At 44.0% G+C, this 57,421-nt stretch carries 56 protein-coding genes (1 of these 56 running past the window's edge); 38 read left to right on the top strand and 18 right to left on the bottom strand.

The annotated features are described in order from the left end of the window. Nucleotides 1-121 precede the first annotated feature (121 nt). A complete protein-coding gene (locus FLAVO9R_RS19140; RefSeq protein WP_159533923.1) occupies nt 122-1,459 on the top strand; it encodes a serine hydrolase domain-containing protein in 1,338 nt (445 codons plus the stop codon). Between the two features lie 95 nt (nt 1,460-1,554). Continuing rightward, nucleotides 1,555-2,547, top strand: a complete 993-nt coding sequence (locus tag FLAVO9R_RS19135; RefSeq protein ID WP_159533921.1) for an LLM class flavin-dependent oxidoreductase — start codon at nt 1,555-1,557, stop codon at nt 2,545-2,547. A 111-nt stretch (nt 2,548-2,658) separates the two neighbouring features. On the opposite strand, the gene FLAVO9R_RS19130 is transcribed toward FLAVO9R_RS19135, so the two are convergent. Next, nucleotides 2,659-3,174 carry a cupin domain-containing protein gene (locus tag FLAVO9R_RS19130; protein ID WP_201299285.1) on the bottom strand — a complete coding sequence of 172 codons (516 nt, stop codon included), beginning with the start codon at nt 3,172-3,174 and terminating at the stop codon, nt 2,659-2,661. 407 nt (nt 3,175-3,581) lie between these two features. Here FLAVO9R_RS19130 and FLAVO9R_RS19125 point away from each other — a divergent pair, with 407 nt between their 5' ends. From FLAVO9R_RS19125 to FLAVO9R_RS19115, 3 genes are read left to right on the top strand one after another with little or no spacing between them, the layout of a single operon-like run. Next, nucleotides 3,582-4,604 carry an ABC transporter substrate-binding protein gene (locus FLAVO9R_RS19125; RefSeq protein WP_159533916.1) on the top strand — a complete coding sequence of 341 codons (1,023 nt, stop codon included), beginning with the start codon at nt 3,582-3,584 and terminating at the stop codon, nt 4,602-4,604. A gap of 19 nt (nt 4,605-4,623) precedes the next feature. Continuing rightward, the gene (locus FLAVO9R_RS19120; RefSeq protein WP_159533914.1) at nt 4,624-6,525 is read left to right on the top strand and encodes an ATP-binding protein; all 1,902 of its coding nucleotides are present in this window, start codon (nt 4,624-4,626) and stop codon (nt 6,523-6,525) included. 47 nt (nt 6,526-6,572) lie between these two features. Further along, nucleotides 6,573-7,661 carry a GGDEF domain-containing protein gene (locus FLAVO9R_RS19115; protein WP_159533912.1) on the top strand — a complete coding sequence of 363 codons (1,089 nt, stop codon included), beginning with the start codon at nt 6,573-6,575 and terminating at the stop codon, nt 7,659-7,661. Nucleotides 7,662-7,684: 23 nt separating this feature from the next. Here FLAVO9R_RS19115 and FLAVO9R_RS19110 read toward each other — a convergent pair whose 3' ends face one another. Continuing rightward, entirely contained in the window at nt 7,685-8,683 is a 999-nt protein-coding gene (locus tag FLAVO9R_RS19110) for an NADP-dependent oxidoreductase (RefSeq protein ID WP_159533910.1), read from the bottom strand. A gap of 335 nt (nt 8,684-9,018) precedes the next feature. On the opposite strand from FLAVO9R_RS19110, the gene FLAVO9R_RS19105 reads away from it, so the two are divergent. Further along, on the top strand, nt 9,019-10,341 hold the full coding sequence (locus FLAVO9R_RS19105) for a porin (protein ID WP_159533908.1): 1,323 nt from the start codon (nt 9,019-9,021) through the stop codon (nt 10,339-10,341). Nucleotides 10,342-10,415: 74 nt separating this feature from the next. On the opposite strand, the gene FLAVO9R_RS19100 is transcribed toward FLAVO9R_RS19105, so the two are convergent. Continuing rightward, a complete protein-coding gene (locus tag FLAVO9R_RS19100) occupies nt 10,416-11,300 on the bottom strand; it encodes a LysR family transcriptional regulator (RefSeq protein WP_159533906.1) in 885 nt (294 codons plus the stop codon). A gap of 353 nt (nt 11,301-11,653) precedes the next feature. On the opposite strand from FLAVO9R_RS19100, the gene FLAVO9R_RS19095 reads away from it, so the two are divergent. Then, a complete protein-coding gene (locus FLAVO9R_RS19095) occupies nt 11,654-12,661 on the top strand; it encodes a 5'-methylthioadenosine/S-adenosylhomocysteine nucleosidase (protein ID WP_159533904.1) in 1,008 nt (335 codons plus the stop codon). Nucleotides 12,662-12,795: 134 nt separating this feature from the next. Here FLAVO9R_RS19095 and FLAVO9R_RS19090 read toward each other — a convergent pair whose 3' ends face one another. Beyond that, nucleotides 12,796-13,239 (bottom strand): DUF2721 domain-containing protein, encoded by a 444-nt coding sequence (locus tag FLAVO9R_RS19090; RefSeq protein ID WP_159533902.1) that lies wholly within the window; start codon nt 13,237-13,239, stop codon nt 12,796-12,798. A gap of 279 nt (nt 13,240-13,518) precedes the next feature. Between FLAVO9R_RS19090 and FLAVO9R_RS19085 the strand changes: the two genes are divergently transcribed. Then, nucleotides 13,519-15,624 carry a TonB-dependent receptor gene (locus tag FLAVO9R_RS19085; protein ID WP_159533900.1) on the top strand — a complete coding sequence of 702 codons (2,106 nt, stop codon included), beginning with the start codon at nt 13,519-13,521 and terminating at the stop codon, nt 15,622-15,624. A gap of 241 nt (nt 15,625-15,865) precedes the next feature. Then, a complete protein-coding gene (locus tag FLAVO9R_RS19080) occupies nt 15,866-17,158 on the top strand; it encodes an NAD(P)/FAD-dependent oxidoreductase (RefSeq protein WP_159533898.1) in 1,293 nt (430 codons plus the stop codon). A gap of 95 nt (nt 17,159-17,253) precedes the next feature. Here the strand turns inward: FLAVO9R_RS19080 and FLAVO9R_RS19075 are convergent, their stop codons facing one another. Both FLAVO9R_RS19075 and FLAVO9R_RS19070 read right to left on the bottom strand, forming a co-directional pair. Beyond that, nucleotides 17,254-17,820, bottom strand: a complete 567-nt coding sequence (locus tag FLAVO9R_RS19075; RefSeq protein WP_159533896.1) for a YceI family protein — start codon at nt 17,818-17,820, stop codon at nt 17,254-17,256. Nucleotides 17,821-17,842: 22 nt separating this feature from the next. Further along, nucleotides 17,843-18,370 carry a cytochrome b gene (locus FLAVO9R_RS19070; protein ID WP_159533894.1) on the bottom strand — a complete coding sequence of 176 codons (528 nt, stop codon included), beginning with the start codon at nt 18,368-18,370 and terminating at the stop codon, nt 17,843-17,845. 262 nt (nt 18,371-18,632) lie between these two features. Between FLAVO9R_RS19070 and FLAVO9R_RS19065 the strand changes: the two genes are divergently transcribed. The 4 genes from FLAVO9R_RS19065 (at nt 18,633) to FLAVO9R_RS19050 (ending at nt 20,675) form a co-directional block, all read left to right on the top strand. After that, entirely contained in the window at nt 18,633-18,926 is a 294-nt protein-coding gene (locus tag FLAVO9R_RS19065; RefSeq protein ID WP_159533892.1) for a hypothetical protein, read from the top strand. 51 nt (nt 18,927-18,977) lie between these two features. Further along, the gene (locus FLAVO9R_RS19060; RefSeq protein ID WP_159533890.1) at nt 18,978-19,541 is read left to right on the top strand and encodes a CBS domain-containing protein; all 564 of its coding nucleotides are present in this window, start codon (nt 18,978-18,980) and stop codon (nt 19,539-19,541) included. A gap of 173 nt (nt 19,542-19,714) precedes the next feature. Continuing rightward, nucleotides 19,715-20,164: a hypothetical protein gene (locus FLAVO9R_RS19055; RefSeq protein ID WP_159533888.1), complete on the top strand. Its 450-nt coding sequence runs from the start codon at nt 19,715-19,717 to the stop codon at nt 20,162-20,164. Nucleotides 20,165-20,249: 85 nt separating this feature from the next. Next, nucleotides 20,250-20,675 (top strand): hypothetical protein, encoded by a 426-nt coding sequence (locus FLAVO9R_RS19050; RefSeq protein ID WP_159533886.1) that lies wholly within the window; start codon nt 20,250-20,252, stop codon nt 20,673-20,675. Between the two features lie 43 nt (nt 20,676-20,718). Here the strand turns inward: FLAVO9R_RS19050 and FLAVO9R_RS19045 are convergent, their stop codons facing one another. After that, nucleotides 20,719-21,675: an alpha/beta fold hydrolase gene (locus FLAVO9R_RS19045; protein ID WP_159533884.1), complete on the bottom strand. Its 957-nt coding sequence runs from the start codon at nt 21,673-21,675 to the stop codon at nt 20,719-20,721. A gap of 138 nt (nt 21,676-21,813) precedes the next feature. Here FLAVO9R_RS19045 and arfB point away from each other — a divergent pair, with 138 nt between their 5' ends. The 4 genes from arfB (at nt 21,814) to FLAVO9R_RS19025 (ending at nt 25,039) form a co-directional block, all read left to right on the top strand. Beyond that, nucleotides 21,814-22,227 carry an alternative ribosome rescue aminoacyl-tRNA hydrolase ArfB gene (arfB, locus tag FLAVO9R_RS19040; protein ID WP_159533882.1) on the top strand — a complete coding sequence of 138 codons (414 nt, stop codon included), beginning with the start codon at nt 21,814-21,816 and terminating at the stop codon, nt 22,225-22,227. Nucleotides 22,228-22,377: 150 nt separating this feature from the next. Next, a complete protein-coding gene (locus FLAVO9R_RS19035; protein ID WP_159533880.1) occupies nt 22,378-23,055 on the top strand; it encodes a hypothetical protein in 678 nt (225 codons plus the stop codon). 173 nt (nt 23,056-23,228) lie between these two features. Then, a complete protein-coding gene (locus tag FLAVO9R_RS19030; protein ID WP_159533878.1) occupies nt 23,229-23,882 on the top strand; it encodes a hypothetical protein in 654 nt (217 codons plus the stop codon). A gap of 152 nt (nt 23,883-24,034) precedes the next feature. Further along, complete coding sequence (locus FLAVO9R_RS19025; RefSeq protein WP_159533876.1) at nt 24,035-25,039, top strand: hypothetical protein; 1,005 nt, start codon at nt 24,035-24,037, stop codon at nt 25,037-25,039. 29 nt (nt 25,040-25,068) lie between these two features. On the opposite strand, the gene FLAVO9R_RS19020 is transcribed toward FLAVO9R_RS19025, so the two are convergent. Continuing rightward, nucleotides 25,069-26,415 carry a S8 family serine peptidase gene (locus FLAVO9R_RS19020; protein WP_159533874.1) on the bottom strand — a complete coding sequence of 449 codons (1,347 nt, stop codon included), beginning with the start codon at nt 26,413-26,415 and terminating at the stop codon, nt 25,069-25,071. Between the two features lie 247 nt (nt 26,416-26,662). On the opposite strand from FLAVO9R_RS19020, the gene FLAVO9R_RS19015 reads away from it, so the two are divergent. Genes FLAVO9R_RS19015 through FLAVO9R_RS19005 form a run of 3 tightly spaced genes read left to right on the top strand, consistent with a single transcriptional unit; the run spans nt 26,663 to nt 28,507 of the window. Next, entirely contained in the window at nt 26,663-27,151 is a 489-nt protein-coding gene (locus FLAVO9R_RS19015; protein WP_159533872.1) for an RNA polymerase sigma factor, read from the top strand. Next, entirely contained in the window at nt 27,148-27,996 is an 849-nt protein-coding gene (locus tag FLAVO9R_RS19010; RefSeq protein WP_159533870.1) for an anti-sigma factor, read from the top strand. Before FLAVO9R_RS19015 ends, FLAVO9R_RS19010 begins: the two co-directional genes overlap by 4 nt. Further along, on the top strand, nt 27,986-28,507 hold the full coding sequence (locus tag FLAVO9R_RS19005; RefSeq protein WP_159533868.1) for a CC0125/CC1285 family lipoprotein: 522 nt from the start codon (nt 27,986-27,988) through the stop codon (nt 28,505-28,507). The genes FLAVO9R_RS19010 and FLAVO9R_RS19005 overlap by 11 nt, the downstream gene beginning before the upstream one ends. 114 nt (nt 28,508-28,621) lie before the next feature. Here the strand turns inward: FLAVO9R_RS19005 and FLAVO9R_RS19000 are convergent, their stop codons facing one another. Continuing rightward, nucleotides 28,622-28,813, bottom strand: a complete 192-nt coding sequence (locus FLAVO9R_RS19000) for a CsbD family protein (protein WP_126874026.1) — start codon at nt 28,811-28,813, stop codon at nt 28,622-28,624. A gap of 196 nt (nt 28,814-29,009) precedes the next feature. Then, the gene (locus tag FLAVO9R_RS18995; RefSeq protein WP_159533866.1) at nt 29,010-29,789 is read right to left on the bottom strand and encodes a siderophore-interacting protein; all 780 of its coding nucleotides are present in this window, start codon (nt 29,787-29,789) and stop codon (nt 29,010-29,012) included. A gap of 491 nt (nt 29,790-30,280) precedes the next feature. Here FLAVO9R_RS18995 and FLAVO9R_RS20550 point away from each other — a divergent pair, with 491 nt between their 5' ends. From FLAVO9R_RS20550 to FLAVO9R_RS18970, 5 genes are all read left to right on the top strand, one after another. Continuing rightward, nucleotides 30,281-30,412 carry a hypothetical protein gene (locus tag FLAVO9R_RS20550; RefSeq protein WP_258544374.1) on the top strand — a complete coding sequence of 44 codons (132 nt, stop codon included), beginning with the start codon at nt 30,281-30,283 and terminating at the stop codon, nt 30,410-30,412. 690 nt (nt 30,413-31,102) lie between these two features. Then, a complete protein-coding gene (locus FLAVO9R_RS18985) occupies nt 31,103-33,688 on the top strand; it encodes an efflux RND transporter permease subunit (protein ID WP_159533862.1) in 2,586 nt (861 codons plus the stop codon). A gap of 1 nt (nt 33,689) precedes the next feature. Beyond that, nucleotides 33,690-34,604 (top strand): outer membrane lipoprotein-sorting protein, encoded by a 915-nt coding sequence (locus FLAVO9R_RS18980; RefSeq protein WP_159533860.1) that lies wholly within the window; start codon nt 33,690-33,692, stop codon nt 34,602-34,604. 83 nt (nt 34,605-34,687) lie between these two features. Continuing rightward, nucleotides 34,688-36,148, top strand: a complete 1,461-nt coding sequence (locus FLAVO9R_RS18975; RefSeq protein WP_232370705.1) for a hypothetical protein — start codon at nt 34,688-34,690, stop codon at nt 36,146-36,148. A 92-nt stretch (nt 36,149-36,240) separates the two neighbouring features. Then, nucleotides 36,241-36,459 carry a YgaP family membrane protein gene (locus tag FLAVO9R_RS18970; protein WP_159533858.1) on the top strand — a complete coding sequence of 73 codons (219 nt, stop codon included), beginning with the start codon at nt 36,241-36,243 and terminating at the stop codon, nt 36,457-36,459. Between the two features lie 70 nt (nt 36,460-36,529). Here FLAVO9R_RS18970 and FLAVO9R_RS18965 read toward each other — a convergent pair whose 3' ends face one another. Further along, complete coding sequence (locus tag FLAVO9R_RS18965; RefSeq protein WP_159533856.1) at nt 36,530-37,354, bottom strand: 5'-nucleotidase, lipoprotein e(P4) family; 825 nt, start codon at nt 37,352-37,354, stop codon at nt 36,530-36,532. A gap of 171 nt (nt 37,355-37,525) precedes the next feature. Then, nucleotides 37,526-37,915: a YybH family protein gene (locus FLAVO9R_RS18960; RefSeq protein WP_013786455.1), complete on the bottom strand. Its 390-nt coding sequence runs from the start codon at nt 37,913-37,915 to the stop codon at nt 37,526-37,528. A 564-nt stretch (nt 37,916-38,479) separates the two neighbouring features. Between FLAVO9R_RS18960 and FLAVO9R_RS18955 the strand changes: the two genes are divergently transcribed. From FLAVO9R_RS18955 to FLAVO9R_RS18940, 4 genes are all read left to right on the top strand, one after another. Then, nucleotides 38,480-38,836: a nuclear transport factor 2 family protein gene (locus tag FLAVO9R_RS18955; RefSeq protein WP_159533854.1), complete on the top strand. Its 357-nt coding sequence runs from the start codon at nt 38,480-38,482 to the stop codon at nt 38,834-38,836. Nucleotides 38,837-39,064: 228 nt separating this feature from the next. Beyond that, nucleotides 39,065-39,475 (top strand): MAPEG family protein, encoded by a 411-nt coding sequence (locus FLAVO9R_RS18950; protein ID WP_159533852.1) that lies wholly within the window; start codon nt 39,065-39,067, stop codon nt 39,473-39,475. A gap of 23 nt (nt 39,476-39,498) precedes the next feature. Then, complete coding sequence (locus FLAVO9R_RS18945; protein WP_159533850.1) at nt 39,499-40,005, top strand: AAA family ATPase; 507 nt, start codon at nt 39,499-39,501, stop codon at nt 40,003-40,005. 16 nt (nt 40,006-40,021) lie between these two features. After that, entirely contained in the window at nt 40,022-40,435 is a 414-nt protein-coding gene (locus tag FLAVO9R_RS18940) for an MmcQ/YjbR family DNA-binding protein (RefSeq protein WP_159533848.1), read from the top strand. A 9-nt stretch (nt 40,436-40,444) separates the two neighbouring features. On the opposite strand, the gene FLAVO9R_RS18935 is transcribed toward FLAVO9R_RS18940, so the two are convergent. Further along, nucleotides 40,445-41,302: an alpha/beta hydrolase gene (locus FLAVO9R_RS18935; protein WP_159533846.1), complete on the bottom strand. Its 858-nt coding sequence runs from the start codon at nt 41,300-41,302 to the stop codon at nt 40,445-40,447. Between the two features lie 146 nt (nt 41,303-41,448). On the opposite strand from FLAVO9R_RS18935, the gene efpL reads away from it, so the two are divergent. Together efpL and FLAVO9R_RS18925 are read left to right on the top strand one after the other, a co-directional pair. Beyond that, nucleotides 41,449-42,015 carry an elongation factor P-like protein EfpL gene (gene efpL / locus FLAVO9R_RS18930; protein ID WP_013786447.1) on the top strand — a complete coding sequence of 189 codons (567 nt, stop codon included), beginning with the start codon at nt 41,449-41,451 and terminating at the stop codon, nt 42,013-42,015. Between the two features lie 234 nt (nt 42,016-42,249). Beyond that, nucleotides 42,250-43,350: a M14 family metallopeptidase gene (locus FLAVO9R_RS18925; RefSeq protein ID WP_159533844.1), complete on the top strand. Its 1,101-nt coding sequence runs from the start codon at nt 42,250-42,252 to the stop codon at nt 43,348-43,350. A 103-nt stretch (nt 43,351-43,453) separates the two neighbouring features. Here the strand turns inward: FLAVO9R_RS18925 and FLAVO9R_RS18920 are convergent, their stop codons facing one another. Together FLAVO9R_RS18920 and FLAVO9R_RS18915 are read right to left on the bottom strand one after the other, a co-directional pair. Continuing rightward, nucleotides 43,454-43,900 (bottom strand): DUF3015 family protein, encoded by a 447-nt coding sequence (locus FLAVO9R_RS18920; RefSeq protein ID WP_129740346.1) that lies wholly within the window; start codon nt 43,898-43,900, stop codon nt 43,454-43,456. A 22-nt stretch (nt 43,901-43,922) separates the two neighbouring features. Then, the gene (locus FLAVO9R_RS18915; protein ID WP_159533842.1) at nt 43,923-45,752 is read right to left on the bottom strand and encodes an Lnb N-terminal periplasmic domain-containing protein; all 1,830 of its coding nucleotides are present in this window, start codon (nt 45,750-45,752) and stop codon (nt 43,923-43,925) included. A 255-nt stretch (nt 45,753-46,007) separates the two neighbouring features. Here FLAVO9R_RS18915 and FLAVO9R_RS18910 point away from each other — a divergent pair, with 255 nt between their 5' ends. Beyond that, entirely contained in the window at nt 46,008-46,778 is a 771-nt protein-coding gene (locus FLAVO9R_RS18910) for a sulfite exporter TauE/SafE family protein (protein WP_159533840.1), read from the top strand. Nucleotides 46,779-46,904: 126 nt separating this feature from the next. On the opposite strand, the gene FLAVO9R_RS18905 is transcribed toward FLAVO9R_RS18910, so the two are convergent. From FLAVO9R_RS18905 to FLAVO9R_RS18895, 3 genes are all read right to left on the bottom strand, one after another. Next, nucleotides 46,905-48,998, bottom strand: coding sequence for a TonB-dependent receptor (locus FLAVO9R_RS18905; RefSeq protein ID WP_159533838.1), 2,094 nt, complete (start codon nt 48,996-48,998; stop codon nt 46,905-46,907). A gap of 78 nt (nt 48,999-49,076) precedes the next feature. Then, nucleotides 49,077-49,499, bottom strand: coding sequence for a hypothetical protein (locus FLAVO9R_RS18900; RefSeq protein ID WP_232370704.1), 423 nt, complete (start codon nt 49,497-49,499; stop codon nt 49,077-49,079). An 83-nt stretch (nt 49,500-49,582) separates the two neighbouring features. Beyond that, a complete protein-coding gene (locus tag FLAVO9R_RS18895) occupies nt 49,583-50,845 on the bottom strand; it encodes a sigma-54 interaction domain-containing protein (RefSeq protein WP_159534742.1) in 1,263 nt (420 codons plus the stop codon). A gap of 212 nt (nt 50,846-51,057) precedes the next feature. Between FLAVO9R_RS18895 and FLAVO9R_RS18890 the strand changes: the two genes are divergently transcribed. The 6 genes from FLAVO9R_RS18890 to FLAVO9R_RS18865 all read left to right on the top strand — a co-directional run. Then, nucleotides 51,058-51,675 carry a Tll0287-like domain-containing protein gene (locus FLAVO9R_RS18890; protein ID WP_159533836.1) on the top strand — a complete coding sequence of 206 codons (618 nt, stop codon included), beginning with the start codon at nt 51,058-51,060 and terminating at the stop codon, nt 51,673-51,675. A gap of 412 nt (nt 51,676-52,087) precedes the next feature. Then, a complete protein-coding gene (locus FLAVO9R_RS18885; RefSeq protein ID WP_159533834.1) occupies nt 52,088-53,668 on the top strand; it encodes a cytochrome ubiquinol oxidase subunit I in 1,581 nt (526 codons plus the stop codon). Continuing rightward, the gene (gene cydB / locus FLAVO9R_RS18880; RefSeq protein WP_159533832.1) at nt 53,665-54,801 is read left to right on the top strand and encodes a cytochrome d ubiquinol oxidase subunit II; all 1,137 of its coding nucleotides are present in this window, start codon (nt 53,665-53,667) and stop codon (nt 54,799-54,801) included. Before FLAVO9R_RS18885 ends, cydB begins: the two co-directional genes overlap by 4 nt. Nucleotides 54,802-54,811: 10 nt before the next feature. Further along, nucleotides 54,812-54,925 carry a cytochrome bd-I oxidase subunit CydX gene (cydX, locus tag FLAVO9R_RS18875; RefSeq protein ID WP_013786436.1) on the top strand — a complete coding sequence of 38 codons (114 nt, stop codon included), beginning with the start codon at nt 54,812-54,814 and terminating at the stop codon, nt 54,923-54,925. Nucleotides 54,926-55,058: 133 nt separating this feature from the next. Then, nucleotides 55,059-56,699, top strand: a complete 1,641-nt coding sequence (locus tag FLAVO9R_RS18870; RefSeq protein WP_159533830.1) for an ABC transporter ATP-binding protein/permease — start codon at nt 55,059-55,061, stop codon at nt 56,697-56,699. Then, on the top strand, nt 56,696-57,421 hold the beginning of the coding sequence (locus FLAVO9R_RS18865) for an ATP-binding cassette domain-containing protein (protein ID WP_159533828.1). It continues 1,032 nt past the right edge of the window; the window shows 726 of its 1,758 coding nt (coding positions 1-726); its start codon is at nt 56,696-56,698; its stop codon lies beyond the right edge, outside the window. The genes FLAVO9R_RS18870 and FLAVO9R_RS18865 overlap by 4 nt, the downstream gene beginning before the upstream one ends.

The following is a 57,421-nucleotide window of genomic DNA, read 5'->3' as shown; positions in this document are numbered from 1 at the left end:
GGTGACTGGTCAGCAACTTAGTTTACAGCGGCGAGCGTAGTCTTCACAAAGCACGCTTACGCGCTTAGTTAAATGGAATGATTTATATTCGCTCATAGCATGAGCCTGCAAGGAGCAAAAAATGAAAAAGTGCTTTAGTTTACTTCTCTTTATCTGCATTTTTAATGTGTCTGCGCAAAGCTTTGATACCGCTAAATTAGATAAGTATCTAGCTGCGCTTGATGAAAATGAAAAGGCAATGTTTAGTTTGGCAGTGGTAGAAGATGGCAAGCCTGTTTACGAAAATTCAATAGGTTATGCCGATTTAGCCACGAAGAAGAAAGCCAATAAACACACTCAGTATCGCATAGGGTCGATTACTAAAGTGTTTACATCTGTAATGATTTTTCAGCTCATCGAGGAGGGGAAACTTTCTTTAGATACTACATTGGCAGGCTTCTATCCCAATATTAAAAATGCCGATAAGATCACAATCTCTATGTTACTTAGCCACCGAAGTGGGATTCATAATTTCACTAACAAACCTGAATTTAGTCAATATATGACGTCACCCAAGTCAAAGGGTGAAATGATAGGAATTATCGAAGCGCTAGAAAGTGACTTTAAGCCAGGCAGCCAAACGCGCTATTCGAACAGCGGATATTTACTGCTGGGCTTCATCATAGAAGATATTACGAAAGCGACTTACGCCCATCAACTAAAACAGCGTATTAGCATGCCATTAAACCTAACGAGAACGATTTATGGTGCGGCTATTGATGTAAAGCGCAATCAAGCTAACTCATATAAACCTATCTCATCGGGTTGGGCTCCTGCAAGCCTCTCCGATATGAGTATCCCCCATGGCGCAGGTGCAATTGTCTCTACGCCCACCGAGGTCGCCTTGTTTCTCTCTGCCCTTTTTTCCGGTGAGCTAGTTTCTGAGGATTCGCTGAACCAAATGAAACAGGTAAATCAAGGTATAGGGCGTGGCTTGTTGCAATTCCCCTTTCACGACAAAAGGGCTTTTGGACACAACGGGCGAATTGACGGTTTTAATTCAGTCGTGGCTTATTTTGCTGACGATAACGTTGTTTTAAGCCTGGTTTCCAATGGGTTAAATTATGCGCTGAACGATATCAATATAGCCGTATTGAGTATTTATTATGGCCTTGATTATGAAATACCTGACTTGACCCAGATGCCAGTGGAGCTTGCGCAAGAATACCTTGTTAACTACGAAGGTGTGTTTATCTCCCCAGACATTCCTCTGAATATCACGTTAAAAGTCGATGATAGTGTGCTAACGGCGAAAGTTACAGGTCAACCGGTACTTGGTCTTACTCCGTATTCAGCCTCGGAATTTCGTTTCACGCCAGCAGGTATTGTTATTGTGTTTGAAAATGCCGGCGGTCTAGTTGACTATACTCGCTTCGAGTTACAACAAGGCGGCGGGAAGTTTAGGTTTACTCGAGAGTAAACCTAATATCGCGTATCTCGAGTGAACCGTGGCAAAGCCTTTCGGCGTATATTGAGTTTGCGATACACTGCAAAAAAATGTTTACGAGGTTAGCCATGTCATTACCCCTTTCACTACTCGATCTTGCCCCTATTTCAGACGGGCAAAGCATAAGCGATGCATTAAGTAACTCGCGAGAGTTAGCTAAGCAAGCTGAGCGTAGTGGATATCAACGTGTGTGGTTGGCAGAACATCACGGTATGCATGGTGTGGCGAGTTCTGCTACCGCCGTTATGTTAGGCAACATTGCCGGCGCTACTAACCACATTCGTGTAGGTGCAGGTGGTGTAATGCTACCAAATCACGCACCATTGGTTATCGCCGAGCAATTCGGTACGTTGGAAACCTTGTACCCAGGTCGCATAGATTTAGGGCTTGGCCGAGCCCCAGGTACCGACATGGCTACCGCAAAAGCATTGCGTCGCAACCTTAGTAGCAACGCGCATGTAGACACCTACCCTGATGACATAAAAGAGCTTCAACATTATTTGGGAGCCCCAGAGCCTGGGCAGAAAATTATCGCGGTGCCGGGTGCCAACACACATATTCCGTTATGGTTGTTGGGTTCAAGTTTATACAGTGCGCAATTGGCTGCATCGGTTGGGTTGCCTTATTCTTTTGCGTCGCACTTTGCACCAGACCAGCTGTTCGATGCCTTGCATGTTTATCGTTCTATGTTTAAACCATCAGCGCAGCAAGAAACGCCTCACGTGATGGCGGGGTTAATGGCGGTTGTAGCCGATACCGATGAAGAAGCTCAGTACTTGTTCACGTCGGTTCAACAGCAGTTTATGAATATGCGGCGCGGGCTGAATAAGCCTTTCGCTAAACCTGTAGATGATTTATCTAATATTTGCAGCGAAGCCGATTACGCTATGCTGTCTCATGTATTGCGTTATGCGTTAGTAGGCTCAAAAGCGACGGTAACCACGCAGTTAGCTAAGTTTGTAGAAGCCACAGAAGTGGATGAGTTAATTGTTTCAATGCCCATTCATAATCTAGAGGCACGACTAAAAAGCGTTGCGCTTTTGGCCGAAGTGAAAATGTAGTCGAAACCAACGTCTAGCAGAGATGCGCCTATCTCTAAATGTGGATATGACACTTTGAATGGAATTAGAAAAGCCTGCTAAGAGCAGGCTTTTTACGTGTAGCAACGGGCATTATTTCTTATTCGCAAGGCGCTCAATAAGCGCTTTATGCTGAGGGAATTTTTCTAACAATTCATGCTGAAAAACTTCAATCATATCTTCAGGCTCCCACCCAGGGGATACCGCTTCGCTCACCAAACCATAGTCGCCATCAGTTAATTCGGCCGCTTTATAAGTGCCACCGGGAACAGCAAGCTGCAACTGCTGGCCGTTGGCAATATCAGGCCCTACTACCACTTTTTCGTAATGGCCATCTGGGTAAATCATATGGTAAGTAATGGGCGAGCCCATATGGTAAAACTCAATGCCATCGGAATACTTAGTATGAAAATGGTCAATACTATTGTCGTTCGTAAGCATATAATAAATAGCGGTCATGGTGGTGCGTTCACCACGCGCCGTTGTTACTTTGTCTCTGTGATCCGCTTTAAAGCTTTGGCGAAAATACCCACCTTCGAAGTGATGAGAGAGGTTGAGTTGTTCAATGACTTGTTCTTTCGTTAACGTCTTCATATTATTGTTCGTCATTTTCTGGTTCCTCATTTCGTTGTTAGCGATAGGCGAAAAGCTTGCCAGGCATAGGCTTAAACCTATACCTAGCGTTGTCATTTTTTTGCTAGAACATATATTTGGGGGAGTACTAGGGATAAGAGATTTTATTCGCCTCATAATATGGTTATTATCCTTGATAGGTTTAGCCGTAACGGGTTAGGCATTTTATATGGCCCTTAAATTATAATGGGCTCCAAATCATAGATGGTTAGTACGCTAGGGCACTTTTTAACGCTTAATCTAGCGCAAACTACCTACAATCACACTGATGGGTGTTTTAAGCCTATATTATACGAACTTCAGCTATGCAGCGAAGTCGATTAACACTATGATATTTCAAACTAATCACCTACTCACAAGCTTAATAGTTGGGCTAAATAAAGATGAAAAAAACGTCACTACTCATTGTGAGTATACTCCTTTGTTTTGTATTTCACGCTCAGGTTAACGCTAAACCACTACGTGTGGTCATAATAGAAACGGGTCCTTTACCGGTAGTGATAAATACAAAAGATGCCTTTATCGATGAACTTACGCTGGTTATGCCCGATCATGAAATAGACGTAGAAATATATAATGCAGAGGGTCTAGAAGAAAAGGCGAGGTCTATTGTGGAAACAATCACCGAGCAAGCAGCGCCGGACCTGTTAGTACCAATTGCTACGCTTGCCACTAGGGCGGTTTACAACTTTTCCGCTGCGGCTGAGATTCCTACTTTATTTATGACAGTGGCAGACCCTGTAAAAGAGGGCATAGTCACTGCGTTTGGCGAACATAGCACGTCAAACATAACCGGTGAATCTCACGTATTAGATGCCAAGGTGAAGTTGGATATGCTTGATGGCTTACTAAAAGCCTCTGCACTGGAGGAACCCATCACTATTGGGCTGGTGCACTCAGAATACCCATCTTCAAAAAGTTCGGTAGAAAGCCTGTTAGCACTCGAGAGTCAGTATGATAACGTGAAGTTTGTGACGGTGAGCACCGCCTATGTTGAAGGCACTTTAGGGTTAGGTGCTATGCGTGCTGGTATAGTGGAAGTGCTTAAAGAAAAAGTAGAAACATCTGGCCTCGATGCTTATTGGCTTTCCACTGGCCCCTTGCTTCAAGCCGACGATCTCATTAATGTTATTTACAAAGAAACTAAACTATTACCGATTTTTGCCGAAAGTATAGAGTCTGTACAGCAAGGTGCGTTACTTGGCGTTGTAGCAGATGAAAAGAGTATCGGTAAATCAGGTGCATTACGCGCCAAGAGGATCTTAAGTGGCGAGAGGGCGAATACCATGGCTGTCACTAGAATGGATAAATACACAATAGGGGTGAATGTATCTACCGCCATAAAGATGCACATTCCTATTCCCTCGACGTATTTAAAGTTATCGAAAGAGCACGTTTATCAATAAAGAGTAGTACCAGATATTTATGCGAATTAAGTCGAAGCTTTTAGCTATTTATATCCCCATTCTGTTTACAGGAATGGCGCTAACGGGCTATTGGGCCTATTTGACGGCTTATGAATCAGTGAGAGAGCGAGAGTATCAGTTACTGACTCAAACTCTGTCATTAACCTTTATTGAGTTTGTGCGAGAGCGGCACGATTTGTTAGTGGATTCGGGTTTAGAAAATGTGCCTGTATTTAGAGATGCCTATCAAAAAGAGGTATTTGACGAGTTAGCAGAGCTTCATCAGTCAACTGGTAAGCATTTTGCGGTAAGCGATAAGTCTACTGGCGCTGAGCTATTTAGTACCTATGAAGAGTGGGCGCCCATCAATACCGCTAACGCTAACATTACCACTATCAATGCTACCGATATTGCATTTGGCGAGTCTGAATGGAGAGACCAAGATGTACTCTTTGCCTGTAGTAAGTTCGACCCTTGGAACTGGAAGCTTACGGTTAGCCAATCTACCGATGAGCTAGAATTATCATTGTCAAAAATAGCCTGGCTGACCATTGCTATTACCTTGTTTACGGTGATTTTGGTGAGTTTATCTATAGGAAAAATTACCCAGTATTTTGTGATTTCCCCTATCGGCAAAATTAAGAATGCGACAAGCAGTATCGCAGGTAATCATAAACGGGTAAGCATTGATGTCAGCGGCAAAGATGAGTTGAGTGAATTAGCCCAAGATGTCGAAGCGATGTCTGCAGACATCGAAAATTATGTGGAACGGGCACAAGCTGCCAATAAAGCCAAAACGGACTTTCTTGCCGTCATGAGCCACGAAATTCGCACGCCGTTAAATGGTATTCAAGGGCTTGCTACTTTATTGCTAGATACGCCGTTAGATGACAAGCAAAAGCAATATGCTTCAGATTTACGCTCTTCAGCTACCATTCTTGCCAATGTGATCAATGACGTACTCGATTTATCCAAAATTGAATCTGGCATGTCAGACGTTGATGTGACTGAATTTAATTTAGATAGCATGCTGAACGATCTTATTACCTTGTTAGGTATTAATGCGAGTGCAAACCACACGCGGTTAGAATATAAAAGTAAGAATTTGGACTCGGTAATGGTCACGAGTGATGTGACTAAACTGCGCCAGATAGTGATTAACCTAGCCAGTAACGCCATCAAATTTACGCACAAAGGCACGGTGACGGTTACAGCGAGTCTTAAAAACGTAGCCGGTCCAACGGTAGAAGAAAACCGTTTAGTCATTTCTGTGAAAGATACAGGAATTGGTATAGAACCAGATAGGCTTGAACATATTTTCGATAAGTTTACTCAATCTGATTCTTCTATTTCCCGTCGTTATGGTGGTACCGGTTTAGGTTTATCCATTGCTAAAGAGCTATCGCAACTATTAGGTGGCGATGTCAAAGTGGCAAGCCAAGTGGGTGAAGGGTCGTGTTTCACAATGTCTGTCATGGTAAGCGCTCGTGTTATTGATAGCGCGTCACTGCAAGAAGCGCAAAGTAACCTAAATAAAAATATAATCCTTAAACCGGGTATTAGTGTATTACTGGCAGAAGACAATGCGATAAATGCTGTGGTGGCTCAAGCACTGTTAGAACAACTTGGGTGCACGGTTACTCATGTCGACAACGGTTTAAAAGCAGCCGTTAAAGTTGAAGAGGAAAAATTCGACGTTATCTTTATGGATATTCATATGCCTGTGATGGATGGTGTTGAAGCCACTAGACGCATTCGAAGTTTACCAAGTGACGCAAGCCAAGTCCCTATTATCGGGCTAACAGCAGAAGCCTTTAAAGAGCGCCATGACGCCTTTAAACAGGATGGTATGAACGACGTGGTCACCAAACCTATCACCATTGAAGCATTAAAAGATAGTCTACTTAAGCTAGTCTTATAGAAGCGTCTATACTTACTGAAAGAGGTTACCCATGTTGGGAGAAGCAGGTGGAAGTGGTTGGAAAGCATAGAGAGATTTTAAGACTTCGTGTTGCTCTTATTATCGGCGCTTTGTTGTTAGCCTCTTTTGTTCTCGCGGATATGGTGATGTTACCGTCCCCCTTGTACGAGTTTTATTTGCAAAACCGTCTTATGTATCAATTGCCCATCATTTTTACGGTTATTGTACTTTCGTTCTTTCGATTCTTTTATGCTGCCAAGAGCTGGATTTTTGCTGGGTTGATGGTGGTGTTAACTTTTGCGAATTATGTGCTTATTTACCAAAGTTGGGTATTACACCAATTTGCTTTTCCTTACGAGGGCACGATTTTATATGCATTCTATTGTGTATTCGCGTTGGGTGTTACTTACAAGCTGGCGCTGGTGGCATCGGTAATAAGCATCGCTGGGTTTATGGGGTTAATGGTAATAGCGCCGGTATATGGCGACCGCGTCATGATTTCAACGTCATTTGTGGTAGGCTCGTTATTTATATGTGCTTATGCAAAATATCGATTAGACAGAATAGTTATTCTTTTAAAATCAACAAATAAAAAGCTAAACACCTTAAGTCGAGAAGATCCGTTAACCAATCTTCTTAATAGACGCGCGCTGATGAAAGAAGGCGAGAGATTACTGTCGTTCAGTAAAAGGCAGAACCTTTCTTTCGCTGTATTTATGCTCGATTTAGACGACTTTAAGAAATACAACGATGCCTTCGGTCACCAACAAGGTGATGATGCCATTGTGGCGCAGGCCGATGTGATGCGCGCTGTATTTCAACGACAAACCGATATTTTGGGGCGTTATGGCGGCGAAGAGTTTATGGTTATTGTTAGTGGATTTTGCGCAAGGCAAGTAGAAAAAAGCTGCCAGCAAATACTCGATACATGGGATGAAAAAGCCTTACCACATGCACCAAATGCGTCAGCGAAAACCGTCTCTTGCTCTATTGGTGCAGTGGTTGTTAATAATGTGAAAGGGCAAACATTAGAAGGCTTAATTAACCAAGCTGATAATGAGCTTTACCAAGCAAAGTCTGCGGGGAAGGGGACTTATTTACTATCGACGCTAAGTGAAATTAGCGTCGATAGTTAATGTAGAAAACATAAGCGTTAGGCTTAAAGTTTAACGATCATTTTTCCTTTGTTATCTCCAGAAAACAGCATCTGCAAACCCGCTACTGCCGACTCGATCCCCTCAACCATATGAGAGCGATATTGAATCTTGCCTTGTTGTACGTAGGGCGATAGCTTTGCAACAAGTTGAGGTACTTCGCCCCAATGATCAGGCATGGCAAACCCGCGAACGTTAATGCGTTTTTTAATTAATGGGATCCAGTTCGGGCCGGGAGCAGGCTGTTCCGATTGATAATCGGCAATCATGCCGCAGACCACAATACGGCCATGCGTATTCATACGATTGAAAATATGATGTTGAATAGGGCCGCCGGTGTTTTCAAAGAACACGTCAATTTTATCGGGGGTGAGCTCAGTTAATTTCGCTTCTAAATCGTCAGTTTTGTAGTTTACGGCACCGTCGAAGCCGAGTTCGTTGATAATCCAGTCTGCTTTTTCATCACTGCCTACTACGCCAATAACGCGAAGGCCGTCTGCTTTTGCGAGCTGACCAACTATCGAGCCTACTGAGCCAGCAGCGCCAGTGACAACCAAGGTTTCACCTTCTTTAGGCTCACCAAAGTTATATAAGCCCGTGGTAGCGGTTAAACCAGGAAGCGCAAATACGCAAAGGGCCATTTCTTCGGTAATACCTGGCTGAAGTTTATTGAAGCCTTCACCACTACTCACCAAGTATTCTCGCCAGCCGGTCATCCCCATGACTTTGTCGCCAACAGAGAAATCCGCGTTATTAGACTCTATTACTTCACCCACACCGCTTGAGCGCATGACTTCACCAAGCTCGACAGGAGGGATGTAACTTTCACGATCTTCACTCATCCAACCTAGCATTGCAGGGTCGAGTGACATGTAAGTTTGTTTGATCAGTATTTCACCTTCACCCGGAGAAGGAATAGCTTGCTCACGAGTTTCGAACAAATGGGGACCAATTTTTCTATCGTTTGGGCGATTGACCAATAGAATTTCTTTATTGTTAGACATGTGAATCTCTCCTAAGACGGTTGAAATTATCTCGTACTATTGTTGTGGGGCTAGAAACTGCTTATACAAGCGTAATCGCTAGATAGGTCAAAAATAGCGTGTTTAATCAAGTCTCCTCCAATTGATTAGGGTGATAGGTAGACTCTCTCATTCACAAATAGTGTCAATTTTTGCAATCTATTATTTTCAAAATGTTTACAACTTCTTTAATTGTGTCGCTAAAATTGTAAAAAATGCGATAAAACAGCGTGAATGGCGTTAACTTGCATTGAACAAAACATACCGTAACCGTAGAATGCGCCACTGCATATTTCCTGTTCTATAAGAGTATTTTTATGAAGCAACATTTTTCTTTACGCGCCTCTGTATGCTTAGCACTCGCCTCTATGGCATCTTCTTCTGTGCTAGCTGCTGGTTTCCAAGTAAACGAGCATAGTGCGAATGGTTTTGGCCGCGCGATGGCGGGCCAAGCGGCAACGCCTGAAAATGCATCAATTCTTGCTACTAACCCTGCTGCTATTACTGAATTTAAAACTGCCCAGTTCAGTGCGCAGGTAAGCTACATCAACCCACAAATTGATATTCGTGGTGATATGGATGTTGCTGTGTATAACGAAAGCGGTGAAGTGCTGTTTGCTAATACTTATGATGCGAGTGAAGAAGATATTGCTACCACTGCTGTAGTGCCTTCTTTTTTCTATACTGCACCGGTTAACGACAAGGTGTCTTGGGGTATCGGCGCGTTCTCTAACTACGGCCTCGCTACCGACTACAGCAATAGCTATAACGGTTTGCACTTTGCTGATGACGCTGAAGTAACTTCATTTACACTAAACCCTGTTGTGGCTTATAAAGTAAACAACACGTTAAGCTTAGGTTTTGGCCTTAATGTGACCTACGCGGAAGCCGAAATTGGTACTGCTATTCCTCAAGCATTTGGTGCGTTGCTTGGCAGCGATGCACTAGGTAATGCAACTATCGTTAAGATGTCTGGTGACGATGTTGGCTTTGGTTGGAATGTTGGCGCGTTATGGCAAGCCACTGAGACGACTAAGTTGGCGTTTAGCTACCGAGCTGAAACTGAACTAGAGCTTGAAGGTGAAATTGAATCAGATCTAGGTGTTATTATTCCTGCAGTGGCAGAGCTATACAACCAAGGCGGTTCACTAGACCTTGATTTAGCTGCAATCACTGAAGTGGCTATTAACCAACAGCTTAACGATGAGTGGTCAGTGCAAGCCAGTGTTGTATTCACTGAGTGGAGTGCATTTGATAAGTTGAATGCAGAGCTTGATAGCGGTGACGATTTGCTACTTAAAGAAGAAGATTTCGAAGATTCATTCCGCGTAAGCGTAGGTGGAACCTACCTTTATAGTGACAAGGTTACCCTTCGTGCTGGCTACGCATACGATGATGGTGCTGTTAGCTACGAACACCGCTCGTTGAGTATTCCAGACACCGATCGTCATTGGTACACTGTAGGTGCAACATACGCATTAACTGAAAGCACCAGCATTGATATGGCTTATGCTTATATTAAAGGTCGTGAAGCGGCAGTTAGCCAGCAGCGCACTATTGGTACTATTGTCAGTGATCTTACGGCTACTGAGCATGCTAAAGCGAACGTATTTAGCTTACAGATAAATACCAGCTTCTAAGCAAATTTGATAAGAAAAAGGGCATCATATTGATGCCCTTTTTTATACTTCAGAAAGCGTCTATTTCGTATAACCTAAATCTCAGAGAACCAGTCTTGCAAGCATGTAATGGCTGCACTTATTTTGGCTGGCACCAGTTCACGTTTGGGCGTAACCGCGTAAACGGTGTAGTCAGGTAAAGACCACTCAGTAAATAGCTGTTTCATTGAACCGTCAGTAAGTAAGTGTCGCACCTCAGGCTCTGGCAGTACGGCATATCCTAGTCCGTCACGCGTAAGCTGAATCAAAGTTTGCATTGAATCCAGTTCAATGCGGCTAGATGTCAATGGGACTTTGCCTAATGTACTGTGTTTTATGACATATTCCTCTATGTGTCGATGAGACATATAGGAATATTCTTGCAATATTGCAGGTGACTCCAAATGGGATTTAGCCAACGGGTGGTCTGCCGATGCACACAGAATACGTCGCCATGTGGCCAATTCCAAACTGCTGAAATTAGTATCAGAAACCGGGGTGAATCCAAGCAGCAAGTCGGCACCAGATACAATAATATCTGTAGGCCTATCGGTAAGGGTTAGCGAGATATCTATTTTCGGAAAATCTTCACTTAACTTACGTAATGGCTGGCTTAGCAAGCCTCCACCAAAACCTTCTGGGGCAATAATATTCACTTTGCCTGAAGGTGCGTCTTGCAACGTTTCAATACGTTCTTGCGCTTCAATCGCGGTATTTAACATCTTTTTGCTGGTGTCGTAATAGATCCTTCCAGCCTCGGTAAGGCTCAAGTTTCGGGTATTACGATTAAATAAACTCAGCCCAATGTCTTGTTCAAGTTTTCTTAGTTGTTGGCTAATTGCCGAAACGGTCATATGCAGGTTTCGGGCTGCAATACTCATGCTACCGCTTTCAGCGACCTCAACAAAAATTTGCAGAGAGCGAAGTAGTTTCATGTTCATTGGTAATTGTATCCTCATCGATACGAGTCAGTTGTTCTCGCGTTGCTTTTTTAAGTCCTTTTATGTCCTATAAATGTAATCCAATAAGGGAAACTCTACATCCGTGTTCAGCTTATGAAACTGCAACTAAGCGCGTTTTATTCTATTGAGGACAAAGATCTAGGTTAAAAAGGAGAATAGAACGCCCCTCGACAAATGGAGTTTGTTAGGGGGTTGTATCCAGTGTTTTTAATATTTGTAAAATGCCGATATAACACTTTCTTTCATACCGAAAGCTGGTACGTTAAGAATTAACAGCGCACAGGCTATTGCCTCTGCCACTTCCAATAAAAAACTGAATAAGAATGGTGATTATGAAACTTCGCGTTATTTCGTTTCTGCTGTGTATGTCATTTGTTGTGGTGATATTAGGGTGTGCCAGCACTTCATCCGTAACTCAGCCTCAATATGGCCCAGTATCTTTTACTGGCGATGAATTTACCGCAGTTATGGTTGCCTACGCACCAGAAATGGAGGGGATTTTGGGAAGAATCGACTCTGATCCTAATGCACAAATTCATACCACCACCACAATAAAAGGTATTACTTATCGCATTGGCACCTACCACGATGAACCTATTCTTGTTTTCGCTACTGGAATGAGTATTGCCAACGCGGCCATGTCGACACAAATGGCGCTCGATTATTTCCCGGTTAAACAGGTGGTTTATATGGGCATAGCAGGAGCCGTAAACCCCAAGTGGCAACCAGGTGATGTTATTGTGCCAGAGCGTTGGTACTACCATGATGAAAGTGTTTACACCAATGAAGACTCTGAAAGTCCAGGTAAGTATGTATTACCAGAATACTACGCTAAGTTTATGGAAGAGCAGCCAGCACGCTTAGCAGAAGACCCACATTATCCTAAATACAAGCCTTTCCAGTTTATTCACCCTGACGAAGTGCTTATTACAAAAGACGGTATGGAAAAGCCAGAAGATACGGCTTACTTTACCGCATCATCTAGATTATTGAACGCAGCAAAAACCGCCATGGATGCGATGCCAGTTCAGCGTATTTTGAACGAACGTGATGCCAAGCTTCATGTAGGTGGAAATGGTGTTACAGGCTCAGTGTTTATGGATAACCGAGAATATCGTAAGTGGGTTCGAGATGTTTTCACGGCTGAAGTCACCGAAATGGAATCTACTGCGATTGGCCAAGTATGCACAATTAACGATGTGGATTGGGTCATCATTCGGGCTATCAGTGATTTAGCGGGTGGCCAAGAAGGCGTAAATACAGAAAATTTGTATGATAAAGAAGTGTCTCGTGTAGGCGCGAATGTATTATTTGCTGTGCTAGACGAGTTAGCTGAATAGATAGATTCTGATCTATTCAGAAGGCTGCATAGAACAGTGGCCGAGGATGAATAACATCCTTTCAAATACAAAGGGCGAGGCAGACTTATTACATTATCGAGTTTGCCTCGCTTTTTTGTTTTCTCTTTAGCTTTTTAGCGAATAGTACGCACCATATTGATGGTGGTGGTAGCCAGTTTTACTTCAACTAGAAAAACAACAAGCGCACAAATTAGAAACATCATTGCCAGTATAAATAGCGAAATAACGGGGGTTTTTAAATCGACAATCCACAAAGAACCAGCAAACAAAGCCACAATAACGGTGCACACCATTAGCCCCGAAGCCACGCATAAGCCAATGGCCCAGTTGATGACTTTCACCCTGCGCCAAAGTACTTTTATTTCTCGCTTTGAACGGTCAACAATATGAGGGTCTGAGAGGGTATGAATTTGTCTTTCCGCTACTCTTACTCTATCTGATATCCTGCCAAGTCGAGACGACATAACGTTTAAAAAACCCGCTATACCTGTCAGTAAAAAAACAGGGGCTACCGCAAATTCAATAAGTTGAGATAGGCTAGGTATTAAGGTATCCAAAAATTACCTCCGGTAATACATTGCTGCTGTGCTATCGCATTGACGCAGCTTATACGTAGATTAGCCCATTAGCGAGAAGAAGTACTGAGTGGTGGGTTAAGGCTTGCAACCAGTTTCCATGCCTCACCATCTTCGTTTTAGTGGCTAAGTCATTACTTTTACTATTCATCGCTAAATAGTTAACGATACAATTGGCGTTATAGCTAGCACCAATGTTGTGGTCGAATGACACACATTATACGTATGTTAATCTCGCCAAATCTATAGAAAGGACAAGCAATGAGCTCCACATTCAGGTTATTTTTACATAGCCTTAGTACCGTAACTGTCGTGTCATTTTCTTTTTTTGCTGCCGCGCAAACCCCAGAGGGCTCGAACAGTGGAAGAAGCGTAGAAGCAATAGAACGTGTGGTAACAACGGGAAGCAGAATTGCTAATTCCACCTCCAACGTAGGGTATGTGGTGTCCACGGTTTCAAGCGACGACATAAACTTTGTGTCGCCAAGCCATATACAAGAAGTGTTGAATTTTATTGCAGGCGCTGGTGTTCAGCGAGGTAATGGGCAGGAATACCTACCTGCATTACGCTCGCCGGTGCTCACGGGAGCTGGGGCGTGTGGCGGTATATTGGCCGCTGAAGATAACATTCCTTTACGCGCAGCAGGTTTTTGTAATATTAACGAGCTGTTCGAAGCGCATGGTGAAATGGCAGAACGCATAGAGGTGTTAAAAGGTCCTGCTTCCCCCTTGTATGGCGCTAACGCTATTCACGGCGTGATTAATGTTATAACCCCCGATGTAACCCAAGATACTGCCTTATATGGAATTGATTATGGTTCTTATGGTTATAGCAGGCTGAAACTGCGGCAAGGAAAAGACTTTGGTGAGTCTGGTATAGGCATTAACGCGAGTATTACCCGCGACGGCGGGTATCGAGACGAAGAAAGTGTAGATCAAGAAAAGGTTAATCTCAGGCATCGATACGAAGTTGATAACCTAAAAGTAACCAGTGGGTTGACGTACACCCATTTAGATCAAGAAACCGCCGGTTACATTACCGGATTTGAAAGCTATAAAGATGAAGATATCGCCCAAGGTAACGACAACCCTGAAGCCTTTCGAAAAGCGAAAAGTTTGCGTGTATGGAGCAAAGTAGATGTGGCGTTAAGCGGCGACAACGCACTGTCTATTACGCCGTATTATCGCGATCAAAGCATGGAATTTCGCATGCACTTTTTACCTGGTACACCGCTTGAAGAAAATGAACAAGAAGGGTTTGGTGTACTTTCCCAGTATCACCATGTGGTGAACAACACGTTAAGTTTTGATGCTGGGTTAGACGCTGAATATACCCAAGGTAGCTTGGTGCAAGCACAAGACGGCGCTACGACTGGCTCTGCATTCTTAGTGGAAACCGTACCAGCAGGGCTTCATTACGACTACCAAGTAGACGCTACCCTTTATGCGCCGTTCATTGCGCTAAATTGGCAACAAGCGGCGTGGGCAGTGTCATTAGGTGGTCGGTATGAGTATATGGATTACGATTACACCAATAACATGATATCAGGCCGCACTCGTGATGATGGAACCGAATGTGGTTTTGGTGGTTGCCGATACGCAAGGCCTGAAAGCGGCACCAACGATTACAGTAATTTTAGCCCTAAACTCTCGGTGAGCTTTCAAAGCAGTGAAACAACCCAGTGGTATGCAGGGTTATCGAGAGGTTACCGTGCCCCGCAAGCAACCGAACTTTATAGGTTACAGCGCGATCAACAAATTGCCGACTTAGACTCTGTCATCGCCACCAATGTAGAAGTTGGTGTTAAAGGGCAACACCAAGCATTTCGCTATGTGGTATCTGTTTATAGCCTAACCAAAGATAATGTAATTTATCGTGATAGTGATTTTTTCAATGTAAGCAATGGAGAAACCTGGCACAGAGGAGTCGAGTTAACTCTAAACTATCAAATTAGCCAAGGTTTTGATGTTGCATTTGCAGGAAGCTATGCCAAACATACCTATGAGCACAGTGAACGTGTGGGGGAAGTCGATATTAGGGGCAACGATATTGATACTGCGCCAAACCTTACCTTTAATACCCGCTTAGGGTACACGTTCACCGAAAGCACTCGAGCTGAACTTGAGTGGCAGCATATCGATGAATACTATACCGATGCTGAAAACCTCAACGAGTACGAAGGCCATGATTTATTGAATCTACGTGCCTCTTGGGCAATTTCGCCTAAAATCTCAGTGTATGCAAGAGTGAATAACTTACTCGATACCGCCTACGCCGAACGTGCTGATTACACCTCGTTTACCGCAGATAGGTACTTTCCTGGGCGGCCAAGAAACGTGATGTTTAGCGTTGATTATCAGTATTAGTTAAAACCATTATCTACTCTGGTATAAAAAGCGGTAGCCTGTAGTTCACGGTTACCGTTTTTGCTTTTTTGTCGTACGCCCTGCGAGAACCACCCTGTCAGGCTTGCGAGAGTATGCGTTCAGGCGTACTGTTAGCCTCACTCATGCAGCGGATACCGTTAGTCGCGCCAGGTATATCATTTCAATAATCTTGGATTATGAAAGATGAGATACGTGGAATGATTAAATTATAGGTAAACCCATGCAAAAAATAGTTGTTGTCGGCGGTGGCGCTGGAGGTCTTGAACTCGTAAGCCGCTTAAGCCGCACCCTCGGGAGAAAGAACGAAGCAGAAATAACCCTAGTTGATAGAAGTCGTACCCACATTTGGAAGCCCTTGCTTCATGAAGTGGCTGCTGGCGTTATAGACAAGCACTCAGATGGTGTTGATTATGCTATTCATGCTGCTGCACATCACTACCGTTTTCAGTTAGGGAGTATGTGTGCCATTAACGCAGAAACCAAAACTATTACGCTTGCACCTTTATTTGATGATGAAGGTGTGTCGATTTTACCGGAGCGTGAAATACCTTACGACCAACTAATATTGGCTATTGGTAGTGTCAGCAACGATTTTGGTACCCCCGGTGTTGCGCAACATTGCTACTTTCTTGATTCACTGGTTCAAGCTGAACGCTTTCACAAAGGGTTGCTGAATCAGCTAATTCGTATTAACCAGCAAGAAGATGAGAATAGCTTTATTAAAGTGGCTATTGTGGGCGCGGGAGCGACGGGTACTGAATTAGCCGCTCAGCTACATCATGTTGCTAACTTATCCAAAACTTACGGCATGCCCGGTATGTCAGCATCCCGTTTAAAGATAACCATTGTAGAAGCCGGTGAGCGGATATTGCCCGCACTACCTGAGCGCATCGCCAATTCTGCTCGTAAGGCGCTGCATAAACTCGGTGTAGACATCAAAGAAAGCACGATGGTGGCAGAGGCTGATGAAAATGGCCTTATCACTAAAGATGGAAGCCGTGTGGATGCTGATTTGATGGTATGGGCGGCAGGGGTGAAAGCGCCTGACTTCGTAACCGAAATGGGCATTTTTGAGACCAATCGCGCAAACCAAATTCTTGTTAATGAGCACTTACAAAGCACTGGTGACGGTAATATTTGGGTCATTGGTGATTGCTGTGGCTTCAAGCAAGAAAACGGAAAGTGGGTGCCGCCTAGAGCGCAGTCTGCACATCAAATGGCAAACACGGCGGCAGAAAACATTATTGCATTGCAGCGGGGTAAAGCGCTAAAAGGCTATGTATATAAAGACTATGGTTCGTTAGTGCATTTAAGTAACTACAGTACAGTGGGCAGTTTGATGGGCTCGTTATCAAATTCAAGTATGTTTATTGAAGGTCGTTTAGCCAAATTGGTTTATATCTCTTTATACAACATGCACCAATTTGCGGTACACGGAAAGCTTAGAGGCGCACTTAAGCTGCTACTTAAGAAGCTTAGTTATGCGATTAGCCCTAAGTTAAAGCTACACTGATGTCTCAGGGTAAGACTGATGCCTAGGTAAACATTTTGCCTGTAAACGTAAAAAGCCCGCATCAGCGGGCTTTTTTATTTTATAAGCGAAAAGCGTTACTGTTTAACGCCTTCAACATGAAGTGAAAGCTCAACGGTTTGTGACGCGGGACCTAAGTCGTAGTCGATGCCATAGTCTTTTAGCGCAATAGTGGTAGTGCCTGAGAAGCCGGCGCGGTAACCGCCCCAAGGATCGCTACCTTCACCAATTTTTTTAGCTTCAATAGTCACAGGCTTAGTGACACCATGCAGCGTTAGGTTACCCATGATGTCTAACATGCCATTACCCTTGTCAGCCACTTTAGTACTAACGAATTTAGCTTCTGGGAAGTCGTCTGCATTTAAAAAATCATCACCTCTTAAATGCTTATCACGTTCTGAGTGGTTTGAATCTATGCTATCGGTATCGATAGTCACTGACACAGACGCTGCAGCAGGGTTATTTTCATCGTAGCTAAATGTGCCTTTAAAGTCGTTAAAGCGTCCAGTGAGCCATGAATAACCTAAATGCTGAATTTTAAAATTAACTGATGCATGAGCACCTTTTGAGTCAATAATATAATCAGCGGCGTGAGCTGAACTTAGCGACATGGCCGCGACTAACGCAAGTGTTAACTTCTTCATAAAATCTCCTTAATATAAGTATTTAGCGAAGCCTTAACATCTGCTTCAGTGTGTCGTCTTTCTCAATAAAATGATGTTTCAATGCCGCCAACCCATGTAAAGAAGTCAGCGCGATTAATGTCCAAGCAAGGTAGAAATGCACCTCGCCAGCAAGGTCTTCTTGATTTTCAATAAACTCTCCAAATCCTGGTACCGCAAACCAGTTGAATACATCTATGGCTCTGCCATCGGCCGCTGAAATAAGATAGCCCGAGGTAAAAAGCGCTAAAAGGACAAGGTAAATAGCACGGTGTCCTAATTTACTGGCCAACGTCTCAAACTTGCTTCCAAAGGCCGGTGGTCTTTGTGTAAATGCACGTGCAATAAGCCTTACTAAAGTCATTGCGAACAATAGTAACCCTACACTTTTGTGCCAATGGGGCGCGGTTTTGTACCAATCGCTATAGTAGGTCAAATCTACCATCCACAACCCAGAAGCAAACATACCTATCACTACCAGTAAGGTAAGCCAGTGAACTAAGACAAGCCAAAGAGGCCAACGTTTTTTCATAACTGAAATAAGCAATAGAACCAAATTATAGGGATAGTCTACTGGAACAACAGAAGAGTAAATATTGCAAAGCTTATAACAGTGCGTTCTATTTATTAGAATGAACCCGTAAGGTGTAACCAAAGCTATACTTGGTAATTAGAAAATAAGCGATAAATCGTCTAAAAATTGAGGCGGGTTTAAGTGATAGTGAACAAAAAAGCCATATAGTAATAATTAGGGGCAGCTAACCCGCTCACTTAATATCGCTGGAGTTCTTCTTTTGAATCTTTTGCTATTGCTACTAACCATGTCGTTCCTAGTACCTGAAAATGGTGCTGGCAATGTATTGAGCAAAGATTACTCGCAAGTATCGAATGACATCAGCATTCAATATTTAGCCTCTTCAAATCAAGAGCAAGCCAGTGACAAAGACGAGCTTGATGATGGCGCCTACTTTTTAAGTGCTTTCTTCGCGAGCACGACTGTTCCCAGCACTCGTTATTTTGCTTATACCCTTATCAGCGATGCAAACTTTGCAGCGCATCCCATTCGCGCTTCACCCCATCTTAGTTAGACAAAATATTTATCCATCTATTAAATTTGTTAACTATTTAAGGGGAAGGTAATGCATACCTTACAACTTCATAAAACCGATGCCGCCGATCGTCTAGCTTGGCCTGTAGTTGAAAACAAAGTGTCTGTCACATCATCAGCGATGGCGGTATTCACAGACTTCAAACAATACATGCCGCACGTTATTGACGAAAATGCACCCGCCACACGCGTCGAAAAAATCATGCGCCAATCTCATGTGCGTATGATGCTGGTGGTAGATGCCAATAATGCATTCACCGGCATTGTTACGTCACAAGACGTAAGCGAACAGCATATTGTGCAGAAAATTGCTGAATTAAAAGTGCCTAGAGACGGCTTAGTGGTGCGTGATTTCATGCAGGCGAAAACGTCTTTAATGTCATTCGATTTCACAGAATTGACAAAATCGTCAGTGGGAGATGTGGTAGAAACACTTAAAGACTATGGGCAGCATCATTGCCTAGTTCTGGACAGAGACTCTCACGAAGTACGGGGTGTTATTAGCGTTAGCGATATCGCCCGTGAATTGAGAGCACCGCTTGATGTTCAAGATAAGCCCACGTTTTCTCAGTTGATTCGAGTGTTGGCCGCGTAGCTAAGTTCATAATATTACCATGACCGAGGCTTTCGACAATGCCCGCTGTCGCTTGAGATAACCGGTTTTGATATCAGGCCCTCACCATTGTTGAGGGCCCCAAGCTTACTTTATTTCGAATCTTGAAATCATTGTCTATAGTTTGGTTGTGTAGTATTGCAGTGCAGAGAATTATGAAACCAGTACATGGCTCCTTTGTTGTTACTCGGTGTGGGAACGTTATGCTTACTCAAGCTTACGGACCTTGGAACAGTGAGTGTGTTGATGGCTTAGTACTTGATTATAGAGGTAAGTCTATCAATATGCATGGTAGCCGCTGGGGGGATATCGTGATTCTAGAAGGAGAATCCTTGCTAATTCCGGATGCTGAGAGCCTTCTCGCTGAACGTATATCCGCAGTACGTCACCTTGGACTAAGTCATTTGGCGTTAGTACTTGAATCATCATTCGTAAAATCAACAACCCGAAATCAACTTGACGCGGTATACCGCCAAACAGGTGTGGACTTTTCTTTCTATGATACCTATGCAGAAGCAAGGGCGTGGTTAACTCATTTAGGTTACACCCTTGATGAAGAAGCAGAGCGCGGCCACTTTGTGAAAACCAAACAACATTGCCAGTAGTTGCATGAAACTCAGCAAGTTGGAATGATTTTCGCAATGTTCTCGATAAGGAAGTGTTTTAAACGACTTAAATCGAGGCCAAACTATGATCCATAGCACCTATCCACCCAGTGTTGTTATAAAAGCTTTCACTTGGGCTTACCAAGAAGTTGGCTTGAATCAAGCAGAGGCTGCTGATTTACTTGGCGTTTCTGAAACATCCCTATCGCAAACTACTCTGCTTGGATTCGAGCACGGAACAACAGAGTATCGTAGACAGCTCTCTTTCATCCGTATGTATCATTTACTCATTGCGTTGTCAGAAGGGGACAGTGAGGCTATGCAATTATGGTTTCAGCAATACCAGAGTGGAATAAGAACCTCGCCTAAAAACCTGTGTTTTACATCAGACGGTATTGAAAAAGTGACTGATTACTTACGCGAGCTAAAGCAAACGGCTGAGTTAAGGCCAAGTCTGTCACATTTACGAAGTGCTAGCGTAAGCACTGCTGCTAGAGTGGTTACGCATTAGACGTATTACGCGGAGCATAAACAGGACGAGAAACTTAGTTTTGTTAAGAGCGCTTACTCTGTGCGTTTACGCCGTTCACTTTGTTGATAAAATTAAAACAGGCTTCTGGCTGTGTATTAATTATCATGTGCCCCGCGTTGGGGATCACCTCAGCCATACTATTGGGAAGCGACGCAGCAATATAAGACATATGCGCGTCGGGTGATAAAATGGCATCTTGTTCACCGTACAAAATACCCACCGGGCAAGAAATTTTGTCGTAATGTTCGAACTGTTTATACAAACTTTCTGTGGAAGCTACCATGTCACAGCTAGCTTGATAAAAGCTCTCTGAATGAAGCGCCAGTGCACCACCGCTTTCACTTCCAAAATTTGAGGGTACCCGCTCTGGGAAAAAGATTTGAGCGACCTGCTTTTTACCAAGAAATATACGCAGTGGTGCGGCCAGTGTACTACTAATAATACTGCGCAACCCTTGGTAAGGAATGTACAGCACAGACAATGGACCAGGTCCTTTCGTTAAGGGGACGGTTAAGGGGCAAAGCAGCGAGATTGATTTAATTCTATCCGGTGCATCCAGCGCCATGCGTAAAGCAATAGCGCCTCCCATAGAGTGCCCTGCAACAAAAGCTTCATGTATGTTCAACTGCGACATCCAATCTAAAATAGCGGCACTTTGAACGTTAAAATCTGCCGATGTGTTACGATGACGGGTAGAAAAGCCGCTTCCAGGGCGATCAATACTATACACGGTATAATGCTTGGCTAACTGATTCGCTAAGGCAGTAAAATTAAGCGCATTCCCGGATAGGCCGTGGATAAGAATAAGAGTAGGACCATCCCCTTGTTTGGTGTAGTGAATCTTTTCTTGCTGCACGTTTGAAAATTGGCCAGGTGGGCGGAAGCTTTTTTCGATTTTCTTATCGATGTGTTGAGTAAAAAACCATGACGCCAGTAACAGGCAGAAGGCAAATGCGACAACAATATAAATGATCACCACAATGTGTTTCCTTTATTAGTGTAATTAGTAAACTAATAAGAAATGAATAAACAGTCAATGTAAGCCTTTTTCAGAGGCTAAAAGTACAATGTATAAACCGTCAAATAACGTACAAGTGAAGAATTTAACCGTTAAGCTATGATTACGATTACCCCTACTATCACGCTAGAAGATAGCGACATTGAAATGCAAGCCATTAGAGCACAAGGTGCTGGCGGGCAAAATGTGAATAAAGTGAGCAGTGCTATCCATCTGCGCCTCGATATACCTGCTTCATCTTTGTCTCAAGAGGTGAAAGATACGTTGCTAAATACAAAAGACAGTCGAATTTCGAACGACGGTGTTTTTGTTTTAAAAGCACAAAATTCTCGAACCCAAGAACAGAATCGGGAAGATGCCATTGTACGTTTAAAAGCGTGGATAGTCAGTGCCACTAAAAAACAGAAACCAAGGAAGGCAACCCGCATGAGTCGAGCGGTTAAAGCGAGGCGTGGCGAGGCCAAAAAGCAACAAAGTGTGAGAAAGTCTATGCGGAAAAAAGTGGATATTTAACCTTCTTTAGCCTAAAGTATAGCTCTTCAGCGACGTCGTTTCGTAAAATGAATGGAACATTCTACGTATTAATGAGTTAAATACGAAAAATATACGATTAAAGAATACGTTTTGCGCTCAAGCTGTTATGGATATTAGGGAACATCTTCAATGACACGGTCTGACATTATACCAATGGTACTTTTCGCTGCCATCGTTGTATCGCTTGGGATAAATACGCCACAAGCGGCTAACGAAATAATAGCGAAACTCTTCGGTAAATCTATTTCAAATAGCGAACTACAACCTAGTCAAAGTGATGTCGATCGCTTCCAGTCAATTCTTAGTGACAAATCTGAAGTTGAAATCCGCAAACTGTTAGCTCAGCGTGCGTTAGGCACTAAAATTAGCGAATCTGTTATCGCTGACTTCGCCGACGAAAACAATATTGAGCCTTCAAAAAGCGAAGTTGAGTCTGCTTACGCGGTAATTAAAACCTGGACAATCGATTTAAGCCACAATGCTGAATACTCAGATGAAGAAGTTGAACGTTATCGTTTAGCCATGGCAGAGGGTATGGCCAAGAGTTGGAAAGTGTCTAAGTCACTGTATGAAGCCTTTGGTGGAGACGTTGTTTTCCAGCAAAGTAACCCGCTTACGCCTGTTGGTGCCTATAAAGAATTGTTCGAGCAATATCGTTCACAAGGCGAGTTTGTCATTTACGATCCTGTCTTCAAAGCGGCTTTTTGGGAGTCGGTAAGAATGCGTTACTCCAATGTACTTTCTCAAGAAGATATCGATTATTCATCGCCTTGGTGGGAAGCTGGACTCAATGCTTCTGGTGATTAATGTCTTTATATGACATTGTTTTATATAACGTTTATAATATATTGAGTTGAATAAAACGCCCCGCTTTAAGCGGGGTTTTTTTATTTGTGAAAAATTTTTATCGTTTGTTGGGAATAAACTCTGAGGTTCATTCGTTATTTAAGTGTCTTTGATGAAAAACAGGAAATAAACGAATGAACAAACTACATACTGCTTTAATTGTTGCACTAGGTCTTACTTCAAACGTGGCGCTGGCTCAGGCTGTAACAACGTCTGTTTCAGTGTCCAATAGCACCCAAGCTTCAACCAATGTATCTGGTGAGCAAGCAAGTGCTACTCAGTCAATGTCCTCACAAACTTCAGCTTCTGCAAACGTAGATGCACAGTCAAATAGTGTTACAGAAACTGAAACTGAAGCTGGCAGCGAAACGCAAAACGCAGACCAGGCTGATGCTACTGCCACTACTAACGACACATCAGAAACATCTGATGCGGCAAGCGGCGAAATGCTTACTCAACTTACCAGTGCCCAAAGTGCTCTTGTAGGCAGCGGTGCGGCAACGCAAACCATTGCTTCTAATGCTGCAGGCGCCTTAGATATTACCGCTTCAACAGCCACAGATAGGGTATCAGGCGCCGTTGATAGCAGTGTATCGCAGGCGGTTGATATCAATGGGATGGTGTCATCAACACTAACCCAGTCGGTTGAGACGGTAGCGCAATCGCAGGTTGAAGAAAGCGTGGCTAGCCAGGTATCTGGTCAAGTAAGTGGGCAAATCGAAAATACGGTTTCAAGCACTGTTGAAAATACGGTGACTGAAAGTATTACTGGCATTCTAAACCAGTAACAGTCGCGCGGATTAACGTGTTCGACGAACCGTGATCAGCCGCCACCTCTCGTTATTCCTATAACCTTGCAGGTTATAAAAAATAGGAGGGGTGGCGCTATCCTCAGCCACGCTTTTAACCACATCGTTATTCGATTTAGTAGGAAACCTGCATGAGTCATAAAACCCCCACACCAATATTGAGCGTATTGAGCTTGTCTATTGCATTAAGCTTAATTGGCAAAATTGCCATGGCGAGTCAGTCAGAAAACAGTACAGAAACTGACGAGCACAAGGTGGTAAATGTGACTGGAGAAGCCTATATCGGTGCTCATCACGACTCAAATGTGAACGTTAGTGAACTTGATACGAATACCGACACATCCGACTCAGCAATTAAAGGGAATGCGAAGCTTAAGCTAGCGTTAATGCCTACCGATAAATGGCAATTCACTGCGTCTGCACAGCATAGTGAAACGCGCTACAACGCACTGTCAGATTTTGACCTAGCTATCACTACCTTGTCGGGCGAGGCGAGTTACCAATTGTCTTGGACTAAAGTTGGCGTTCATCACTATTACGCAAATGCTGACCTTGATAACAATGCTTTTCTCACTTACCAACAAAGCGGTGTTTCATTGGCCAACAGTGCGTTTACGCAAGGTTACTGGCGATTAAGTGTCGACACCATCGATAAGTCGTTTGAATCGGTGCCAGAGCGCGACGCCGATGCGCTATCTAGCCGCATTGACGGTTTCTGGTTTTTTGAAAACCAAAGCTTTATTCAAATGGGTGTGAAATATCAAAATGAAGAAGCCCTGAACCAAGCGTTCGACTATACCAGCTATGGTATTGACGCCAGTTATACCTACCCCGCCAACTTGTGGGGTAATGCGCTCGACATAAAGCTCGGTTATGAAATGGAGAATAGGCATTATGGTCAAGGTAGCCAGCGCAGTGAGCCAACCTCTTCAGGAGCGCCTTTTAGTGGGTTTGAACAACAAGCAGGCGGTAGAAGGGAGGACGATAGGCATGTCTTTAAAGCGAGCATAGAATATGCTGCTATGGAGAACTTGGATTTTATCGTAAGCACGCAATACAAAGACTATGCATCAACCCTAGTGTCGGCGGACTATCAAGAAACCATTGCTGAAATTGGTGTTAGATTTCATTTTTAATAGCACAATAGCATTCACTGTTGATTTCACTAATGGAGAATACCTACGCCAAACACCGGATCCCGTCCCGGTGCTCCAGCATCTATAGCTTGGTCGCGCAATGTGGCTAACGCTTGGGCTGGATTTGAACTAGCACGAAATAGGCAGGCATAGCGGGCTGAAACGAGAGGGGTTGCCATCGATGTGCCTGTCTCACGGCTAGTCGTACCATCTGGATGTGCGACTTCCACTGAAACACCGCTGGCAGCAAAATCAACATAATTACCTTGGTTTGCCCATCGATAGATAACGTGCTTACTGTCTACCGCAGTTACCGCAATAGTCGATGGATATGCTGCGGGAAACATGGGTGGTGAGGCGGGTCCTTCGTTCCCAACTGCGGCCAAAATTTGTACCCCTTGCTCACTTATTTTTTGTACAACTTTTGACAGCACTGGGTTTTCTGGTCCTGCTAAACTCATATTAATAGCATCAACTTGCTTGGCGACTAAATAGTTGAGACCATCAATTAATGATAATAAAGTCGCGCCCTGACTAATACTGTTTCGCGTATAAAAGACGCTAGCGTTATAAAGGTGGCTCCCTGCAAGCATGTTATCTGCTAATAAGCCGGCTACTGACGTACCGTGTGCTTGAGTAGTCGGTAACGCTTGTGGAAGAAAAGATTGCTGTTCAATGACAAGGTGTTTCAATAACTCGTGGTTTTGCGCAATGCTGGTATCTATCATTCCTATACGAACAGGCGCTTGGCAAACTTTCGGTTTATCAGTGGGCGTTGTGTTAGCGAGCACGTGTTGGCTGTTATTCTGGCTATCTGGGTTGCCCTTGCTTTGCGCTAAATAAATGTGATTTCGGCCTACCTGAGCTTTTAGAGATTCCGGTAAATTGTTTCTTATTTGAGACAGTTCATCAAGGCTAGTACTTACCTTTAAACGGTAAATCCATTGGCCTATAGCGGTTAAATAGTGAGACGATTCAATGGTGATGTCGGGGTGAGAAAAGTGAGTTCTGTCAGCCTCGCTACCCACAAACAACCACTCTCTTTCCACCGCTAAAAATCCATCAGGGGCTTTTATTTCTTTTAGTACAAGACTGCCTGCAGGCGAAGTGAGGCTAAGGGGAGATGGTACAGTAAATTGTGGGGTAGGTATGTTAGCTAAGGGGCCAAATGTGCTTTCAACGCCTTGTTCTACCTGAGCTTCAAGCACATCTCGCACGGTGCCTACATCGACCGGTACACTATCAATAATAGGTGTAACGGGTTCGATTATTTGACGGCCAATAGTTAGCTGAGCATTGGCATTCGAGCTGGTCACGCTGCCCACTGAAAGTATAAAGCTGCCTACTACGAGCTGACAAAGCGATCTGCACTTCATAATTTTACCTCATTTGCTTTATGGCTGAACCTAAACTGGCATCACACGGCCTAGTGTGCTTTTTACTCACCACGAGTGGTTCACTCAATCCATAAATAAAGCTGGCATAAAACGTGCCCTTATTAATGGATAACCCTTTTCTAGTACTTAGTTAACGTTTGTTGGTGTAAAAAATTCCCTTTTCATGGGAATAAATCACGGCATCAAACGTTAACTAGGTATAAAGCATGATTTCATAGGAAGTTGTATGAAAGAAGAAGTGACTGAACTCGTTCCATCATTGAGAAAATTTGCGTTTTCACTTACCGGAAATATACACGATGCTGATGATTTACTGCAAAATACGATTGAGAAGCTACTGACTAAACCTTTGCCACAAGATGCGACACTGATGGCATGGGCGTTTCGTGTTTGTCGCAACATATGGATTGATGAATATCGTGCGCAAAAAGTGAGGGCAAATGCGGCGGTTAGCCCTGAATTACAGGTGCAGGATGAGGCGCACTTGGATGAAGCGCTTTCAGGTGGCATTACGCTAAAGCAAGTGAGTAAAGCCATGGGGGAATTACCCCCAGAGCAACGAGAGACCTTGTCACTTATTGCTATACAAGGAATGAGCTACGCAGATGCTTCAGAGGTACTTGAGGTGCCTGCTGGGACTATTATGAGCAGACTTGCTAGGGCAAGAAGCAAACTCAGTAATATGCTAAACCCACAACAAGAGGTGGTGTTATGACAATATCTGACGAAATGCTTTGTGCATTTTTAGACGCAGAACTTAGCGATGACGACATGGAACATGTCAGAACTGCTATTGCCAGTGATCTTGCACTGTCAGACCGCTTAGCGTCTTTAGCGCAGGTAGACATGATGGTGAAAGCAGCGGCTGATGCTGCAACGCAAAAACCTTTACCTAATAGCGTAGTGGCATTACTTGCAGATGATGCGACCTCAGAAGCCTATCTTAAGCAAGCGGATTTCGACTCAGACCATGTAAGTGCAAGCCAGGCAAGTGAGAGCATGCCAAGCAATGTTACTTCGTTTAATCGCAAAGCCCAAGACGCTAAACGTAGTGGGAAGTGGAAAGTCCCTTTATCGTTAGCGGCTGGAGTGGCGTTAGTGGCAGGGCTAACCTTGATGCAATCAGAGTATACAGACCCCCTTGACCCTGCTGGCACTTCGTCAACGAATAACCATTGGGCGAATGTATCTACAGCCCTCGATAATAATTTAACGGGTGAGGTGATGGTAACCGATGCGGGCATGGAGATAGTGCCACAACTGTCGTTTATGAATAAACAATCACAGTTGTGCAGACAAGCGCAAATACAAGGTGAAGATGAACTGAATATCATGATTGCGTGTAAAAATGAACAAGGCATTTGGCAACTTCACGCGAGTAAGCTGATGACAGCGGGTCGCAACAAAAGTGAGTATCAAACGGCAAGTGCCAATAAAGTACTTGATGAAGAGATAGATTTGTTAATGGTATCGACGCCATTAAACAGAGAACAAGAGCAGCAAGCTATTAATCATGGATGGCAGTCTAAGACTGCCGAAGGAGTCGTTTATGAAAACTAAATTTATAGCGTTTCTAGCAGTAATGCTAATGGCGGGGTGCGCGAGTCAACCCGATTATCGACAGGCATCTAATGGTGGTTTTGGGTATACCGAAAGTAAATTAAGTGAAACCCAATACCGCGTTCACTTCAAAGGTAGAGGGTCTGATAAGAGTAAGGCTATGGACTATGCCATGTACCGTTCAGCGGAGCTGACCTTACTGAAAGGGTATGATTGGTTTGTAGTAACCGATCGGGAAACCATGGTAGATAAAGAGCGCGTACAAGCATCGCCTCAGGTTGGCTTTAGCCAACGCTATGCACGTGTCACTGAATGTGGTGTCATTACGTGTAGAACGTCTTATCACCCTACAACCCAGTTTGAATCTGGCATCTTCGTAGGCGGCTCGCAAAAGAGCGAAATTGAAAGTATCTTGAATATTGAGATGGGAAAAGGTACACGGCCCACGTCGGCCACCAGTTTTGATGCGAGAGAGATAAGCAACAACTTAAAACCAGATACAGAAACCTGAGGCAAATTCCTGACCCGGAATTTTACCTCTACTGGTTACGTTGTTTTATATATAAAAAAAGCCCCAAATGGGGCTTTTTTTGTACTTCGAGCCATTAAGGCTTAGGTGAAGTGCCTAGTTGAAATGGTTATCCACTTCTTTTTCGGCCTCTTCCCGGCTTTTGCCGTATGCTTGCTGAATTTTACCTACTAATTCTTCACGACGACCATCTATTACGTCTAGGTCATCATCGGTAAGTTTACCCCATTGCTGTTGTACCTTACCTTTCATTTCTTTCCAGTTGCCTTCGATACGATCATTGTTCATATGTTGCTCCTTTAAAAAGAATAACCGAGTGGTTATTGTGAACTGCACTAAATAAGTAGCAATCCCCATTCCAAAGATTAACATCATGAAAAATATAGATTTTTACTGGTTTAGAAGAGGGGGCTATTGCCAGCGCTCTGCATTATTTACAGGGCGCTGAAAGTCATACAGGGTTTTATGTTTCAGCGCGCCCTAGTTAGGCAAGTTGTTGTGCAAAGGCTTCAACATCTTGGCGCTTGTCTATCTTATGCTGGTCTTCACTGCGCCCTTCACGCCAATAGCTGCTAATGTACACTTGGCTGTGGGGCACCTCTTTTTCGTCCTTAAGCCACGAACGAATTTTTCTCATTTGAGAAAATTCACAGGCAACCCATACAGCAGGGGTTCCTTGTTGCCAGTCAATACGCTGCAAGGCGTCAGACAATGTTGCTTCTTTTTTAGATATCCACTGAATCGATACGCCTTCAGGCTTTTCTAACGTGGTAGCATCGGTTTCATGTTCAATAGCTATAACTGCAATGCCTTTAGTATGGCTAGGAAGTGCTTGTAAATAGTTTCTAATACTGGGCAGCGCTGTCATGTCGCCTGCGAAAAGTACCCAGTCATAATTCTCTGCTAACGCTTTACTGCTACCAGGGCCTGCAATAGTTAGCTTGTCACCTTCTTTTGCGCTTAGCGCCCATGCGGCGGCGGGGCCAGTTACTCCATCTTTTGCATGGACTACCATATCAATGGACATTTGTGCTTTTTGTCTATCGAAGCTGTTTATCGTGTAGGTACGCATAGCAACGGGTTTATCTTTGGCAGGCTGAACGACAGGGTCACCATTTAAATCAAAAAGTAACTTAACGTAAGCACCAGGGCGAGTGTCTGGAAAGTCTTCTAATGTAGCGCCGCCAAGGACAATACGTTGCATGTTTGGTGTTATACGGAAAGACTCGATAACTTCAACAACACGAGGTGCGGGTTTAGACATGATTTTCTCCAAATACGACAGTGGATATAGCTTATTTGATAATGGTTCTCATTTCCATTTCTAAGATTGGGATGAAATCTAGCTAATAATTCTGGTTTTTAGAAAAGTAATTTTGAAGCAGGAAGTGGCATTTTATTACAGGCAAAAAGAAAGGGGCTAAAGAGCCCCTTAAGAAAAACACAACATAACTTGGAAAACACATTTACACTTCACAAAGCCAACACACTAAATGACTTCATGTATTAGTAAGAGCGGTGAAATAAAGAAAAGTTCAGCAAAATACAAAAATAAATAAAAAGTTTTTAAAACAGTGATTTTTAGGGCTTCTTTGACCTTAGATATAGTTGTTTAAAAAGAAAAAGTAAGTGCATAAAGTCACAAGCAAAAAAATGCCCGCCAAAGGCGGGCTAAAATCAGAGGTATATAAAAGGCCGGGAAGGGCCTTAGAGGGGAGAGGCACGCTGTCGAGTGACAGCACACTAATAATATCTATGATATTATTAGTGTTCCTCGATATGGCCATTGCTGAAGGCATAATGCCGGGTCAACAGAGCCAAATAGGTTACAATCCTTTGTTGCACATGGACATCAATGTCTGTGCCAGTGATGTGGGTATCCAGTAGCAATCGCGATAATAGCGTTTACTACTCTGCATCCTGCAGGCCTTTACGACTTAATCCAAGTCACCATCACATTCAACTGGCGCAAAAACAGATAATCGGTCATTCACGTCAACAAGTCCTTAAAGCAAATCAACCCACTCCGTGGTGATTGCTTTGTCGACATCAATGTCAACCTTGCTCGTCATCAAGACGCATCCTTTTTCAACATCCGTGTTGGCGTTAAACGTATTTAACTTTCCGATAAACAACAGAGCGACGTTAACCTTGCTATCAATCCTTGCATCCTTGGCCGACGAAGTTCCTTTTACGTCCAATGTTGTCAGCCTGCGCAGATAAAGTCTGTAATGTCATGGTTACCTTCGTGGTAACGGTATGCCTTCCTAGCATCATGCTCTACACCTGTTGTTATCCGTTAGTCTAATTAATGCTAAACTTGTGCCAAAACTAAAGGTCGTTCAAGTTTATTTGTAAATTGTTGATGTGTATCTATTTTGTTCTATATTTTAAACGTTTGGGGTTTTATAGGCGTATGTTTATAAAACGAGGTGGGAAATTTTTTCCTACTGCTGTGTCGTTTTTTACCGACATGTACATACACAATGTCAATCACGGTTACCTTGCTTGAAAATGTGCTTGTTTACTGCACAATTTACAAATATAATAAAAATCTAATATATTAAGGTTTTTGATATGAAATTAGCAATTGATATGCTTTTGCATGTAAGCACGCACAAAGGGCGATGGGTGTATTTTTTTCTCGCCGTGATAACGGCATTTGCCGCTTTTCAAATGCGGTTAATTCAGATTGATACCGATCCTGAAAACATGCTGGCGGAATCTCATCGTGCTCGTACCTTTCATAATGAGGTAAAGCAAACCTTCGCCATGCACGATGCGATAGTGGTTGGCTTGGTGGTAGCGGACAATCTTGCAAAAAGCGACGAGTCCAAAAACGGCATATACACGCCAGAAACCTTGGCGGCCATCCACCAGGTGACTAACCATGTACTTGCCATAGAGGGTGTTATTAGCCAAGACGTCATGGCATTTTCAACGGTAGACAACATTAAGCAAGGTAGTGACGGGAGTCTTGAGTTTTCATGGTTAATGGCCAGCCCACCTGAAACCGCAAGCGCAAGTGCTGAACTACAAAAATCTATCGAAAGGCTGCCGTTACTGTACGACACACTGGCTGCGTCTTCAGGTAACGCTGCTGCTATTTATATCCCTATTGCCGACAAGAATGAAAGTTATCGCATTGCCCAAGATATTCGCGCTTATTTAACGAATGTTCACACGGCAGGCCAATGGCACATCACAGGTTTACCTGTTGCTGAAGATCAGTTTGGGGTAGAAATGTTTGTGCAAATGGCCATTGCTGCACCTGCGGCTGGTGCCATGATTTTTATTCTTCTGTTCTTCTTTTTCAGAAATTGGTCGCTTATTACTGCGCCCATGATAGTGGCGATGGCTACAGTTATCATTACCATGGGTGCTCTCATTGGCATGGGATTCACTGTGCACATCATGTCATCCATGATTGCCATTTTTCTCATGCCAATCGCGGTAGTCGACTCAGTACACATATTGTCTGAATTTTCCGACCGTTATAAGCCAGGTGAAAATGCAGGTAAGGTGATCACTCACGTGGTTGAGCACCTGTTTAAGCCCATGCTGTTTACCTCACTCACTTCATCAGCAGGCTTTTTCTCTTTAATGCTAACCCCGATACCGCCCGTGCAGATCTTTGGTGCTTATATTGGCTTTGGCATTTTATTGGCATTTTTAATTACCCTTACGTTTATTCCCGCTTATATATCCCGTATGTCACCTGCGGCATTAAACAAACTTCAAGTCGCGCTGCATCAAAATGAAGAAGCTGACAATAGTGAAGGCAATTCCACGTTACTAAAACGTATCGTTAATAAACTACGTTATATTGCGCTGAATCACAGAGCGCTGATTATCGCAGTATTTGGTGCAATTACTCTTGTATCAGCGTGGGGGATTACCCAAATTAATATTAACGACAACCCCGTACGTTGGTTCAAAAAAGACCATGAAATAAGGGTGGCAGACAGGGCCTTAAATACAGAGTTTGCGGGCACGTATAATGCCTATTTGGTGATTACAGATACCAATGAAAACATTGATGCAAGTAAGGTGTTAAATGAGGCAAAACTACCTTCAAGTTTAGATGAATGGGTTGAGCAAACTCAGGTGTCGATAAACCAGAGCGACGATGCTAACAAAATGTCGGAGCTTGCCATGCGCATTGATGATGCGTTGTTTAGCAATCTCAACGATAATGAACAAACGGCGTTAGACAGCTTATTGCAAGTCGTCGATGCCGCGAATGGGAATGCCAATACCTTCCAACAGCCCGCAGTACTTGAGCATATTGAAAGGTTACAAGCGTACTTGGCTACTCAGCCTTTAGTTGGTAAATCACAGTCTTTGGTTGATGTAGTTAAAGTGGTGAATCGTGAGCTTCGCTCTGGTAACGAGGAAGATTATGTATTGCCTGCTAACAACCGAGGCGTGGCACAAACACTAATGCAATATCAGTCTTCCCATCGTCCGCAAGACCTGTGGCACTTTGTCACGCCGGATTATCGCCAAACCCTGATTTGGCTGCAGCTAACCAGCGGTGATAACCAAGATATGACGAATGTGATTTCGCTTGTTGAAGATTATTTTGCGAATAACCCACTACCGGAAGGGCTGAACTACGACTGGGCGGGTAAAGCCTATTTAAATGTGGTGTGGCAAGAAAACATGGTAACAGGCATGTTGGAAAGTTTGCTTAGCGCTTTTGTCATTGTATTTGTGATGATGGTACTGCTATTTCGTTCTTTTGTTTTTGGCGTACTCGCCATGCTCCCCCTTACCATCACTATTACGTTTATTTATGGACTTATTGGCATTGTGGGAAAAGACTACGACATGCCTATTGCTGTACTTTCGGCGCTTACCTTGGGACTATCTGTCGATTTCGCTATTCACTTCCTTGCTCGGGCGCGGGAAATCTATAAGGAGACGGGCAGTGTGCCAGACACCTTAGACGCTATGTTTGATGAGCCTGCCAGTGCAATAACGCGCAATGCGTTGGTGATAGCACTGGGCTTCACCCCTTTACTGCTAGCGCCGTTAGTGCCTTACATAACGGTGGGTGTTTTCTTGGCGAGTATCATGGCGGTATCAGCCTTGGTTACGTTGTTGGTCTTACCCGCGGCCATGGTATTTCTAAAACGTTGGGTTTTTAAAGGGGCTTAATATGCGTAATTCAATGCTTCACATCACAAATGTTAATCGCGATTTCCTTGTTATGGCACGCGCTAATACTCACATCAACACAAAGACCTCCAACTCGAGTGTTCGTGTTTGGTTAACAAGTATGTTGCTACTTTGCTTTTCTTTTGCCGCGGTGACTCCCGTTACCGCGAATGCGCAAGAAGACGTGGCGAGTATTATTGCGAAGTCAGAAAAGGCCGCCTATTACGCAGGCAATGACGGTAAATCAATGGCGCGAATGATCATTGTAGATAGTCAAGGGCGCAAACAAATGCGTCAGTTCACGATTTTGCGTAAAGACGTGCTAAACAATGAAGGTACTGAAAGCGGCGACCAAAAAATGCTGGTGTTTTTCAGCCGCCCAACCGAAGTAAAAGGCACGGTGTTTAGAGTTGAAAAGCACACCAACATTGATACCGATGATGATCGTTGGTTGTATTTGCCGGCCCTTGATTTAGTAAAGCGCATTGCCGCTGGCGATAAACGCACCTCGTTTGTCGGTTCACACTTTTTTTATGAAGATGTGTCGGGCCGTGCAGTGTCAGAAGACAACTTCACTATGCAAAATACCACCGATACCCACTATGTGTTACGCGCAACGCCTAAAAGCGCCGGTAGCGTAGAGTTCTCACATTATGTCGTAGAGATAGACAAGCAAACCTACTTGCCCACGCTAATCAACTTTTTCAAAGAGGATGACAATTATCGCCGAGTTGAAGCGGTATCAGTAGACACAGTTCAAGGGTACCCAACGGTAGTGCGAAGCAAGGTGTCTGATTTAGCATCAGGGGGTTATACCTTAATGGAATTTCGCGGTATTCAGTATGATATCGCCTTGCCGGACAGCATATTCAGTGAACGGAGCTTGCGGGTTCCTCCACGAGAGTTTGTGGAGTAATCGTGATGCGGGGAGCACAGCTTTTTTCAGGGAAATGTTTTGATAGCGCACCTTTTGAGACCGAGCCACTGGGAATCGCGCTATTGGGAAAGAAATCACGTGGAGCGGCGCTACTTGCACTAGCGCTGCTGGGAATAAGTGTTTCACTACCGGTGTATTCACAAGAACTGCAGAATGAAATTGCACAAGATGTACCCGCTAAAACTGAACAAATCGACAACCCTGAGCCTGCTAGTGACGATAGTTTGGAAAATGAAGGCTGGGAGGATGACAGCTGGGGCAACGAAGGTTGGAGTGACGATAATTGGGATAGCGAAGACTGGGGCGAGAAGGATATTAACGCTACCGCTTACACCTTAAGCGGATTTGTCGAGCTCGCGGCAGGAAACCGAGTGGCTAATGATGCCGCCATTGATGCTAGCAGCACCTTGCGAGATGCAAGAGTGCAATTGCGTGCTGACTATGCGCTAGCAGCATCAAAACTTAGTTTTCGGGGCGATGCGTGGTACGACGGCGTTAAACATCAACGAGAATTTCAGATACGTGAGCTAGCATGGCAAGGCAATCTTGCTGCCTTGGGCCAATGGGGCAATGCTTTTGATCTAAAAATCGGACAGCAGGTGCTTACCTGGGGAACTGGTGATTATGTTTTTCTAAACGATCTTTTCCCAAAAGATTATCAGTCATTTTTTTCTGGCCGTGATGATGAGTATTTAAAAGCGCCCAGTGCTTCTATTAAGCTATCGGGGTATTGGGAGGCCATAAATATAGATGTTGTGGTGACACCTGAATTTGAACCTGATATCGGTATTACAGGAGAAGTATTTTCCTTTTTTAGCCCCCAAGCCAATGAAAATATCGCGCCAGCTTATACCGTAAGTAATGACAATACGCCAAGTGGTAGTGAAGTGGCGTTGCGGGCGCATCGTACATTTAGCAGCTCGTTTGGGAGTATTGAGGCTGCGCTTTACGGATATCGAGGCTATACCAAGCAACCTACGGCCACAGATGAATTGGGTGCGCCGCGTTATAGCCGCTTAAATGCCATTGGCGCCAGCGTAGTTATGCCGTTGGGTAAAGGGATTGCAAATGCAGAGTATGCGTATTACCGGAGTGTAGATGATAGCGAAGGAACTGATCCATCTGTGAGTAACTCCCAGAGCCGGTATTTACTTGGTTATAGCCAAGAAGTGATGGCTAATGTAACGGGCGCTGTGCAGTGGTATACCGAAGCCACTCAACATCATGATGCTTTATTGGTTCACTCACTCTACCCAGAATATGAGCAAGAAGCGTATCGGCATTGGGTTACAGGTCGTATTACATGGCAGGCATGGCGACAAACCCTCACCATCAATAGCTTTCTATTTTATTCGCCTACGGATAATGATGGTTACTTGAAAGCTAGCGCCAGCTATTCCCCTACCGATAAGTGGCAGGTTCGAGGCGGTGTTAATTTATTTAGTGGCGAAGAATCGCATACGTTCTTTGCTCAATTCGAAGACGCCAGTAACGTCTATTTTGCATTTAGGTTTTTTTATTAGTTTGCGCAGCAAACAAATGTAGTCGCGATTTTTGTACGAATTAGCGGTGTACCATTAATTAACTGGGTGCGATTATTTAAGAGGAAATGATAATGTCTCAAGAAAAAGCATTAACCGCTTTTGCGGGTTTCATGGTGTTGTTATCGGTAGTGTTAACGGTGTGGGTTCATCCAAACTTTGTATGGTTTACGGTATTTGTTGGCGCCAACCTATTTCAGCAGAGTTTTACTGGCTTTTGCCCCGCCACCCTTTTTTTTAAAAAGGTATTGGGGCTAAAAAGCGAAAGAGAGCTGGCTCAACAGCAAAACTAGTTTAACGATAAGCTAATTTCAGTACTAGTTAGGGCACCAGTTAGGCTTAAGCGTTTAAGGCTAACTACGCTTACCAAGAACCATACATAGGGTTAGGTAAAATAAACAAGCTAGTACCGACTTCAGGCAGTATCGCTGGCAGATAAGCGTCTTCCTGCGTTACTCCTTGAAAATCTTCAATATTATCGCCAATTTGCATAATTATATTATGCGGTTTGTTCCAACTATCACTTGCTGCTTCATTAGTAAGTGAGCAAGCTGGCGAGCCTTGTTTTACAGCATTACGGCGACGATCTTTATCGTTTTCAATATATTTATGATCAACGGCCTCTTTATCGGCAGGTAATCTGCCCATAATACAGGTATTGCTTGGTGTAAGCGGCAAGCCCATAGCAAGCAAGTTATTCCATGTGTGGGCGTCTAAGGTTTTATCGCGATTAGTAATAAGGGCAATTTTCCCGCCTCTTTCAATCACCGTTGCTAGAAACTTGTCTACACCAGGAACCAACGTAGCTTCTTCTCGTTTAATCCATGCATTCCAGCTTTCGCTTGAATAACCCATGCCTTTCGACTCACGCTCTTCTTGATAAAGGCTGTTATCAAGCACAGTTTCATCTACATCTAATACAATCACCGATGGGGTTTGTTGATTATCAAAAGACGCGGGCAATGCAGCGGTAGCTTGTTTGTAAACATAGGCACTAAGGAGTGGATATTCTTTGCTCTGGCGTTGGTATTTCACTGAGTTTGATAGTGAAAACGAAGCTTCTGGTGCGACGGCCGCGGTGTCAGCCTGTTGTGTGGTAACACATGCCGATAGCGCACTTAGCGCTAAACAAGACACGGCAATAGGTCGCAGTGCGGTCTTAAAAGAAATCGAAGCAGTGGTAAACATGTTTATAGTCCTTGCTTAGCGTTAACAGTCTGTATTCGCCAATGAAAATTTTGATGCGTTACTTTGACACAAAACGTTCCGGCTTCAAAATAAAGGTAACTTGCCCGAGCTTCACTTTGTCGTATTACTGATAAAACTAACTAGCGCCGGGCCTAATGCTTCTGCAAAGTCTCAGGCAAAGTCGAGTAAATCGGTGCCAAAGAAGTTATCGATAATGCATCGCCATTCACCGCTGTCGTTTCGCTGCATCACATACACCGCTCGTTTGCCGTCGCAAGGTAATGTGTGGGGAGCGGCTTTTGGCACTAGGTAAAGCTTAGCGATTACTAAGGCTACATCACCCGCCTCAATTACAATTTCATCGCCGGTGGTAACGATATGCTCCGGCATGTATTTGCGTTGGAAAGTTTGTAGTGCGCTAACACAATCGTGCTGGGCTGTGCCTTTCAGCGGCGTAGATACCACCTTGGCATTATCGCCATAGCAGGCGCTAACCGAAGCAGGGTCGTTTTCGTTTACCGCGTTGTGCAAACGGGCTAATAACTGAGTGATGTTGTTCATGGCTGTCGTCTCGTTTGTTTTTACCGCGAAGACAGACTTAAGAAAAACCCGCCTTGGCGGCGGGTTTTAGTGATGTTTTACGTACGCACTAACTTTCCCGCCAATTATTAAGAATAATAGCGAGGAGGATAATTGAGTTTAACGCCAAACCTTGGCGCGGTGCTGAAAACAGCAATGTGCGTAATGTCATAACCGCAGTATTTAATTTGCCGAATAAAAAGTCAACGACTTTGTATTGTTTCAATAGTCAGTGAGGGCGAAGCGCATGCCTCATGACACGCCGTAAACCCATCCATGGGGGCTCCGCTGCCGCATCCTTGCGGTAGAGGGTCATGAGGCTCGCTCTCAACCCTCACTCTGAAACATAGCGGGCTACTTCGCCACAGCATCCCTGCTGTGGAGGGTTCCGATTGCCCTAGTACACCATCTATACTGAGTTCGTACGGTAGTGCTCGGTATACCCATCCATGGGCGTTGTTGATTTATTGGAATGTTGAATAGTTTGTGAACACTAACAAGATGTCGAATACTCAAATTATATGTTTACAGTAAAAGGGAAATATTATGACACCTAGTGAATTAGTCAAACGATGGGTAGCGGCGTTTAACGAGGGCGATGCAGATAAAATGGCGAGCTTCTATGCCGAAAATGCCATTAACCATCAGGTGGCCAACCTTCCGGTGGAAGGAAAAAAAGCCATACATGCTATGTTTTCAAATGAATTCGCTAATGCTGAAATGGTATGTATTGTTGAGAACATTTTTGAAGATGGTGATTGGGCCATTCTAGAGTGGAAAGACCCTATTGGTATTCGGGGATGTGGCTTTTTTAACGTTAAAAACAACCTTATCGTTTTTCAACGTGGTTATTGGGACAAGTTAAGCTTTTTGAGGGCTCATGATTTACCTATTCCCGATTAGCGGCCTATGATTGAGTAAATCGGTACTAATAAACTCGTCAGATGCCGAGAAAGGTGTTTTTTAAAGGGTATTTCCATCGAAAATATAGTTAAATATCTACATTCACTTGGCGAGGAGGGCTGGGAAATTATCGACTTAGATTTTCAGATGGACCCAACTATACCCGGTGGTCCTACGCACTTTCATGGCGTGGCGAAAAGGCCCAAAAAATAACGAGAGTATTAGCGAATGGATAGCCTATTAGTACCAATGTTTGCCCATGTTTTACTGTGCACCTTTCTTTATATACTTTTAACTTTCGTGAGAGCGCCAAAGGTGTGGGGAATAGGTCGCAACCACGATGGCACCAACCCATTCGATACTATTCAACCTAAAATTAGCGCTAATTTAAGTAACCAATTCGAGTGGCCGTTATTTTTTCATATTATTTGCGTTGTATTAATAGTTAAAGGGCTTGAATTCACCTCGCTTTATGTTGCTTTTGCTTGGGTGTTTATCGCTGGGCGGATAGTACATAGCGCGGTACAAATATTAACGTCAAACGTACAATTGCGAGGCTTGGTCTTTACGCTAAATTTTCTGGCTGTTTTAGCAATGTGGGGCTTGTTCGTTGCTGAAACCGTGGTTGCACAAAGCTAGTTCAAAGTACAATAAGGCTTCTTATGACAAAAATCGTGGTTTTTGGAAACTCAGGTTCAGGAAAGTCTACCTTAGCTAAGAATTTGGTAAAGGTGCGCCACATCGCACATTTAGATTTGGACGCGGTGGCCTGGGCGCCCTCAAATGCGTCCTCTAGCCCACCTAGTCGTTTGCTTATCAGCGAATCAAAGGTGCTTATTGAAACTTTCTTATCTAAAAATACATCGTGGGTTATTGAGGGTTGCTATTCCGATTTGCTCGCTGAAGTCTTGCCTTATGCCGATGAGCTTATCTTCTTAAATCTACCCATTAACCTTTGTGTAGAGAATGCTAAGGCACGCCCATGGGAACCTCATAAGTATGCGTCTAAGCAAGCACAAGATGCTAATTTAAGTATGTTGTTAGACTGGATAAAGGACTATGAAAATAGAACAGATACCTTTTCCAAGCAAAGTCATCAAGCCTTGTACGATAGCTTTGAGGGAACCAAAACCATGTACACCTCAAACAGCCACAGTGAAAGACAATGAAAGATAGTGAAGCACAGTGACCTACGACGAGTTTAATCAGTTTTGTGGTGGGTTGAAGGCTACAACTTATGTAATGCAATGGAATAACTCCCATGTATGGAAGGTGGGCGGTAAAGTATTTGCCATAGGCGGTTTAGGCAAAAACGGTGAACGCGCTTTTATTTTCAAAACCTCAGATCTCAATTACCACTTTTTGAGTGAAAAACCCGGCTATCGCCCCGCGCCTTATTTTGCGTCTCGGGGTATGAAATGGATCCAGCAATTTGGCGGCGATGAAACTCAAATTAAAATAAACATTGAACAAAATGTAGAAGATCTCAACGAAGAGCTTAGCTACTACTTACACGAGTCATACAAGTTAGTGTCGCTAGGACTTACCAAGAAAAAACAAAAGGAACTAGGGTTAAATCAGGGAGGGGCTCAAAAGTAGTGCTTCACTTCATTCGGATTGAGTTTTGAGAAGCGCTTTAAACCCGGAATACCAACTAGGTAGTGCAACTGTGCCATGAGACTCATCGTCAAAGTAACGTTTCCGCAGTGTTAGTTCGTCGGACTGATTGGCATTCAATTTATCGAAAAACTGATATCCCCACGCTAAGTTTGTTTCGCCAATCTCGCCAAATGCGGTGTTGTTGGCAAAGGTAAAGTACACGTTACCTGCTGGTATTTTCTGCTGCGCTAAATTGCTAGCAAGTGTGCGATTTAAGTAGTTGTTATCCCACAAGTAAGTAGCATCAATAATTAGGTAATGAGTGAAAACACCTGACTTATTTAGCAGTGCGTATGCAGCAAATAGCCCCCCGAAAGATTCTCCTACCAGTACTCGCTTATCAGAGGTTCTAAATTGGCTGTCTATTTGCGGAATTAATTCGCTTTCAAAGAAGTGTAAATAGTTGGCGGCGTTGCCAATGCCTTCGAACTTTTCCAGTAAACGGCCATTCAATTCCCAGTCAACATCGGTAGGCGTTAGATCTCGCTCCCGTATGGCGTTAGTACTATTGGGTATCGCTACAACAATAGCTTGTTGAACTTGTCGCTCCAACGTTGGTGTACTTAAACCTTCGAGCATGCCGGCAATTGCTCTGGTGCGATGAATATCCCCATCAAGCACATACACCACGGGAAACCTATGTTGCTTGTTCTCATAATATGAAGGTGGAAGGTATACATGATAAAGTCTATCTTCATTCATGACAGTAGAGGTCACTGAGTATGAATGTGTAAACGAATTAGTCTCTTCAGCGTTAATAGAAAAAGCTATTGCAAGAAGTAACACAAGTGATATTGCTTTTAGCATGGTGAAGTCCTTTTGTATTCACGCATAGATTAATTCATTTGGTGGCGGCTTATAGCTTTGACTATAACACTCAATTACCGGAAGATAGGGCGATAATTTAACATGGCCAGCCAATTGTTAAAGGCCATTAATAACAGGGTAAGACCATGCCAAAGGCAAGTGAAATTAAAAAGAATCACACCATCGTTTATGGTGGTAAAACGTGTATTGTGAGAGATATCGAACGTTCAGTACCTCAGGGCCGTGCGGGCGGCAGTATTTATCGCATGCGTATGTACGACGTGGTTAGCGGCGCTAAGTTTGATGAAACCTTCAAAGATTCAGACATGCTAGAAATGGCTGATTTAGTGCGTCGCCCTGTGATGTTCTCTTACATTGATGGCGACGAGTATGTATTCCTCGATAACGAAGATTACACGCCATACCACCTAAACAAAGAAAGCATTGCTGACGAAGCCTTGTTTATTAACGAAAAGACCGAGTCTATTCAGGTGTTAATTGTAAGCGACGTGCCAGTGGCGTTAGATTTGCCAATGAGTGTAGAACTCGAGGTAACTGAAACCGACCCTTCGATTAAAGGTGCATCAGCAACCTCGCGGACTAAGCCTGCTACTTTATCGACGGGCTTGGTGGTTCAAGTGCCTGAGTACATCAGTACGGGCGAGTGGATAAAGGTAAATACCGAAGAGCGTAAATTCCAAAGTCGCGCGTAAGTTCACGAATTTTAGTTGCGCCTTAAAGAATACCAAGGCGCAACTATGTCATGTTTTGTTTCCTGCAAGCCTTAGCGTTTAAAAGCAAATACATTACCCAATGTTAGTTTCAAGCTCACATTCCTTATTAAATTAATCGTTTAAGCTGGCATTGGGCAGTGTATAATCACTGGCTAAGGTGATGTTATAGCATTACAAAAACAATCTATTTTATATCGAAAACTAGGTAAAAATATGAAGTTTAAAACGTATTCTTGGGTCAGTATCCTCTCTATTTGTTTTTTATTAGTTGGGTTTGGGGCAAGTGCAAAAGACATAGAAGTTGCAGGCACTTTAGTGGCCGAAGGTAGCCGAGAAAACATTAGTATTCCTGTGGGAACGGGTGGGGGGAACAGCACTGAACCAGAAACCTTTATCCCAGTAACCGTTATCAATGGGGGTAAGTCAGGACCTGTACTTGCTACCATCGCTGGCGTTCATGGCTATGAATATAATTCAATATTGGCCACTGAAAAATGGCTTGCGAATATCGATCCTAGTACGATAGCCGGTACTATCATTGCGGTGCGAGTAGCGCATATACCTGCTTTTGAAGAGAAAAGTATTTACGTAAACCCTTATGATAGAAAGAACCTAAACAGAAGCTTTCCGGGCAAGGTTGAAGGCACGCAGACAGAGCAAATAGCGTGGAATCTATCGAACCACGTTATTGCAAAAGCCGACTTTATTATCGACCTTCATAGTGGTGATGGAGCTGAGTGGCTTGCCGGTTTTGTGGGTGTCTATGGTGGGCCGCTTTCCAGTAATTACGCACAAGCCATGTTAGTGGCAGAAGGGTTTCAATTCCCAAATATCGTAACCTACAAAATGAAAACACAAAAACAAGTTGATACTCGTCGTTCGCTCAATCGCCAAGCGGTAGCCCATGGTGCACCTACCATTTTGGTTGAAATTGGTGAGAACGGCTCAAAAAAAGAAGAGCACATAAATGCGATGGTAACAGGGCTTGAAGAGGCCACTCGTATTTTGGGTATTACTTCGCCTTCTAGTATTAATACCAGCAAAGCTGACTTAGCTTCACAGGGGGCACCTGACCGTCGATATTTTGAAGGTACTTTTTCTGTACCGGTTAACTTTTCGGGTTTATGGTTTCCTGAAATTACTACAGGCCAATTTTTGAAAAAAGGTGATATGTTAGGGGTAGTAAAAGACTATTTTGGCAATACGGTTGAAACTGTTATTGCGCCAGAAAGCGGCTTTGCGCTTTACGGATTATCGGGGCCTTCAGTAAAACAAGGGCAAAGCATTATGACTATTGCCAAGCAAGTAAAATAGGAAGATTTGGCTCAATAATTAGCTTAAAAATTTTGTTTTAATCTTAATATAGCAAGATGAGGCAGTGGCATTCCCGCTTGCGGTAATGTCACTGCCCACAATACTAGATGTTTGCTACAACTGCGTTGTAGAAAGCTTCTGGGCTAGTTGCTTCGTTTGCTGCAACTGATAATGCCATTTCAGCACGAACAGCCGTAACAACATCAGCGCGAGCCGCTTCGTTTACTTCTAAAATATCAAGCATTGCCGTTAGGTGTGCGCCTGAACCTTGGCTAGCTTCTTCAATAACGTTGTTAAAGTTATTTTGAATGAATACAGCAGCAGTAGCCATTTTACCTTCACAAGAATCAGCAGATGATACTTTTGAAGAAACCGCAGTTGTCCCTAAATCCCAAATAATGTTTGAAATTGCAGCAGCTGTGCCGTTATCATCAAAAATAACAGCGCCAATACCACAGTGCTTCCACGGGTTGATGTTGTCATCAGCTGATACGTTCCCAGCAAAAGCGGTAGTCGTAAGAAGAGCGGCAAGTGTTAGTTTTTTAAACATGTTTATATTCCTCTGATTGTTATTAGTAATAATGTGAAATGAGCAAGCCGAAGTCAGTACCATGCTTGTTATCAATATTTGCTCTCACGTCCCAGCGCTGATTAATTGCATATCGCGCGGTAACAGAGAGGTAATGTTGATCCTTCGATGGCTGGTTAACAAACCATTGTTGTCCTACTGCCAATGACATTGCTATTTCTGGCGCAACATGCGCTACGCCACCCACTTCTGAACCCACAGCGATAAAGCCGCCATTCAGATTAGAGCTGGTAATAGAAGTACTAAGCGCCGCGTAACCTACAAGGTTGTGACGAAACGCCCAAGACTTCCCAATAAAACTGTCGATATAACCTGCGCCGCAGTGGGTGCAGTTATTAGCTTGTTCTTTGTAGCCAAAGGCCAGTTTCCAGGCCCAATTGCTATCAAGTGGTAATCCTGATTCAGATGCATTTAAGTTAATAATTCGCACCGGCGTAAATTCTTTTACTGCTAGTCCTTCACCCTCTAGGTAGCGAAGACGAAGATTAAAGGTAGTGAGTTCAGAGTAGGGAATTCGCCCCGCATTTAGCGTGAGTAGGTCGTAATAATTAGCCCGAAAGTTCAACTCCCCCGCTAAGTCGCCTGCTGGTGTGTTATACAAACCAAGGCCAATACGTGTGGTATCTTGTGCCTCATGAGGAGGGCGTCTATCTACGCTTTTCCAGTTTGGTTTACCTGGCGCCATCGCAAACCGCCTTATCATGGCCTGCCGCTTTTGTGCTTGTTGTGTAACGGTGAGGTCGTCTTCTTTTTGTTCAATAAACGCAAAATAGTCGTATAGGGTATCAATAACTCGTATCGCCGATGCGTCATCTAAAGCAGCAAGTTGCTGTTGCGTGTCTTTAGGCGCACTTTCTAGAATTTGCAGTAAGGTTTGCTGTTCTTTGCTGGTTAATTGTTGCCAGCGGTCATAAAGTGTTTGCTGACGTGAGCCATGGTAGATAACGCCATTAAACATGGTACGGCTAGTTTGATGGCGCTGCATCATTACCACTAAATCAAATGGCATCACCCACACCTTATTGGGGGCAATCAGAGATTCATCGAAAACTAAGCTGAGTAACTTTGCTAATTGGTAGGCACAGTTTTGCTCAAAGAAATAATAGGTCATTGTGGCATTTTCTAGCTCCCATAAATGGGCAAGTAGAAATTGAATATCGTCTTGGGATAGGGCAAGTTTATATTCCCACATATCGCGAAGCTCGGTTTCGCTATAAGTTAAATGATGATGGTGGTATTGCTGGTTAGAGAACTTACCTTGATAGCCGCCCAATATGCCTTTAGTGATGTAAACCAACTTGTTTTCGTTATCGGGCACCTTGGCCCCATAAGAGAAGGTGTTATCGAGTAAGCCGTCTTCTGATTCACCATTAAACTTCAAAAATACATGGCCAAACATCGACGCGGGGTTACCTAAGTAGCCTGAAGCAAAAATAAGGCTGGCGCTGTGGGTAGAAAAAGCATCTAAATATTCTTCATACTGTGGGCATGCCACGTCAGGGAAGCTAAGTGTGGGTAACTGTTTTTCTATAAAACGTTTACGTGCGGGAAATTGACACTGGCTTTTGGGGTTTTGCGAAAAGGCGTGAATAGTCGCTTCAAGTTCTGAAAGTGGATTTTCAAAGCCATTTTCTGCTAAATAGAAGTTACTGCCATTGTGGTTTAGCGTTACTGCGGTTTGCTCAGCATGTAATAGCTGCTTCCACACCTTGTGTGATGCTAGGTTATTTATATGTTGAGACGCATCGTTAGCGTAAACTAGCGTTACGGTACAAAAAAATACAATACAACAGCGGCTGAAAAAGGAATACAACGCAACTTCCTAGACTAAATCCATTTAAATTCGCGACAACGACGTAAAATAAACCGTTTCGTTGCGCAATGAAGATTGCAGAATATGCCTTCGCTGCGGGGTATATACAAGTTCCAATTACAGATAATTTGTTACTAATTGCTACTAGGTGCCTTAAATTTCGCTTCAAAAAGGTGAGGTGAAAACCATTTTCTTTCACCTCGTTTGTGCTTAAGGGAAACTAAAAATCAATAAATTAAAAAAGGAGGGCTGTAATTGGATCTCGTTACTTATTGGCTAACCGCTGATGGCGCTATCTCGATAACTACCGCCGCAGTGCTAATAGCAACCTCTACGATGACGTCCTTGATAACCGCCACCTTTGGTATTGGCGGTGGCGTGTTGCTTATTGCGGTAATGGCGGGAAGCTTGCCAGTATCTGCACTTATCCCTGTGCATGGGTTGGTACAGTTAGGTTCAAACGGCAACCGAGCACTAATGACCTTTCGTTATGTTGATTGGTCTATGGTGAAGTTCTTTTCGTTTGGGGCGTTGTTGGGGGCGGTGCTGGCTACGTTTATAGTCGTGCAATTGCCTTTAGTGGTTATTCAATTTGCTGTAGCGGGTTTTATCTTATTTTTGGTGTGGGGCAGCAAACCGAAAGCGCAGGAAATGCAACCCGCAGGGCGAAGTCTAGCGGGGCTGGTCACCACGTTAATTTCTATGTTTGTCGGGGCTACGGGGCCGTTAGTAGCCGCTTTTGTGCATCGAAATAACTACAATAAAATGCAGATAACCGCCACCATGGCCTCGTGCCTTACCTTTCAGCATGGGTTAAAAGCGTTCGTTTTTACCTTTGTTGGATTTTCTTTTTTTCAATGGTTAGGGTTAATTTTTGCCATGATTATAAGTGGCGCAGTGGGGACTTACGTGGGGCTAAAAGTACTCAAGAAAATTCCAGCCGACAAATTTCTCGTGTTATTTAAAGTTATTGTCACCTTATTAGCTTTTCGCTTAATTGTTCAAGCAACAGCTGACTTAGTGTAGGTCAGCCTGTTCGCTATTGTTTGTCTATGAATTACTCAACGTAAGCGTGATAGGCGAATATCTTCGCCTATCACTTTACATTTTTTATCGTAATTTACATGTTAGCTCGCTTTGGGAACGGGCCAGCTAAAAGCGATAGCTTGCTGAGACCTGCCATTCCCTGCCAGTCCCAGGCAGTTTATCCCCTACCGCAATATCGACATCTGATACGCGGTTAACACCCGCGGTATGAGCGGTATAGTACTTATCAAACGCATTTTGAAGCTGTGCCGACACGCTGAAAGCTTGTGTAAGTTGCCAGCGTGCGCCTATATGTATAAGCCCGTAACCTGATGTACTGCTTTCATTTTGGAGGGCAGACGTATGATTTTGCGCACCCGCTAAATGAGAAGTAACCGACAACATAAGCGGCGATTGCATTAGCTCGCTTTGCCACTCGATACGGGTAGTTAGTTGCTCGGGGGCAATGCGAAATAGCGCGTCGTCTATATCGTCACGGTTACCATGGCTAACACTGGCGGTTGAGGTTAACAACAAGTTATTCGATAGCTTAGCGTTAATAGTTACATCAGCTCCTTTAATAACAGCGTCAGTATTAGTCCATTGAAATGGTGTATCTGACCCCATCATGGTTGAGAACATAACTGCGGCTGCATTGCTGCTCGGTGTGCCAGCAATGTAGTCTTCTATGTCTTGGTAATAAAGCCGTGGTGAAACCGTCCAGTTGTTTTTGCTGTAAGTAACACCAAACTCAATTTGACGAGCAGTTTCCTTATCAAGTTCAAGGTTACCAATGTAATTGAGCCCGTCAGCCATGCCGCCTGTAATGCCTAACGGTAACCAGGTGTAACGTTCGTAATAGTTGGGCGCACGGTTTTTTTGTGAGATACCCGTAAATACTGTCATGGTTTCGCTTACGGGTACTTGAATAGTGGCTGCCGCATCTAGCATATTGTAGGTTTCACTACGTTCGGCATTGTTGAAGTTAGACGCTAGCATAGCCACCGCATCGTTCATCATCACCATGTTAGAGCCAATTGCATCAGCGTCCATATCAATTTGGGTATAACGAAGGCCCAGCAAGTAATCAGCGGTGTCGGTTGTTCGATGCCATTCGGTGAAACCACTGTAGGTATCGCGGGTAATATCGCTAAAGTTGTTGATATAAAATGCGCTGTTATTCGGGTTGGTGATAACAGAATTATTTCGGCTGTGTAAATGGCTAAAGCCTACTTCGAGTTCACCATCAAGGGCAGGTGTAATGTAAGTTGCCTCTACACCCTGCGCCACAGAATCGGCGTCGTTTTGTCTAGCCATGCTTGCCATTGAAATCGCGCGTTGGGAAGCATTATCCATGGCGTGTTGGTTGCTATTGCCAAACACGCTCATTTTCAACATACGCTCATCATCGGCTTGATATTGATAACCTAAGCGATACCACGCCGCGTCTATAAACGAAATATCCATTGCAAGCGCCGCAGTGCCGCTGTTGTTAGTGTTCAGTGTTTGGTAGCTGACATCTAGACTATGCTTGCCCCAACTATAGCCCGCGCGCAGTTTTCCGCCGTTTCTTTGGTACTGAGAATTAGGAATAGTTATGTTTGAGGCGGTATTGCTAGAACCAGCCTCGCGATCTTCGCGTTGCTGGTGGGTGAATGCGCCGGTAAAAAAGCCATTGTCTGCGCCATAAAACGCATTGGCTTGGTACTGCTGTGCATCGCCGGGAGAAAATGCACTGGCGCTGGCATTAAACTGCAGGCCGTTAGCTTGTGAAAATAAGTGCTGAGCGTCGGCACGAATGTCTAGCTTACCACCTAAGGTTTCAACCCCTGCACTTACCGGTACTATTCCGCGATACAGCACGGCCTGAAGCCCTGGTTCAGGTAACACGTGTGAAAGCGGGGAGTCCATGGAATTTGGACCTGCGCCCGCTATATCTACTCCATCAATAGTCACGCCGACTCTGTCACCATAAAGGCCACGATACTGGATTAGCCCAGTTACGGGGCCATTTCGCGAAATAGTCACGCCAGGTAGCGTGGCGAGTTGATCACCATAGTCAGCTTCGGTATTGGTAGAGGCTGAAACGGGCGCATTATTGGTGGCGGTGAGCGGTTCGCCAATAACGGTAATCACTTCTGTTGATGAAGTTTCTTGAGCATACAAAAAGGGGGATAAGCCAGCAGAACATACTGCTAGTGCAATGGCTGTTTTTTTCATAATTATTCCATTTCTAATTAAACAACGTCAGCGATAAAGCTGATTAAAGCGCGTTATAAGTAAAGTGTGATGGGAAAACTATGAAAGAGGTGGAGCGCGCGAGAGCGGAGCTGCGTAGGCGTATGCCGTGTAGGGTCGCTGTGCAATGGCAGTAGCTAGGTTGTTAAAGCGAACAAAGGTGATTAAAGGAAGTGAAAAGTCAGGAGCCGTAACCGCATTGGGTAAATCAGAAAGTAGACTGTTGGTACAGTCGATATGTTCTACCGGTACCTTGCTGATATCGACACTAACATAAACAAATTCACCGGCATGCTCAGTAGCGCTTAATGATATCCAGCGCATGGTACTGCCAGTACAAATGAGTTCTATATCGTTACTGCTGTCATTCAATTCAGTAGTCAGTTGCTGCGCCTTTTCCATTGTTACAGCCGCAAGCTTCAATGCCATCGCATTTTGCAATAGCAAGGTTAGGCAAACTAGCAGTGTAAATAATGACTTCAATGGCAAAGCGCTATTCTATTTCTACCGGAACTTACTTAATAATACGTTAAATATAGGATGTTGAAAGGGGTTTTTACCGCGTGTTATTTAATCTTTAGTCCTAACGCTTGAAGCTTACGGTACAAGGTTCGCTGGCTGATACCCAGTGCTATGGCAAGGGAATCTATACTGCCTTCATGTTTTGCTATTACCTCTTCTAGGTACTTAGCTTCAGCAGCTTCCAGAGTGAGAACACTTGCGCTGTTATGGGATGTGGGCTCGCAGACTAACTCGGGTAAGTCTGTGGGGTAAATAACATTTTCATCTGCCAATAAGTACGCTTGCTCCACAATATTCTTAAGCTCACGAATGTTACCTGGATAGGTATAGTGGCTTAGCACTTCAAGAGTGGATTTGTGTAAGCGTTTTTTCGAGGGGAGTTCATGCAACATGTGGCTGCACAGCATGGCAATATCGCTTTGACGCTCGCGAAGCGGCGGAAGGTGTATGGGGAAGCCCGCAATTCGGTAGTAGAGGTCTTGTCTAAATTCACCTTTTTCCACCAAGGACTTTAAGTCTTTATGGGTAGCGCATACTAAACGGAAATCGGCTTTTTTAACTTGAACGCTTCCAACTGGGCGGTAGGTTTGAGTTTCAAGCAACCGCAGTAACTTCACTTGCATGGTAAGAGGAACATCGCCAATTTCGTCAAAAAACAGCGTTCCACCTTGGGCGGCATCAACCAACCCCTTCTTGTTCGATTGCGCGCCTGTAAAAGCACCTTTCTCGTAGCCGAATAACTCCGATTCAAAAAGCGAATCAGCTAACCCAGTACACTCTATTACTACAAAAGGTTTTTCGGCGCGGTGGCTACTGGTATGCAGGGCATGAGAAACCAGCTCTTTACCTGTACCCGTTTCACCTTGAAGCAACACGGCTATATCGGATTTTGCGGCCCGATTAATTTTATTCAGCATCGCTTTAAAGGCGGCAGACTCACCTATCATTTTACCCTTAGTCGGGTAATTTGAGGCGAACGCGAGTTTATCTAATATTTCTAAGTAACCAAGCAGGTCGCCGTTAGCATCGTGAACCGGTCGCATGAGAATATCACAGTAGCTTTGACCGCTTTTTGTGGTGTGAATGTGAACCACACTTGCAGTGCGGCCGGTTTCTTTGCATTGTTGAATAGGGCAACTTTCACCGCATTGATCACAAGGCTTGGTATTACCGTGTGACACCTTAAAGCACTGGCTATTTCCCGGAATAATATCCACAGGATAGGTATTACGATAAGGCTGATTAACCGCTTCTATTACATATTGATGATTGATGAAAATAGCGGGTTTATCGATGGCGTCTATCATTGCTTGAACAATCGAGATATTCATGTAACAGCTTCACCTAGCAATACGGGCTGGGTATGCATGACGTATGCACACAATTCGAACCCACAAGATAACTAATCTAGGTTTAAGGTATCACATTGGCACGCGCCTTGTAGGTCTGTTGATGAACAAGTGTGTAACTTCAAACCCAACATATGTAGGTGGGTAACTCTCCGGTACGAGGAAAAAAAATGAAAATGACATTAACGGTTGGTGTAATAGGTGGATTACTTTTGTCAACTGGGCTGTCGGCCAAAACTCTGCAGCCGCAAGACAGCTTAGCGACACAACAGGAAACGGAAGCCGTCATACTAGCAGGACCCGAAGGCAAGTTAAATCAAGCACGTACCAATGCTAAAGCATTGGGTGGTGCTTTAAAAGCACGGCTGCAACAAGCGATAGCTAAGGGCGGTTTAGAAGAAGGTGTAGAAGCATGTTATGTGGCCGCTGGGCCTATCGCGCAAGCACTCAAGAAGGATGGTTGGACCGTGGGGCGCACCGCGCTGCGGGTGCGTAATCAAGACAACCAACCAGATGGATGGGAAGAAACCCAATTGCACGAGTTTGCAGATGCCTTATCTAAGCAATTGCCTATGCCGCTAGAGGCATCACGTTGGAATGAGGAAACCGGTGAATTACGCTATATGTCAGCGATTGTTACGGGGCAAGTGTGTACGGCTTGTCATGGCAATAACGTGGATCCTGCGGTGTTAGGTATTATTAGGGAAAAATACCCTGAAGACACCGCAACGGGCTTTGCGCCAGGAAGTTTAAGAGGTGCTTTTACACTTACCTATTCACCCGAATAGCCTTTTCTTTTTTCAAGGAAATGCAACGTGTCTTTACCGGCATCCGTTAACGGCACGCCATGCATTTTTTCCTGCATTCCCCACCTTTCCTGTAAACGCCCCACTCTCAAACCTTTCCGCTACTGCTCATATCACTTTTTTGTGTCAAAAATGGCACTGATTGACATTTTTGGCGCATTCTCCTCTCATCTTGTTTGAGGTGGATCAAGGCGGTAAATCCAACTTGATGGAATAATTGCGCCGCATGGTAGGGAATACAGGTGGTGATGGGCAATCGTGCCATAGCTGGCGCAAAGCTTGCTAAACCTCCTTCAGAAGTACAAGTCTTACGGTGCGGCCTTATTTTTAAGGTTATTGATTTAAAAGAATTTTAGCGGCTTGCCGTACTGTTTTTTAACTAGGGAGAAAACCCATGAGCGATACGTTAGTCGAGCTATCGCGGTGGCAATTTGCGCTAACTGCGATGTTCCACTTTATATTTGTGCCCTTAACCTTAGGGTTGAGTTTCATGCTTGCCATTATGGAATCCGTTTATGTAATGACAGGCAAAGAAATTTACAAACAAATGACTCAGTTTTGGGGCAAGTTGTTTGGTATTAACTTCGCCATTGGTGTGGCTACCGGGCTCACTATGGAGTTCCAATTCGGAATGAATTGGTCATACTATTCTCACTATGTTGGGGATATTTTTGGGGCACCGCTGGCTATTGAAGGTCTGATGGCGTTCTTCCTAGAATCTACTTTTGTTGGGCTGTTCTTCTTCGGCTGGGATAAAATGTCAAAGGGAAGGCATTTAATGACCACTTGGTTAGTGGCTATTGGCTCTAACTTCTCAGCACTATGGATCCTCATTGCCAACGGCTGGATGCAATACCCTATAGGGGCTGAATTCAATTTTGAAGCCATGCGCATGGAAATGACAAGCTTTGCTGAGGTTATCTTTAACCCGGTAGCACAAGTTAAGTTTGTGCATACTGTTTCAGCTGGTTACGTAACGGGGGCCATGTTTGTATTGGCTATTTCGAGTTACTACTTACTAAACCATAAGCATATTGCCTTCGCTCGACGTTCCTTTGCCATTGCTGCGAGTTTTGGCTTAGCGGCTACCTTGTCAGTTATTGTGCTTGGTGACGAAAGTGGCTACGAATTAGGAGAAGTGCAAAAAGTAAAATTGGCAGCGGTTGAAGCGGAATATGAGACCCATCCAGCACCTGCGCCTTTTACTGTATTTGGTATTCCTAATGATGACAAAGAAGAAACCGAATACGCACTTCAAATTCCTTGGGCGATGGGCATTATTGCTACTCGTTCACTTACTGAGGAAGTTAAAGGCTTAAAAGACATTAAAGCAGAAAACCGCTTACGTATTCTTGATGGTATTAAAGCGTACGGTTTGCTCGATAGTGTTCGAGATGGAACGGCTTCAGCAGAAGAACTCGCGCTGTTTGAGGCACACAAAGATAATATGGGTTACGCCATGTTGTTAGAGCCATTTACGGATGATGTAACACAGCCTTCTGAAGCAGCCTTACAAAAAGCAGTGGATTACAGTATTCCTCAAGTTGCCCCCTTATTTTGGAGTTTCCGCTTAATGGTGGCATCAGGCTTTATTATGTTAGCTGTGTTCTTAGCTGCCTTCTACTACAGCACCCAACATAAAATTACGCAGCCTCGCTGGTTATTAAAAGCTTCATTGTATAGCTTGCCGCTTCCTTGGGTGGCGTGTGAAGCCGGTTGGTTTGTGGCTGAGTTTGGTCGCCAGCCTTGGTCTATTGCAGAGATTTTACCGGTGCATGCGTCAACGTCTAATTTGTCTATCTCTGACATTGTCACTACGTTAGTCGCTTACTCAGCGTTTTACACTGTGATGTTCATTGTTGCCTTCTACTTAATGAAGAAATTTGCCAAAAAAGGGCCAGTGCCCCCTGAAGATAACCATAGTGATGAAGATGACGATTTAATCGACTTTGATGCAAAAGGAGCAAACGCATGATTGATTATGAATTTCTTCGCGTAGCCTGGTGGTGCCTTATTGGTGTGTTGTTGATTGGTTTCGCAGTAACCGATGGGTTCGATTTAGGTGTAGGTTCATTGCTGACCATTATTGGTAAAACAGACAAAGAACGTCGCGTAATGATTAATACCATTGGGCCGCATTGGGATGGAAACCAAGTGTGGTTCATTACGGCTGGTGGTGCCATTTTTGCAGCATGGCCGATGATTTATGCTACTGCTTTTTCTGGCTTTTACTTAGCCCTAGCACTAACGCTTATTGCGCTTTGGATGCGCCCAATTGGATTTGATTATCGCAGTAAATTGCCAAATGCTCAGTGGCGAAAAGCATGGGATTGGGCGTTATTTGCTGGCGGTTTCATCCCTGCGCTTATTTTTGGCGTGGCATTTGGTAACTTGTTATTAGGTGTGCCGTTTGAATTCGACAACACGCTTAAATCAACGTACACCGGCTCTTTCTTTGGGTTGCTTACCCCATTCGCTTTGTTGTCTGGGTTGTTGTCAGTGGCTATTTTACTTAATCACGGCGCAGCATGGTTACAAATGAAAACGGATGGTTTCATTGAATCTAGAGCACGTGTAACGTCGTTTATACTGAGCCTAGTGGCAGTAGTCTTATTCCTGATTGCCGGTGCGTGGGTAGCATTTGGGTTAGATGGTTTTGTTATTACCTCTACCGTAGATGCCTTAGCCACCTCGAATCCAATGAAAAAAGAAGTCGCTATTGAAGCGGGCGCATGGATGACGAACTACTCACGATATCCATGGATGATTATTGCGCCTGTTTTAGGTGTGGCAGCAGGGCTCGCATGTGCCATGTTTTCTCGCAAAGGAAACGCAGGGATGGCATTTGTTTCAAGTGCACTGCTGATTACTGGCGTTATATTAACTGCGGGCTTCTCAATGTTCCCGTTCTTGATGCCCAGTATCACTATGCCGGAAGCTAGCCTTACGGTATGGGATGCCACCTCTAGTCACTTAACCCTAAATATCATGTTTATTGTGGCTTGTATCTTTGTGCCTATCATCTTGTGCTATACCGCCTATGGCTACTATGTAATGCGTGGGCGAGTCAAAAATAGCGACTTAGATCAATCTCACACTATTTATTAAGGAGTAGCATATGTGGTATTTCACTTGGATCCTCGGCGTACTGCTAGCGTGTTCATTCGGTATTTTAAATGCCATGTGGCTAGAGTCTACCGAAGATATGGACCGCCCTGAAGACGCCGAATAGCTGATTTATTTAATGTTCACGGCGTAATATAAAACGTAAAAGGCAACGAGCTGGTGTATTCAACGCTCGTTGTCTTTAGTTTAACCGTTATTTTAACCAGCTATTTTAAAAGATAGGCAGTGCGATAAAGTCAATGAAAAAGTTAGACAGGCAGACATTTCAAGCTAAGTTTAATCAACTCGACAACACGCACAAGCTTGGCGCGCGCAGGCGGGTTTTGATCATCACTTTGGTGAAGTGTCTGTCTCTTTTTTCACTGATTATCGCTTTTTATTTTTTCGCTCATGCTATGCATGACTGGATAGTAGATACCCATAAAGCAAGCCAATTTCATATTGTAGGTTTATCTGTCGCGTTGTTTATTAGCTGGATAGCTCAAGGGTTGGTAAACACGCTTACGCTGTCATGTAAGAGTCAGTTGATGCAGGCTATGGAGCAAAAGTTACAACTTATTTTCGCCGAGCAACAGCACGCCCTCATTCGTCAACATTCACTTTTTTATTGGCAATCACTTTGGGTGAAGCATATTCGCTCTATTGCCAATTGGGCTTTCGATTACCGCGTACAGCAATATGTTGCAGTACTTGTCCCATTGATGGCGCTAGTCATTATTTTTTACGTTAACCCCGTAATAGGAATGGGGTTAGCTATAGCCCTTCCTATTGTTCCTTTATTTATGGTTATTGTTGGTAAAGGAGCCGCCAGCTTACATCGCAAGCATTTCGTGGCGCTTGAACGGCTAGGTGGGCTTTTTACCGATAGACTTAATGCACTGCCTTTAATGGCGAGTTATCGGGCTCACAATACGCAGATGCGTTTGCTTAATAACGCCAGCGAACAACTCAATAAACGCACCATGCGGGTGGTAGGCGTCGCGTTCTTATCATCGTCAGTATTAGATTTTTTTGCCACTTTATCGGTAGCCTTAGTTGCTGTCTTTATAGGTTTTTCACTGCTCGGCGAGCTTAACTTGGGGCCTGAAATTTCCTTACAGCAAGGGCTTTGGGTGTTACTAACGGTGCCGCTAATTTTAAGTGAAATGAAAAAACTGGGGCAGGTTTATCACCAAAAAGCTGAAGCTGAAGCGGCCAGCGAGTGTTTGTTTTCGTTGTTTGATACGTTGAACGACAATGTGTCTGTGAAGAAAGGGGAAGTGAGCAAAGGCGAAATGAAGAACAAACCATTTTCTGGGTTTGATGCGCAAAATTTCCGTGTATCCAATTTACTTAAAGCCGAGCACCTTAAGGTTGCTTTAGGAGAACATATTCGCCTAAATGGCGTTTCTGGAAGTGGTAAAACGGTATTGCTAGAGGCGTTAGCTGGCCATCGCAAAGCCTCTCACGGCTTTGACGGACATTGTGTCTGGGTGAGTCAAACTCCCGTTGTTTTACCTGGCAGCGTGAGAGAGAACCTCATACTTGATGCCCACTATAGCGATAGTGCGTTGTGCGAGGTGCTAAATTCAGTTGAGCTCGCTGATTGGCTTTCGTCGCTGCCTGATGGCCTCGATACTTTGATGACTGAGTACCCCAACCTTTCCGGTGGTGAAGCGCAACGGCTTGCGTTGGCTCGTGGTCTATTAAGAGATCCAGATATCTGGTTATTAGATGAACCCACCGCGCATATTCCCGATGAACAGCACCATCGTCTTTCGCAGCTTATTTCCCGTGTCACTCAAGGCAAGACTGTGATTTGGGCATCGCATAAGTTATTGCCCGCGCATTGGTTTGACGCGCATTGGCATATTGCAAACGGGGAGGTAACGGTGAAATGAAATACTTACCTTCAAAAGCAGCACCTGATTCATCAAAAGCGCCTTCGTCACTAACCGGGCAGACGTCAATGGCTGCGTATGGTGCTCTGGGTTTGGCCTTGCTTCATGGTATCGCGGGTCTGAGTATTCTTATCATATCATCTTGGTTTATTGCCATTAGCGCGATAGCACCTTTAGGGTTTAACTATGTTATTCCAGCGGTGGTCATAAGGGGGCTTGCGCTACTTCGAATTGCTAGTGGTTACACCACCATGTGGCTTGGTCACAACGATTTATTAACGCGCATTGCCAAAGCGCGCTTAGCCGTGTTTGAACAATTAGCGTCAAAGCGTCTTGAAAGCAAAGCATGGACAGTTGAAGCTCTCGCGAACCATACGGAGCAACTTGCATCAGCCTTTATTGCGTGGGTTTCGCCACTAGCCTCGGTTGCGCTGCTAATGACAGGGTTATTGTTCACTGGGTATCTCATGAATGTGCCGGGTTATGGTTTTTTCATAGCCCTAGCCATGCTGTGGTTGGTGATGAGTGTTATCACCACGCTTTGCGGGCTTAAAACCGTGGCTAAAACGGCGCAGGAAGAGCTTGAGTTTAGGCACCAAAGCGCAACGTTTTTTCAAGCAAGTAGTTTGTGGCACCTTAAATCGAAAACTTCGAAAGGCTTGTTTAATGCCCCCAGTACCCAACAGGCACAAGATGCGCAATTAAAAGAGCAGGCGCTAGTG

The organism is Alteromonas sp. 38 (genome assembly GCF_902506055.1).
Lineage (GTDB): Bacteria > Pseudomonadota > Gammaproteobacteria > Enterobacterales > Alteromonadaceae > Alteromonas > Alteromonas lipotrueae.
This window is presented reverse-complemented; position numbering and strand designations above follow the sequence as displayed.

Bases quoted from the DNA above. Each gene is read 5' to 3' on its own strand.
- FLAVO9R_RS18980 (WP_159533860.1), top strand. From the start codon at position 33,690: ATGCGTAATTCAATGCTTCACATCACAAATGTTAATCGCGATTTCCTT.
- FLAVO9R_RS19015 (WP_159533872.1), top strand. From the start codon at position 26,663: ATGAAAGAAGAAGTGACTGAACTCGTTCCATCATTGAGAAAATTTGCG.
- cydX (WP_013786436.1), top strand. From the start codon at position 54,812: ATGTGGTATTTCACTTGGATCCTCGGCGTACTGCTAGCGTGTTCATTC.
- FLAVO9R_RS19140 (WP_159533923.1), top strand. From the start codon at position 122: ATGAAAAAGTGCTTTAGTTTACTTCTCTTTATCTGCATTTTTAATGTG.
- FLAVO9R_RS19010 (WP_159533870.1), top strand. From the start codon at position 27,148: ATGACAATATCTGACGAAATGCTTTGTGCATTTTTAGACGCAGAACTT.
- FLAVO9R_RS18920 (WP_129740346.1), bottom strand. From the start codon at position 43,900: ATGTTTAAAAAACTAACACTTGCCGCTCTTCTTACGACTACCGCTTTT.
- FLAVO9R_RS19120 (WP_159533914.1), top strand. From the start codon at position 4,624: ATGCGAATTAAGTCGAAGCTTTTAGCTATTTATATCCCCATTCTGTTT.
- FLAVO9R_RS19130 (WP_201299285.1), bottom strand. From the start codon at position 3,174: ATGACGAACAATAATATGAAGACGTTAACGAAAGAACAAGTCATTGAA.
- FLAVO9R_RS20550 (WP_258544374.1), top strand. From the start codon at position 30,281: ATGATATTATTAGTGTTCCTCGATATGGCCATTGCTGAAGGCATAATG.
- FLAVO9R_RS18895 (WP_159534742.1), bottom strand. From the start codon at position 50,845: ATGATAGACGCCATCGATAAACCCGCTATTTTCATCAATCATCAATAT.
- FLAVO9R_RS18890 (WP_159533836.1), top strand. From the start codon at position 51,058: ATGAAAATGACATTAACGGTTGGTGTAATAGGTGGATTACTTTTGTCA.
- FLAVO9R_RS18995 (WP_159533866.1), bottom strand. From the start codon at position 29,789: ATGTCTAAACCCGCACCTCGTGTTGTTGAAGTTATCGAGTCTTTCCGT.
- FLAVO9R_RS18985 (WP_159533862.1), top strand. From the start codon at position 31,103: ATGAAATTAGCAATTGATATGCTTTTGCATGTAAGCACGCACAAAGGG.
- FLAVO9R_RS19135 (WP_159533921.1), top strand. From the start codon at position 1,555: ATGTCATTACCCCTTTCACTACTCGATCTTGCCCCTATTTCAGACGGG.
- efpL (WP_013786447.1), top strand. From the start codon at position 41,449: ATGCCAAAGGCAAGTGAAATTAAAAAGAATCACACCATCGTTTATGGT.
- FLAVO9R_RS19125 (WP_159533916.1), top strand. From the start codon at position 3,582: ATGAAAAAAACGTCACTACTCATTGTGAGTATACTCCTTTGTTTTGTA.
- FLAVO9R_RS18970 (WP_159533858.1), top strand. From the start codon at position 36,241: ATGTCTCAAGAAAAAGCATTAACCGCTTTTGCGGGTTTCATGGTGTTG.
- FLAVO9R_RS18960 (WP_013786455.1), bottom strand. From the start codon at position 37,915: ATGAACAACATCACTCAGTTATTAGCCCGTTTGCACAACGCGGTAAAC.
- FLAVO9R_RS18935 (WP_159533846.1), bottom strand. From the start codon at position 41,302: ATGCTAAAAGCAATATCACTTGTGTTACTTCTTGCAATAGCTTTTTCT.
- FLAVO9R_RS19080 (WP_159533898.1), top strand. From the start codon at position 15,866: ATGCAAAAAATAGTTGTTGTCGGCGGTGGCGCTGGAGGTCTTGAACTC.
- FLAVO9R_RS18885 (WP_159533834.1), top strand. From the start codon at position 52,088: ATGAGCGATACGTTAGTCGAGCTATCGCGGTGGCAATTTGCGCTAACT.
- FLAVO9R_RS19000 (WP_126874026.1), bottom strand. From the start codon at position 28,813: ATGAACAATGATCGTATCGAAGGCAACTGGAAAGAAATGAAAGGTAAG.
- FLAVO9R_RS18965 (WP_159533856.1), bottom strand. From the start codon at position 37,354: ATGTTTACCACTGCTTCGATTTCTTTTAAGACCGCACTGCGACCTATT.
- FLAVO9R_RS19030 (WP_159533878.1), top strand. From the start codon at position 23,229: ATGAACAAACTACATACTGCTTTAATTGTTGCACTAGGTCTTACTTCA.
- FLAVO9R_RS19110 (WP_159533910.1), bottom strand. From the start codon at position 8,683: ATGTCTAACAATAAAGAAATTCTATTGGTCAATCGCCCAAACGATAGA.
- FLAVO9R_RS18950 (WP_159533852.1), top strand. From the start codon at position 39,065: ATGGATAGCCTATTAGTACCAATGTTTGCCCATGTTTTACTGTGCACC.
- FLAVO9R_RS18905 (WP_159533838.1), bottom strand. From the start codon at position 48,998: ATGAAAAAAACAGCCATTGCACTAGCAGTATGTTCTGCTGGCTTATCC.
- FLAVO9R_RS19020 (WP_159533874.1), bottom strand. From the start codon at position 26,415: ATGAAGTGCAGATCGCTTTGTCAGCTCGTAGTAGGCAGCTTTATACTT.
- FLAVO9R_RS19070 (WP_159533894.1), bottom strand. From the start codon at position 18,370: ATGAAAAAACGTTGGCCTCTTTGGCTTGTCTTAGTTCACTGGCTTACC.
- FLAVO9R_RS19060 (WP_159533890.1), top strand. From the start codon at position 18,978: ATGCATACCTTACAACTTCATAAAACCGATGCCGCCGATCGTCTAGCT.
- cydB (WP_159533832.1), top strand. From the start codon at position 53,665: ATGATTGATTATGAATTTCTTCGCGTAGCCTGGTGGTGCCTTATTGGT.
- FLAVO9R_RS19105 (WP_159533908.1), top strand. From the start codon at position 9,019: ATGAAGCAACATTTTTCTTTACGCGCCTCTGTATGCTTAGCACTCGCC.
- FLAVO9R_RS19095 (WP_159533904.1), top strand. From the start codon at position 11,654: ATGAAACTTCGCGTTATTTCGTTTCTGCTGTGTATGTCATTTGTTGTG.
- FLAVO9R_RS18955 (WP_159533854.1), top strand. From the start codon at position 38,480: ATGACACCTAGTGAATTAGTCAAACGATGGGTAGCGGCGTTTAACGAG.
- FLAVO9R_RS18925 (WP_159533844.1), top strand. From the start codon at position 42,250: ATGAAGTTTAAAACGTATTCTTGGGTCAGTATCCTCTCTATTTGTTTT.
- FLAVO9R_RS19085 (WP_159533900.1), top strand. From the start codon at position 13,519: ATGAGCTCCACATTCAGGTTATTTTTACATAGCCTTAGTACCGTAACT.
- arfB (WP_159533882.1), top strand. From the start codon at position 21,814: ATGATTACGATTACCCCTACTATCACGCTAGAAGATAGCGACATTGAA.
- FLAVO9R_RS19005 (WP_159533868.1), top strand. From the start codon at position 27,986: ATGAAAACTAAATTTATAGCGTTTCTAGCAGTAATGCTAATGGCGGGG.
- FLAVO9R_RS19075 (WP_159533896.1), bottom strand. From the start codon at position 17,820: ATGAAGAAGTTAACACTTGCGTTAGTCGCGGCCATGTCGCTAAGTTCA.
- FLAVO9R_RS19100 (WP_159533906.1), bottom strand. From the start codon at position 11,300: ATGAACATGAAACTACTTCGCTCTCTGCAAATTTTTGTTGAGGTCGCT.
- FLAVO9R_RS19035 (WP_159533880.1), top strand. From the start codon at position 22,378: ATGACACGGTCTGACATTATACCAATGGTACTTTTCGCTGCCATCGTT.
- FLAVO9R_RS19025 (WP_159533876.1), top strand. From the start codon at position 24,035: ATGAGTCATAAAACCCCCACACCAATATTGAGCGTATTGAGCTTGTCT.
- FLAVO9R_RS19050 (WP_159533886.1), top strand. From the start codon at position 20,250: ATGATCCATAGCACCTATCCACCCAGTGTTGTTATAAAAGCTTTCACT.
- FLAVO9R_RS18870 (WP_159533830.1), top strand. From the start codon at position 55,059: ATGAAAAAGTTAGACAGGCAGACATTTCAAGCTAAGTTTAATCAACTC.
- FLAVO9R_RS19055 (WP_159533888.1), top strand. From the start codon at position 19,715: ATGAAACCAGTACATGGCTCCTTTGTTGTTACTCGGTGTGGGAACGTT.
- FLAVO9R_RS18945 (WP_159533850.1), top strand. From the start codon at position 39,499: ATGACAAAAATCGTGGTTTTTGGAAACTCAGGTTCAGGAAAGTCTACC.